This window comes from Chryseobacterium sp. KBW03 (genome assembly GCF_003852415.1).
In the GTDB taxonomy this organism is placed as follows: Bacteria; Bacteroidota; Bacteroidia; order Flavobacteriales; family Weeksellaceae; genus Chryseobacterium; species Chryseobacterium viscerum.
Genome location: NZ_QAJO01000003.1, coordinates 346,029 through 403,699, shown reverse-complemented (window position 1 = coordinate 403,699; position 57,671 = coordinate 346,029). Strand labels below are relative to the sequence as shown.

Below are 57,671 nucleotides of genomic sequence, written 5' to 3'. Positions count from 1 at the left end.
TTGGGTGGTGAAATAGGTGGATATTCTTTTGTTTTTCATTTCCAGTTTCTGACCTTCTATAATAAGTTCGTAAACCGGAGATTTATCTATTTGAATTAAAGTATAAGTTCTTTCCGGGGTTTTAAAAATAGTTTTATTTCCTTCTATAGAATATGAAAAATCGTGAATTTCAAAGACGTCCTTTTCATCACAGACATTCGTCCATCTTATTTTATTCTTTGTGATGGACAAACTTGCTAAATCGCATGAATAGCAGTTACCTGAGAACTCAATCCCATATTTTTCATACACATTTGTACTTTTACTATTCAATACATCAATAGGAACTAATGATGTAAAATCACCGGGCACTTCTAATTTTGGTATGTCCTTCTTTTCCGGATCAGTTTTAGAAACCGGAGCTGTTTTTACATCTGGAGAAGCATTTTTTTTCACTTTTTTTTCTGTAGCGGGTGAACAGGAAGCTAATAAAGCCATGACAACTGAAAAGCTGATTATTACGTTTTTCATTTTTATAAAAATAATTTACAATACTTAGTGTATCGCTTTGTAAAATTGTTCAAATTCTATCGTTTGATATATCCCTGTTTTCAGCCATTTATTCCCTATTTTAGGCGGTTTTGTTGGCTGCTGGTCTGAATACTGATACATTTGCCAAAAAATATAAAAATGAAATTCTTAAATCAATTCTTTATATCATCTATGGTTGTTTTTGTGGGCTGTAACCAACAGAATAAAATGTCAGAAACCAACAAGACGGAAACTGAAGTTAAGCAAAAAACAATAACCTTTGCTGATTTCAAAAAAATAAAAGGAGTAGATAATGTACAGGACGTCCCCTTTCAGTTATTCACCAAGCTGGATTCTATACAGTTTTTTGTAACTCCAAGCAAAGATGCTGCTCATCTGAAAATAGCTTATCATAAACTTCATAATTATTATGGATTTGAAGAGTTTGAGGACTTCTACTCCATTCATTACAGCATTGATAATAATATTTCAAACAGCATTGAAGCTTTTGTTTTGAAATCAGAATTCAAGGCATCATTTGAACTGACTTTAAAAGGGGTGGATCTTTATGAGATCAGAAGCAGTACATTTAAAAAATCTGACGATTTTAAGAATAAATCTTTTAGCAAATACGGAACAATTGCTGAGATTTCAGAGCAGGAATTTAAAGCAAGCTTAAAAAACCGAATCGGTGAAGCGCTGGTAAAAAATCCGAATGTACAGCTGCAGGATGGTAACTGGGTATACACTGACAATAGCAGAAAAGAGGTTATCACACAACATGAAAATATATCTACAGAGACCGGACCACTTGCTAATGAATATGTAGGACGATCACCTTTCTTAAACCTGGAGGTTTTCAAAGAAAATACTGATGAAGCCGTAGATTCTTTCTATTCTTTTTACAATATAAAAAATGCACCCATGTTTGAATTGGGTACACAGGGTTATCCACAGATTCTACCCACTAAGAGCTGGGTCACCTGCATCTCATCCAATAATGATGTGGGGAGTAATTTTGTGATCACCCAATACTTACCACAAACCAAAAGACAGGAGAACCTTTTGTATGCCAATTTCACCAATTTCAAAATAGCCGATGAAAAAAAGGCATTCTGGACAGATAATGAGACCTTTTATGCAGAAGTTTATCCACTCAATTCTGCTTCAGCCAATGGTAAAAAACAGAAAACGGCTTTTATCAAAATTCAACTGAAGGCTAATTTGTTTTAAGTAAGGATACATTTTAATATCTATCAATAAGATAAAAACCCCTGAAACCAGCGAGTGTCTAAGGGAATAAAGTCTAATATCTTTGCTGCAATTATTTAAAGAGATACAATGAAAAAATTAAGTTTAACACTCCTTTTTTGTTTACTAAGTTTTGTGACTTTCGCGCAATCATTAAAAGTAGTTATAAAACAGGATGGAAAAGTGATTGAGCCCGTGAATGATGTTTATGAACTGAAAAAATCTACATTCCTGTTCGAAATTACCTCTACCAATCTGGAGGGATTTTTAGTGGGAGCCACCACGAATAAGGATATTTATGCCGGAGCTTTAGGTCTTTTCAATACCGAGGTTCCCTGGTTTCAGAATACGGGAATGGCGGAGGAACTGTATAACAAGGACAAAGAAATGTTTCTGATGGATTCTGCGCCTTCATATTGGTATTATACAGACGCGAGAGACCATAGATTCGATAAAAATCCTAAAGGTAACATCAAACAGTGGACAGCTACCCGTACTATTACAAGGTTTTATGATATCATGGTGGATCAGCCCATCAATTTAAAAGATTTTGACGGCAGCGTTTACCTATTAATGTATCAGCCTGAATATAACGACGAGTATGATTTAATAGGAAAGAAAAACCTGTTTCAGGCTGCGTTGAAATTCAAAGATTAATGCTACACACCTAAATTATTTGATTATATAAAAAAAGGTCTGCTTCCGTAATGAAAGCAGGCCTTTTTTGTGGAATGAATATTTTTATGCGATAATCAAACCGTATTCTATCGCTAATTTTATCGCTGAGCTAAGATTGGATGTTTGAAATTTCTCAATAAGATTTTTTCTGTGGCTCTCTACCGTATGCGGGCTTATAAAGAGCTTTTCTGCCATTTGATTGGTGGTAAGCCCTCTTGCTGCTTCCCCCAGAATTTCTTTTTCTCTTCTTGTCAATTTCGGGACCTGGTTTAATCCATCCACCGATTTTTTCTCCAGAACAGACCTGGTTTGTGAGCATAAAAACCGATTCCCTTCATATACGGCAGTAATGCCTTCCAGAATTTCAGAAACTGAAGCATTTTTTTGAATGTATCCCAAAGCACCTTCAGCCAAAGAACTATTGATTACAGGCAGTTCATTGTGAACGCTAAGGATAATAATCTGGAGATTTCCGTATTTTTTCTTTAAAGGTTTTATGAGTTCAATGCTGTTGGTATCTACCAGATTGATGTCCAGCAACAAAATATCAATAGTTTGCTTTGCAAGGCCAGTATTCATTTCTGAAACGTTTCTGAAACAATCTACGACATCTATGGTGTTGCTGTTTCCTAAAATATTCTTCAATCCTTCTAAGAGAAGTGGATGATCGTCTGTTATGGCTACTTTTATCATGTTAATGAATAGGAATTTGAAGTTCTATACTGGTTCCAATATTCAGTTCGGAGGTGATGTTCATCGCTCCTTTTAAAAACTGGACTCTGAGTTCTATATTGTGAAAACCGGCTGTTTTTTTCTCGTCCAAGCTTGCAGGGTCAAAACCTTTGCCGTTGTCCTCTACGGTAAGGTTTAATGCATTTTCTTCCTCACTGATCTGAATAATAATTTCGGAAGTATTGGCATGTTTTATGGCGTTGTTGACCAATTCCTGGATGATTCTGTAAATGATCAATTGCTTTTCCTGAGAAATGGAATTGCTGTAATTGATAAATTCTGTATGAATTTCTAATGCATTATTGGAAATACGCAGCGCAAACTCCTGAATGGCGATTTCCAGACCGTATTTCATTAGTAAATCGGGCATTAAATTGTGTGCTACACGTCTTAACTCCTCCACTGCACCATCAATCTGGTCAATTGATTTAGAAATCCCTTCTTCTATATTCTCGGACTGATGAGGATTCAAATAAGACAACTGATGTTTGGTTCCTGAAAGCAGACCTCCCAATCCGTCATGGAGATCACGGGCCAGACGGCCACGTTCCTGTTCCTGCCCTTCGAGTAATGCTGTAAGTGTAGATATTTTTGAGTTTTGTTTCTCTTTTTCCATGGCTAAAGTATGCAGCTCATCTCTCCGCCTGATGGACTTCGCACGTTGTTTATAGGCATAAAGCAGTAAGAGGATCAACACAATGAAGAATATAATGAAGAAAATATAATAGGTATTGATCTTTTCTTTGAACGCCAACAGTTTTTTGTAGTTGTTGATATCGTTGTTCTTCTGCTGGGTTTCTAATTTCGCCAAGTGAAGCTGCTGCTCTTTTTTCTCCGATTCAAGTTCTGAGAATTTCAGTCGCTCACGTTGATTTTCTTCTACCAGTTTTAAGTTGTTGTACACTTGTTCACGCTGTGCCCGCAGGATGTTGATCAACTTAATTTCCTGTGCTTTTTTATCACTTTCCAGCTGCAACTTTATATACTTCTGCTCTTGTCGTTCTTTATCAAACTGAGATTCTAATCTTTTGGTAATATCCAGTTTTTCCTGATCGTAAACGCTTTTGTATTTGTCAACATAACTTTTATAATACGTAAGTGCCTCTTTATAATTGCCCTGCTCTTCGCTGATTCTGGATAAAGATTCAAGAATAGACAATTCTATATTATGATCTCTGACCGGGCTTTTCCCAATTTCCATAGAAGCTTTTAGAAAATAAGATTTAGCTAAGTCATAATTTTTATCCTGTAGGGCCAGTTCTGCCAGAATCCCAAATGAAGAAGCGATATGGATGGGATCTCCTATTTCCAAACTCACGCTGTTGGCTAACCTGGCATATTGCATGGCCTTCTCCTTATCAAAACCAGTATACAAATTGGCTAAATTGATCGCAGCATAGGAAAGACTGCTCCTGTTGAGCATAGCCTCTTTATTTTTGTTGAAAGTCGTGATCGCCTGCAGATAATACTGCTCTGTTTTATTTCTAAACTCTGTATTCGATGAATTTTGGGTGTATTTTTGTTCGTATACGTAGCCCATTCGCATATAGGCATCGAAGATAAGATTAGGATCATTTTGTTTGGATGCCAACAGGAGAAATTGTTTGCTGTATTTCTCTTCCAATTGGTATTCATTGAGGTTGGAATAAATAGCAGACAACTCTTTGGCTGTATTGCCAAATCTTCCGTACAGCGTGGAAGTTGTTGGCGAATTTTCGTAATACTCTATTGCTTTAAGGTAAGCAGCAACGGCATCAGTCGTTTTATTATTGCGTACCAGAATCCAGCCTTTAGCATATTGCAGGTAGCCTTTGGCTTCGTTGCTGTTCGTTTTTAAACTATACCCTTTTGCCATGTCCAGGCTTTTTTGGGATTCTGCTCCTTTATTATCAAGCCGATAATTCATGGCTTGCACGGCATACAAAATGGTGGCGTATTTCCCATCAGTCTGTTTTGTAGCGATGGAGATGTTGGTTTCTAAAATCTGATAAGATTTAGATTTAAGGTTATGAAAAAATAAGGCTGTAGCGTATTTGGGAGCCAGATTCAGCTGCTCAGCCGTATTGTTTGAAGCATGGTTATATTCCTTTTCTAATTTGTTTAAAACATCTTGTGCCTGAACAAAAAACGGACAAATAAGTATAATAAATATAAACAATAACCTGTGCATCAAACCCTTATCTTTATTAAGTTGTATTGTAGTAAAGAATGTAAATATAAGTAAATACCTGCTAATTGATTTTGAAGCCATTTTCTTCAGCGAAAGATCTCCACTTCTGAAGTCTTTTTTCATTTTTAAATGCCGGATCTTCACCGTAGTAGTACACCAACCGCTGAGTAGCATATTCGTAGGCATTGTAAGCATTAGCCTGTTCGTAGTACTTAATAGCCTTCTTTGCATCGGCTTTTACACCCATGCCATGTTCGTAGATAATACCGTAATAGATCCCCGAATAAGACTGATCATAGTCTTTCTTTAAATACACCAAAAGGTTCTTATAATCTCTTAACTGGTAATAGATTTCTGAAATTTTATCGTAATTATAATAGTATTTTTTTTCGGCCTTTTGATAAAAATCCAAAGCTTTATCATAATCCTGTATGACATGTTCTCCAAAATAGTACAGATCACCTAAATTGGCAAGCGCCATTCCGTCACCAAGCTCAGCGCCTTTTCCGTACGCCTGAATCGCTTTTTTGATATTAAAAGCATATCCGGTCCCGTTGTGATACAAAGCCCCAATATTGTTCCAGGCTACAGGGTGATTTTGTTGTGCCGCTTTTTCGTAATATGCAATCCCTTTTTGTGGATTAAATAATGATTCTATTTCAGGATCGGTGAGTAATATCCCCATTTCTACCCAGCTGTCTACATCGTTTTTCTGAGCAGATAATTCAAACAAGCGAAGCGCTTCCCGGTAATTTTGATTTTCTTTTGCGTCAAAAGCCATTTTTTTAATGATTTCAACATCCATGAACTGTTCAAAGTTACTACCTGCCTGGTTTTTCCAACGGTTATAAAAGGAAGTAAAATATTCCAAATCTTTTCCCCGGAATGAATACCGGTCCAGATAAATTGATCCATACTCAGCTGTCTCTACCGGCTGAATGCTTCTGTTTTCATTTATTCTAAACATATTGACCCCTTTATATAGAAACAGCAACCCTTCTTCCGTTCTGTAATTCAAAGGTTTAGAAATATAGTCAGACAATTCAGTCGACAGACCATTTTCGAAATCAAACAATTGATATCCTTCATTTTTTTGGACAGATAAAAATCCGTTTTCCAAATAATGAATCTCTTTAATTTCCGATTGAGGAGCGATTAACCAATTCTCATTGTCTGCATCGAAAAGTCCTAATCCGGTTGGGGTTTCCAGAATAAAAGCATTGTTTTTATATCCAATACTTGATTCTGCTTTTACTTTAATAATATATTCATTGTCTAACAAAAACCGATGTTTCAAAGCATCATAGATCTTCCAGTTTTTATCTTTACGAACAGCCAGTGCTTCAAAATGATCTATTAAAATCAATTGATCTGCTTCATCTATTATAAGGCTGCCATTTTCATCAATCAATCTGCCTTTTTTGTCAAATTTGTTCGGTTTAATCCAGAAACAGGTATTCGTTTTTAAGATACTGCCTTCTAAAAAATCACCCAAATAGCGTCCTTCTTTTGTATAATATCTGCGTTTGCTGGTTCCCTTTTGTTTGGTGAAAAACAACTCTGGAAAATAATCATACTCATAAGGGCTTTCGTTTTCAACAGGAATAATGATATTATTTTCATCGCCATAGACTCCAAATTTCCCTTCTTTTTCCGCCCCTAAAAACCCATACGCTATTCTTTCGATTGCATCATAATCAGCGGGAACCAGCCAGGTTTTTGAATACAATTTTAAAATCCCTGATTTCCCGTTCACTTTTACTTCACCCAAAGGTTCCAGTGCAAAATCGAACACATCAAAAGCTTCTTCATACATTGGAGGAACCAATTCTTTCCCGTCACTTTGCAGGTACCCGAACAGTCCTTCTTTTTGAATCACCGATATCCCGTAATGATAGTCTGCTTCAAAAATTTCATCATACATGGCCGGAGCCAAAATGGCACCTTTTGCATCCTTCAGACCCAATTTCCCGTTTTCTTCAAATACAGAAGAGGCTACTTTCTTATAAGCAAGCTCCTCAAAATATCCCAGTCCGTAATTGATCCAGTCGGTTTGTAAAATATCGAGAAATGAAGAATAACCTGTACGCGAAAACAAGGAATCTAATAATGAAAGATTCTGAGTTTCCACCGCTTTTTTATACAGCTTGTTTTTCTGTTGAATTTCCACCAGCCATTCCTTTACCTGTACTTTATGCTTTTCTTCATTCATATTGAACACATCTGTGGCATTCAGTACGAAGGAATCATAAGGCAAAGCCTCCAGGAACTCAAACATTTTGTTGACGGGTTCGTAGTAAGCTTTTTTATAATGCAATTGGTAGGTATCAGCCAGCAAATTGAAAAAATAGCGCAGGTGGACAATTCCTTGTTCTTTATTAGAGAAAAACTCAACACCTTCCACTTTGATATCTTCTGCGATGAGAGGATACAGCAATAATGGAATTTCATAGTTCCACTCGCCTAAATAGGTATCGAACGATTGATCTGTTTTCTGATCGTAATTGTATAGATAAATACGGTGTGCCATTCCTTGAAATTAGTAAATCGTAAAGCTTTGAAACATCCTGTTTACGATGATTTTATTGAAATTAAACAGAAATCTCCAGTGAAGGTGTTATCTAAAGGATTTGTATGGTAGATTAAGTATACTCAAAACAGATCACTGCCTTTTTTAATTCTTTGTCGTAAAATAAATATAACTGGTCTGCTGCCCATTTTTGAAAATCGTAACCTTCTAAGCATCCAATATAATCCATAAGTTCTGTCTCATTTTTATAGGGCTTTTTTATCAGGTTACATCCCGAAAACTGACATGATTCAAAAGGGAGTTTATCGGAATTTATCTCATCAAATACACCTGATATTTTTCCCTGAATTCTTTCCCGCAGATAATCACCAGGCTTATCATTTTCTAGATCCTGTACCGTCAATTGGCGCAATCTTTCTAATCTTCTTATATCTTCTACCTCCAATCCCGGTCTGTTAAAATCTTTATCATACAGTTTTCCATTTTTATTGAAGTATGCTTTTAACAGAGAATACATGGCGCTATTCACACTGTATTCAATTTCTTCTTCCGTATATTGATCGCCATAGTTGGCGGGATCAATTTCTTTGGAAATAGTAAAATATTTCCAATCGGCATCAAATTTATATTTGCCGTCCATAACATCGAAGCCAATCATATCTTCTTTCGTAAACGGGGTGTGGTATTGCGAAGCATCATCACCAATTTGCCCATCAAAGAGCTCTTTTACCGACACAATATGCAGCCACTGATCTTCTGATGGATCAATAATTTTTAAATTAATTGAACAAATGGGAAGGAAATATTTTTTATGATTCTCAATATCATCATAAAATACGTCTTCGTACTCCGGAAAAATTTTTATTAAGTCTGTCATTTTATTTTCTTATGAGTTGTAGCTGTTCTCCTTTTTTCACAATATCAAAAGACATAGCTTTTGATGGTTTGAAAATTTTTGTTGGAGCGTCACAGGTTCCCGATTTACTCACACTGTCCACTTCCATTTCTATTTGGTTGGTTTCCGTAAAATAATATCTCCCATACACTTCTGTAAAGCAGTCATTTCCGCATTGCCAGCTATCATAACTTTTGAATTTCTCTTCATCTAAGAAGTTTACCGCATGAAAATTAAGGATTAATGCCGAGTCTATTCTTTTAGACAGGGAATAGGTCTTTCCGCCTTCTGGAGTAATAAGCCCTCCAACATTTACAATCCAATTCGTATTTTTCAGATAATTTGGAAAATTTGTTTTTTTTCTTTCAGGATTTTTGCAGCTGAAAACACATATTATCATGAAACTAAAAAAAATTAAGGTAAGAGTCTTATTCATTGTATCAGCTATTTCATTATTGATATCAATTTGCAAAATATAGGTCTGCAAATATGTTATATCTTCAAAATTAATGATATGGTTTTATAAAACCTGCTATCTGCTTACTTTTACAGCTTCTTCTTCACTCAATTTTATTTGGCTATTGTTTTTACCCATCTTTTTTATTGTAGTGTTTGTTCGAAATAAGAATTTATCATTGAATTGGGTGTGAAAAAGAAAGCTATAAAAGTTATAAAATTAAGAAGGTTAAAATCATTAGATGTTTCACCACTTTATTTTTAACAAATCTTTGAGCCAAAGGTAGTCAATGGTGTCAGATGAAAATATCCCTGATACTGGTGGTTTTTTCAGTTTATTTCATTTTGAATATCTGCTCTCCCTGATACTTATTTTTAATCTGTTCAATAGTAAGAATACTCAGATAATCATTCTTTATATTCTTTTCCTGAGCAGATATCAATATAGTAGTATAAATCCTGCCCGGAATTAAGTTTTACACTCACCAAACCATCCGAATTAATGGACTTATAGGCTTTTGATCCAATACTTTTTTGAGTCTTATTGTCATAAAGTGTGTACAAACCATCTTTCTCTTTTTGAAGAGCATAGATCTGTTTTTCTATATCCAAAACCAAGATTTCGTTGTATTCAGGCTTTATTTCCCAGCTCTTTTTACTGCTGTTCCACAAGCCTTTTGTTCTCAATTGTTTTTCGTTTTCAATGGGAATAAGATATAAATCATTCATTCCCTGATAAGAATTTATTTTCCCGAATTTCCAGTTTTTCTCAATGAATTCATTAGGTAAAATCATTTTTCTATCGGGCCAAATCACATTGCCGAGCTGATCCAAAACCTTAAAATTATAGGTACCAATAGAATCTGTAACCTCTCCTTTGGTATCGATATATAACCAATCGAAGGCCCAGACATCATGATCGTAATTGAAAACACCCAGCAAAAAATAAGGTGAATTGGTAATAGAATATACTAAGGAAGTTTTTTTTATGAAATCAATTTGAGTGGCTGTTGCCTTGGTAATTTCTTTCGGAAATACTTTTTCATATTGCGGAAAAGGGTAAATATGACCGGTTTTACTATCTGCTAAAAGTTTAGGAACTTCCGGCTCATAGCGTTCTTTATTCACTTCATTCAATATTATATTTTCATTTCCAAAGCGGATGGAAAGAGTTTCAGTCCCTTTTAGTCCGCTGAGAATTGGCTTTTTCTGATTCAGTTCATACATTGAAAAATTTGTGTTTGAAGCTTTGAGAAATCGTTTGTTCTCCAATAACTCAGCAATATTTTTTTCAATTTTATCTAAGCGGTCTTTTCTGATTTCGTAAAGGCTTCCGTTCCAAAAAACATGGTTTTCATCTACAGAAACAAAATTCAGGTCATAATGATCCTCCAGATACGGAACATCTTCATGATGTAAGATTTGTTTGGTTTCCAGCACTCCAATCTCAACTTTATGATAGGTTTGTTCTTTCTTGATGTCACCTCCCATAATATTCCAGTCCCATTTCCAGGCAGGCATTTTCTTTTCGTATTCAATGTCTTTTTTATAAAAGGTAAGTCCATTCACCACATTTAAATTGATTTCACTGGGTGAGAAATTCAAAACAGTCTTTCCATTTTCATCGATGACAGCATATTCATTTTTCTGATTTTCAACCACAGCAAAACCTGTAGGTGTAAACACAGATGCATTTTTGAATTTCTGATTGGTAACAGATTTCAAACTTATCTTATCTACATAAACAAAATCATGCTGCTTAGTTAAAAACGGAATACTATTTATGGGTTTTGTTTTTGATGGTGCTAATGAAGAGTTTTCTTTTTTCTCCTGAGTACAAGCCGTTGCCGAAGCTGCCATAAAAAGGATACTAAATACTATTGTTTTCAAGTTTTCGAAATTTTATTGATCATCTTAATCAATATTAGAGAGAATCGAAGGATAAGACAATCCCGATTATCAGCTATATTTCATGGCAGACACCATGCATTTCAACTACTATTACCTGTATATTATTATTGTTTAAAAATTCTTAATCAATTATTATCTTAGATCAATATGTAGTGAAGATTTTCTATCTACATTTGTGAATATAAAAAAGTCAAATACACTATTTATTAATCATAAAAAAAGAAACAATGAGCACACTTACATTAAAAGACGGAACAGAGATTTATTACAAAGATTGGGGAAAAGGACAAACGGTTTTCTTCCATCACGGATGGCCGCTATCAAGTGACGACTGGGATGCACAGATGTTCTTTTTCTTAGAAAAGGGTTACAGGGTAATTGCTCATGACAGAAGAGGACACGGAAAATCTGAACAAACTCCTTACGGACATGATATGGATACTTATGCTTCTGACGTAGCAGAAATAGTTGCCGCATTGGATCTAAAAGATGTCATCCATGTAGGGCATTCTACAGGAGGTGGTGAAGTTATCCGATATGTAGCAAAACACGGTAACGGAAGAGTTTCAAAAGCCGTTCTGATAAGTGCAGTTACTCCTATTATGGTTCAGAATGAGAATAACCCGAACGGAGTTCCTATTTCGGTTTTTGATGATATCCGAAATAATACAGCTAACCACAGACAACAATTCTTCATTGATATTACCTTCCCTTTTTACGGTTACAACAGAGAAGGGGCCAATGTTTCTGAAGGAATCCAGAGAAACTGGTGGAGACAGGGAATGAGCGGTTCTATTAAAGCGCATTATGATTGTGTAAAAGCTTTTTCTGAAACAGACTTCACGGATGATCTTAAAAGCGTAGAGGTGCCAGTGCTTGTTATGCATGGTGAAGATGATCAGATCGTTCCTTTTGAAACAACAGGTAAAGTAGCTGCTACCCTTCTTAAAAACGGAAAGCTTATCTCGTATCCAGGTTTCCCACACGGTATGCCGACAACAGAAGCTGAAACGATCAACAAAGATCTTTTAGAATTCTTCAAATCATAGTTTTAAAAGACAAAGTTAAATAGCTTACTATTATAAAAAGGCAAACCCGTACCAATACGGGTTTGCCTTTTAAATTTCATAATAAGAATCCCTCTACAGATACAGATTAAAATTTACTTTCACGTGTCACATTTTTTTCGTAATTTTGCAAACTATTATTCCTAATGTCCTTAGGGGTAACCAATACAGATATTGATAACAAAAACAATAAAAAAGCAAAACAATGCCAAAATTAAAAACGAAATCAGGTGCTAAAAAGCGTTTTGCTCTTACTGGTTCTGGTAAGATCAAAAGAAAAAATGCTTACAAAAGCCACATCTTAACTAAGAAAGAAACTAAGCAGAAGAGAAATCTTACTACTACTTCTTACGTAGCTAAAGTGGACGAAAAAAGCGTTCAACGTCAATTAGCAATTAAGTAGTTTTTATAAATCTATATTCGGTTTATAAGAATTCAAACAAATTCAACACTTTAACCCTGAAACGGTGCCACTAAGAGCAATATATATTGCCGCCCTTTTCAAAAAAACAATTTAAATTATGCCAAGATCAGTAAATGCCGTAGCTTCAAGAGCTCGCAGAAAGAAAATTTTTAAGCACGCTAAAGGTTATTTCGGAAGAAGAAAGAACGTTTGGACTGTAGCTAAAAACGCGGTAGAAAAAGCAATGCAATATGCTTACCGTGGTAGAAAAGAGAAAAAGAGAAATTTCAGAGCACTTTGGATCACTCGTATCAACGCGGGAGCTAGAGAGCACGGAATGTCTTACTCTCAGTTTATGGGAACTCTTAAGAAGAACAACATCGAACTAAACAGAAAAGTTTTAGCAGATTTAGCAATGAATCACCCTGAAGCTTTCAAAGCTGTTGTAGATCAAGTAAAATAATGTAGAATAGATTTTGTTATCAATATAAGTCCCGGGTTCGCCCGGGATTTTTTATTTTTATACTTCTGCCCTACAAAATAAGATATATCATAAGACGGGTACTAAGATTCAATTGCTTTATTAATAGCGATATTCACTCGATCAATTTAGCAGACAAACTTCTTTAATCTTTATTTCAAAATCTGGTTTCAGCCAGCATATTTTCATATAAATTGACATATCATCAAATACAAATATCATATTAAAGATCAAAACACCAAACATTTAACACAATACTAATAAAACTAAAGAAAAAAATAAATAAAAAACTATCATTAAATGAATGAAAACCTATAATTCTAACAAACTGCATAAAATGATATATTATTATTAAAAAAACAATTGAAATAACACGAATGAATACAATCATCAATAATAAATGATGATTTATTGCTATATTAGCAATCTCTAAAGAAAGTATCAAAATGAAAAAAGTTGCAGCTTTTTTGTTAACATCAATTGCATTGCAAGCCATTGATGCCCAAAGTTTTATTCAGGTTTATAAAGACCGGGCGAATATGGTTACTCAAACCAATATCAATACAAATCTTCAGGAATTTGCCGGGTTTGGAATAAAAAGAACAGGTACAACAGCTAATAACAATGCTTTGGACTGGATTAAAAACAAATATCTTTCTTATGGATATACCGCAAGTGACTTTTCTGAAGACGCCTTCACCTACGGAAGCAATACATCAAAAAACCTGATTATTACCAAAACCGGAACTTTATATCCTAACAAATATGTCATTATCTGTGGGCATTACGATACTATTACAGGTCCTGGAGTGAGTGATAATGGCAGTGGAACTTCTATTATCCTGGAAGCAGCAAGAATTCTGAAAGATGTTCCAACAGAATATTCTATCAAGTTTATTCATTTCTCAGGAGAAGAACAAGGTCTTGTAGGAAGTAATCATTATGTAAATAATGTTGCTTATCAAGGAGGCACCCGTGTTCTGGATATCAAACTTGTTTTAAATATCGACCAGGTAGGAGGCCTGATAGGAAATAACAACAATACCATCAACTGTGAAAGAGATGAAGGCGGAGTATCTTCCAACAATGCAATATCCAATACGATGACACAGGAACTGATGACCTGTACTACCCTTTACTCTCCTCTTCAGACCAATCTATCTCATGCTTACAGCTCAGATTATATGCCTTTTGAAGCTAAAGGATACACCATTACCGGATTCTATGAAACCATCGAAAGTAATAATCAACATACCGTAAGTGATACTTTCGCTAATCTTGATCCTGTATATATTTTCAATGTTGGAAAAGCTGCTGTGGGTGCATTACAGCATTTTGCCGTTGCCACAACAACCAATAATCTTTTAAGCACTAATGAAAGCTCTGCACAAAAATCAGCAGAAGCCATCAGAATTTATCCTAATCCTGCTAAAGATCTTGTCACAGTGGAATTTCAACAAAAAGTAAAACAATTCAAAGTTGAAATTAATGATATGGCAGGAAACATGGTTTTACAAGTTGAAAATCAGGAAAAAATAAATACTTCCGGCTTAAAAAATGGAGTGTATACCATTCTGATTAAGACGGATAAAGGAAATACATCAAAAAAGATAATCATCAACAAATAATGCAGGACCGGAAATACTGATTTAAGTTTACTTTATCAGTATATTACACATTACGATCAAAAAATGAAGAAAATCACTACATTTTTACTGGCTTCTCTTGCTATTCAAAGTATTGGAGCCCAAAGTTTTATTCAGGCTTATCAGGACAGAGCGAATATGGTAACTCAGACCAATATTACAACATACCTTCAGGAATTTGCCAATTTAGGGGTAAAGACGACCGGTTCACTGGCGAATGCCAATGCGCTGACATGGCTTAAAGATAAGTATACTTCCTATGGATATACAGCCAGCCAGATGGTAGAGGATCCTTTTACTGCAGGAAGCTATACTTCTAAAAATCTTGTGATTACCAAGACAGGAACTGTATATCCTAATAAATATATAATCATCTGTGGACATTTCGATAGTATTACTGGCTTGGGCATCAATGATAACGGAAGCGGAACTTCTATTATCCTTGAAGCAGCCAGGATTCTGAAAGATGTACCAACTGAATATTCTATAAAATTCATTCATTTTTCCGGGGAAGAGCAAGGGCTTCTCGGCAGCAGCCATTATGCAAATACTGTAGCTTATCAGGGAAGCAACCGTGTTTTGGATATCAAACTGGTCTTTAATCTGGATCAGGTAGGCGGTGTGATGGGAAATAATAACAATACCGTTTATTGTGATCAGGATCTTGGAGGGCTTACCTCAAACAATGCTGCTTCTGCGGTAGTGACGCAGGAATTAAGAAACTGTACTGCACTCTACTCTCCTCTTCAGACGGCTGTAGACCCTGCAGAAGCTACAGATTATATTCCGTTTGAGCAGAAAGGTGAAGTAATCACAGGCTACTTTGAAAGAATCAGGAGCAGCTATCCGCATACTGTGAGTGATACTTTTGCCAATACAGATCCTGTATACATTTACAATATAGGAAAGGCAGCTGTAGGCGCTTTACAGCATTTTGCCGTTGCTACCGGAACATTGGGAACCCATGAAGCTGTTTTGAAAAACACATTGGAAACCGTAAAAATTTATCCTAATCCTGTAAAAGATATCATCAATATTGAACTTCCTGATTCCGGGATTAAGAATTTCACATTTGAAATTACGGACTTTCAGGGACGGTCTATTTTCAAGAGAACCAACGAAACAAAAATCAATGCTTCAGGACTGGAAAATGGCGCTTATCTTGGTATTTTAAAAGCCGGAGATCAAACGGTAGTAAGAAAAGTTATGATTGAAAGATAAATTCAGGTTACCATAAAATCTTGTTATATACAAAACCTTTGAAGCAATTCAGAGGTTTTATTTTTTTGCCAGTATTGATATTGAGACATTTACAACATGTCCCCGTTTATTAATATGATATTCATAATAAAATTCATTTTATTTTATTAACATTAAACACTTCGTTGTGATTTATTTACTACATTCGTGTTACCAAAATAATATTATATATGAAAAAATTCACAACACTTGTATGCACTGCAGTGATGATGCAGGGTATTTCAGCTCAAAGTTTTATTCAAGCTTATAAAAACAGGGCTGATATGGTTACTCAGGCTAATATCACGGCCAATTTACAGGAATTTAGTAATCTGGGAGTAAAAACTACGGGTTCGCAGGCTAATGTCAATACCATGAACTGGATTAAAAACAAGTACCTTTCCTACGGGTATACAGCCAGTCAGATAGAGGAAAGCCCTTTTACTTTCGGGAGTACCAGCTCTAAAAATCTAATCATCACTAAAACAGGAACTCTTTATCCCAACAAGTATGTTATTATTTGCGGGCATTTTGACACCATTACTGGCCCTGGTGTAAACGATAATGGCAGCGGAACTTCTATTATTCTTGAAGCAGCAAGGATTCTGAAAAGTGTTCCGACTGAATATTCTATAAAATTCATTCACTTTTCCGGTGAAGAGCAGGGATTGAGAGGAAGCACCCACTATGTCAATAATGTGGTATATCAGGGAGGTGTCCGCAAATTGGATATCAAACTGGTCATCAACCTGGACCAGGTAGGCGGTGTGAAAGGAAATAACAACAATACGGTATATTGTGATGAAGATCAGGGAGGTCTTTCCAGCAACAATGCTGCTTCTGCAGCGGTAACGCAGCAGCTGAGAAACTGTACAGCACTCTATTCTCCTCTTCAGACGGCTGTAGATCCGGCAGCAGATACCGATTATATCCCTTTTGAACAGAAAGGTGAAGTGATTACCGGTTTTTTTGAAAGAATAAGAAGCAATTATCCACATACTTCCAAAGATACTTTTACCAATATGGATCCTGTGTATGTATATAATATTGGAAAGGCTACTGTAGGTGCATTACAACATTTTGCAACGGCTTCTACAACACTACCTGTAGCAAAAAATTCACTAGAGGCTGTAAAGATCTATCCTAATCCCGCCAGCAATGTTATTAACATTGAATTACCGGATTCTAAAGAAAGTAATTTCAGTTTTGAAATCAACAATTCTATGGGAAGAACAATGCTTAAAGTGAATAATGAAAGAAAGGTGGATATTTCCGGTCTTCAAAACGGAGTCTATATCGGAGTTTTGAAAGTGGGTGATCAGACGCTTGTAAAAAATATCATGATTGAAAGATAAAAGATAATCTCACTGAAAAAAAACAGCCCTTTTCTATTACGAAAAGGGCTGTTTTTATAAAAAGGATTAATATTAATAATTAAAATTAAGGGAAACCGTATAATATCTTCCGTTTCCGCGTACATATTCCGCATCACGTGCAGTATACATTGATGTTGGTGTGAAATAAGAGGTATTGAATACATTCTCTATTCCAAGTCCTATGGTCAGGAGTTTATTCAGTTTATAGCTTCCCTGAACATTGAAAAGGTTAAAGCTTTTCACTGGACCTTCTCCTTCATCATACTTTCCTGAGGCTGCGGGCTCAAACTTATCTCTTTTAAATGAGTACATATGATAAACTCCTAACTGTAATTTCTGAGCCTTATCATTCCATTTAACAAAAGAATTCAACCTTGCGGGCGCAATTCTCAAACCACTTAAATATTTTTCGTAGCTGTTATCATTTTTCACATCTACTTTTCCTTCCTGGTAAGTATAATTGGTTCCGATAGTTAAGCCTTGTGTTGGATAGACATTCACTGACAATTCAACTCCGTTGATGTACTGAGGAGCCCTAAGCGGAGTCCAGAAACCATTCACAGAAACGAGATCAGCACCCAGCTTGGAATAATTATAGAAATAACTGGCAGAAAAATCTACATACTGCCCGATTTTACTGTTGAAACCGATTTCATAATTGTCAATGACTACAGGATCAGTATTAATTTCACTTAAGACATTGCTTTTAGCATCTCTAAGCACACGGCCCAAGTCATAGATATTAAACCCTCGTGAATAAGAAGTGAAAGGCTGGAAGAAATCAAACGCAACATAGCTCACACCTACATTATAAGAGAGATTTGAATAATTTAATCTTCCTCCCTCTACATTAAATGGGACATCTTTATTAGATGGTAAAGTAGTATAATCCGGAATTTTTACCGACATTTTATCCCATCGGACTCCTGCCTTTACTGTCAGATCATCGGTAAGAAATAATTTTCCCTGTACAAAAGGTGCTGCAGCCAGCATATTCATTTCAGGAACCCACATTCTTCCGTCGACCAACGGCTGGCTTGTTTTTTCATTTAAAAGATCCAAACCATAAGTTAATGAACCTTTTAATCCTTTATCTTTTCCAAACTCCGTATTGAAATCTGCTCTAAATCCGTATTTTTTCTCTAAAATGGCTGACTGTCCTCCTGTTTTCCATCTCGGCGCATTTCTATAGTCATAAATGGTATAGAAGTCCTGGAAATACAAGGTTGTATTAAGACTAGTGTTACGGAAAATATTCTTATTGATATATTTAAGATACCCGTTGTGATTATATCTTGTTCCTTCTTTCACCCCTTCTCTATCTCCTAATTTTCCGGTAGAAGGCTGTTCTCCGTATTTCCCAAGATCCAAAATATACCTGGAATCCTGCAGACTCGAATAGTAGTTATACATCACTTCCAGTCTGTTATTTTCATTAAGGTCATACCCTATTTTCGCAAAAATATTATTGACAGCAGTTTCTCCCAATCCGTATCGTGGATTCTGAACCAATCCATCACCGTCTATTTTCACTCCGTTCTGAGTCAATGTTCCGTTCACAAGATAATCGAACTTCCCTGCTTTTCCAAAGAAACTTTGTGAAACTCTGTACCCTGCACCACCATCTGATTTGAACATTTTGTTATTAAACAAATCATGGCTGGTAAATCCTAATACGGTTCTGCCTGAAAAGGTTTTACCAGAAGTGCTTTTTTGAGTAATATAATTTATGATCCCTCCTTCTGCACCATTCCCATAAATGGAAGTTGCACCTTTTACGACTTCAATTCGTTCTAAAACCGAAGGATCAATGCTTCTGATTTCCCTGTCATTGTTACGCAAGGGACTGGATTGCGGAATTCCTTCGATCATGATCAGAACATTTCTTCCTCTTAATGTCTGCCCTCTATTGCTCACCAGATTATTTCCGAACGCGAGTCCAGGTACTTTGTAGGCAAGAATATTGCTGAGATCGGCAGAGATCAATGATTGTTCTGTAATTTCTTTTTTACTGATGATATTGACGGTAGAAGCTGTCTTCTTTACAATTTCCGGAGATCTTGATGCGGTAACAATCACTTCATCAAGCCTGTTCTGTTCTAATGAATCTTTTTTCTGGGCAGCGACCTGAGAAAATGCCACAAGGCTCCCTATCAAAAAAATAGATTTATTCATACTTAAGTGTTATTTAGAATAATTAAAAACAAAAGTACGGTTTTTAGCAGTTTCCGAAATTTGGGTGTTTTAACAATTAACTCTACGATATAGTTTTAAATGCAATCCTCAAGTATATTTAAATAAAATAATCAATATATACAGTTATTATAATTTATTTTATTAACATCAACTGATAATCATCATGTATAAACTTTCAACCATATTTTTTTCTGTTTTAATGAAAAAGAGCTGTCTCAAAAGTGTCATTCTTCACTGCATTTCATTTCGCTCAGAATGACACTTTTGAGACAGCCCCTTCATTTATCTCTATTTTTAAGAATTTCTTCAATTTCTTCCAGCGAAAACCCTTTGGCTTTCAATAAAATCAGGAAGTGATACAACAGATCTGCAGCCTCATTTTTAAAGAGTTCTTCGTTATTATCTTTTGCTTCTATGACAAGTTCTACAGCTTCCTCACCTACTTTTTGAGCCATTTTATTCATTCCTCTCTGATAGAGTGCGTAGGTATAAGAATCTTCAGCTTTACCATCTATTCTCTGAGCTATTTTTTCTTCCAGTTCATATAAAAACCCTTTGGCGTTCTTTTCTCCGAAACAGCTGAAACTTCCTGTGTGGCAGACTACGTTTTTAGGAACAGCTTTAATTAATATTGTGTCCTGATCACAGTCTACATCAATACTTTTTACCGTTAAAAAATTACCCGATTCCTCGCCTTTTGTCCAGAGTCTGTTTTTGGAACGGCTGAAAAAAGTAACGACTCCTTCTTTCTTTGTTTTTTCAAAAGCTTCTTCATTCATATAGCCCAGCATTAATACCTGTAAGGTTCTGCTGTCCTGAATAACCACAGGAACAAGACCGTTATCTTTATTAAAATCTATGTTCATCGTACTTCTATTTTTTGAGTTTTTAATTGAGTTTTTAAATCCTGAATGCCTATTTCATTAAAATGGAAAATACTGGCTGCCAATCCTCCCGTAGCCTTTGTTTCATTAAATACTTGAACAAAGTCATCAACCGTTCCCGCACCACCTGAAGCGATCACAGGAATACTCACTGCCTCTGAAACCAGCTTTGTAATCCGGAGATCAAAACCATTTTTTGTACCATCACCATTCATAGATGTCAATAGAATTTCACCTGCTCCCAGAGATGCAGCTTCCTGTGCCCATTCTACCGTAAGAAGTTCCGTAGCTTCTCTCCCTCCTTTGATATGAACCAAATCAATATCACCAACCTGTTTTGTATCAATAGCTACCACCACACACTGGCTGCCAAATTCTTTAGCCAAATCAGAAATAAGCATTGGATTTTTTACCGCTGAGGAATTGATGCTGATCTTATCGGCACCAGCTTCCAAAAGCTTTCTCACATCTTCTACAGACGAAATTCCACCTCCCACAGTAAAAGGAATACTAAGTTCTTTTGCGATATCTTTTACCAGTTCTACAAATGTTTTTCTATCTTCAATGGTCGCGGTAATATCCAGGAAAACAAGTTCATCAGCTCCTTCCTTCTCGTATTTTTTAGCGAGTTTTACAGGATCTCCTGCATTTTTAAGATCTTCAAAATTGACTCCTTTCACCGTACATCCGTCTTTAATATCCAGACAGGGAATAATTCTTTTCTTAAGCATTTTCAATAAAGTTTTGAAGTTGTTGCAAGCTTATTTTGCCCTCATAAATCGCTTTTCCGATGATTGTTCCCGTACATCCGATATCTTTCATTTTATAGACATCAGCAATCCCCGAAATCCCGCCGCTTGCCACGAGCTGAACAGAAGTTTTATATAAAATCTCAATATAAAGCCCTGTTGACGGACCTTCCAGCATTCCGTCTTTTGCAATATCAGTACAAATAGTGGTTTGCATTCCTTTTTCCTGATACTGAAGAATAAAATCAATGATGTCATGATCACTTTCTTCCAGCCAGCCTGAAGTTTTAATCTTCCGGTTTTCACAATCTGCTCCTAAAATAATTTTCTCAGGACCATATTTTTGCATCATTTCGAAACAGAATTCAGGATTCTGAACCGCAATACTTCCTAAAGTGATCTGTTTTGCCCCCGCATTAAAGGCTGTTTCAATATCCTCCTGCGTTTTTAAGCCTCCTCCAAAGTCGATATGCAATGAAGTCGCTCCGGCAATATTTTCCAGAACCTTCTGATTGACAATATGCTTTGATTTCGCCCCATCAAGATCTACCAGATGAAGAAACTGAATGCCGAAACTTTCAAATTCTTTCGCCACTTCTACAGGGTCTTCATTGTATATTTTCTTTGTGCTGTAATCTCCTTTTGATAAACGGACACATTTACCGTCGATAATATCAATAGCCGGAATTATTTTCATCATTATAAATTTATAAAGTTGCTTACTATCTGATTTCCTACCATTCCTGATTTTTCAGGGTGAAACTGTACGGCATAGAAATTATCTTTCTGCAAAGAAGCACTGAACGGCAGGATGTAATCGCAAACAGAAGTTGTAAAGTCCGAAAGTTCACAATAATAGCTGTGAACAAAATAAACATCAGTGTTCTTATCCATCCGTGAAAACAATGCCGAAGACTGCCCTGAAAGCGTATTCCAGCCCATGTGAGGAACAATATCCTTTGCTGGAAACTTTCTGACATTGATATCAAAAATTCCCATTCCTTCAGTATTCCCTTCTTCATTGCCTTTACACATCAGCTGCATACCCAGGCATATTCCTAAAACCGGTTGTTTAAGGCTCGGAATAAGAAGATCAAGTTCTCTTTCCTTCAACAGTTTCATGGTGGATGAAGCTTCTCCTACGCCCGGAAAGATTACTTTATCGGCCTTTAAGATCTGCTCGGGATCATCGGTGATCACAGAATCAACTCCTAGCCTGTTGAGGGCATTCTGAACAGAGTTTACATTTCCTCCGTTGTATTTTATTATAGCGATCATATTTATAAACTTCCTTTTGTAGAAGGCAGGCTGTAATTAGTATCCGATTGGTTTACCGCCATTTTAACGGCTTTTGCAAAGGCTTTAAAGATAGATTCAATTTTGTGGTGTTCATTATCACCTTCTGCTTTGATATTCAGATTCGATTTCGAGGAATCTGTAAAAGATTTAAAGAAGTGAAAGAACATTTCCGTAGGTACATCTCCGATTTTTTCTCTTTTGAACGTTGCGTCCCAAACCAGCCAGGGTCTTCCACCGAAATCAATAGCCACCTGAGAGAGACAGTCATCCATCGGAAGCAGGAAACCATATCTTTCAATCCCTTTTTTCTTTCCTAAAGCTTTTACAATGGCTTCTCCCAGAACAATTCCGGTATCTTCTATCGTATGGTGCTCATCTACAGCAAGATCTCCTTTCACTTTAATGGTAAGATCCATATTCCCGTGTCTCGCGATCTGATCCAGCATGTGATCGAAAAAGTGAAGACCGGTTGAGATGTCTGACCTTCCGTTTCCATCAATATTCACTTCAATTTCTATATCGGTCTCATTGGTCTTTCGGGACACTTTAGCTTTCCTCATTCCTGATTTTAAGAACTGATAAATGTCTGACCATTTTGTCGTAGACAGCTCAGCTTCCTCATTGAAGCTCTGATTAAGATAAATAGCTTTAGATTTCAGATTTTTAGCCAGTTGTACATCAGTACTTCGATCACCAATTACATAGGACTTTTCCAGATCATAATTGCCGTAGATGTATTTTCCAAGCATTCCGATTCCTGGTTTCCGGGTAGGAAGATTTTCGGATTCAAAGCTTTTATCAATTAAAATATCACTAAAAATGATCCCTTCATTTTCAAATGCCTGCACCATTTTTTCATGAGGTTTTATGAAATCTTCTTCAGGAAAACTGTCCGTTCCTAATCCATCCTGATTGGTTACCATCACCAGTTCGTAATCCAGCTCATTGGCTATTTTTGAAAGGTTTTGGAAAACACCCGGATAGAACTCAAGCTTTTCCAGAGAATCTACCTGAAAATCTGTAGGAGGTTCAATGATCAGCGTTCCGTCGCGGTCTATAAAGAGTACTTTTTTCATATGTTTTTTATTTTTTTTTTAAACCATTAAGTTTTTTAAGTGATTAAGAATGATTAAGAGCATAGCTAAAGCTATTTTATTATTTCATCTTTGATGAACCTTAACTTTTCTTATCATCTTTCTTTTCCTTAATGCTTTATATTTTAACAAGTAATTTTATTTATATTCCTTTTAAAAAACTGATCAGCTTTTCATTTTCACTACGATTTCCCACATTAATCCTGATACATCCGGGAATAGCAGGATCTCTTCTGCTGGTTAAAATCTCTTCTTCAAGCATTTTTCCATATACTTCATCCACGTTTTTCATCCTGATCAGAAAGAAATTCGCATCTGTGGAAAATACTTTTGAAATGCATTCAATTTCGTTAAACTGTTCCTGCAGCCATGTTCTTTCCTCCAGAATATTATTTACGTTGTCCTGAAGTCTGTTTTCATCATCCAACGTCTTTAAAATCAGTTCCTGGCTCAATACATTCACGTTATAAGGTGCTTTTACCGTATTGATAAGACTGATAATCTCTTCCGATGCGTAAGCCATACCTACTCTTGCTCCGGCAATTCCCCATGCTTTAGAGAATGTTTGCAACACAATCAGATTAGAATATTGATCCAACAGCTCCACACTCGATTTTTTCCCGGAAAATTCGATATACGCTTCATCTACCACTACAATTCCGTTGAAGTTCTGAAGATAAAATTCAATATCATCAATACTGTTTCCGGTAGGATTATTGGGAGAGCATAAAAAGAAAATTTTAAGAGAGGGATCTTCTGAAACCTTTAAAAAATTATTTTTGATAATCTCAAAGTTTTCATCCAGATCCAGCTTCAACACTTTATTCTCATTGATTGTCGCATAAAAGCCATACATCGCAAAGGAAGGATTCATCATCAGAATGGCATCTTTTTTAGGTTCACAGAAAATTTTAATGATAAGGTCTATCAGCTCATCGCTTCCATTTCCAATGGCAATCTGTGAGGGTGAAAGGTTTTTAAGCCCCGCAAGCCTGCTTTTAAGCCTTTTCTGGGTAGAATCCGGGTAGCGGTTGCACTCCCCAAAAGGACTTTCATTAGCATCCAGCATAACGGGAGCATTGAATTCATTGTGATCCCTGAAACTGATGTAAGGCTGTAATTGTAATATATTTTCTCGTACTAAAGTTTTGATACTGTTATTTTTCATTGTATTGCTTTTCGTTTTAAAATTGATTATCAAACGATTATTTAATATAAAATTGTTTTTAACCATTAAGAGGAGTTGAGTTATTAAGAATAGTGAAGAAAATATCTTCAGATATTTATTAAGCAATGAGCTAAATTCAAATGTATTTGAATCTTAACTCTACTTAAAAGCTTCGTTTTCTTAATGGTTTGAATTCTTTTTTTGGATCAACGCAAAGGCGCAAAGTTTTTTCATCTTATGTTTTTTAGGCGCAAGAAAATCTAAGATTTTCAGCAAGTGATGTGACATTATTTTTCCCGCAGATTTCACAAATTTCACAAATTTTAAACGCATATCTAATTCATTTTCAAAATACTAAATGTCGATGGATTTGATATTCAATTTTATCGAAGATAAAATCCTTGCGTCTTAAAACGGTGTCAAATTACAATTCTTGCGTCTTTGCGTTTTCCAACATTCATTATTTTAATCTTATGGACACCGCATTTTTGTGGGCAAACAGACCTTCTGCTTCTGCCATGAGTTCTATTGTTTCTCCTAAATTCTGAAGCCCTTCTTTGGAAAGATGCTGGAACGTTATTTTCTTCACAAAACTATCCAGTGAGACTCCGCTATAGTTCTTCGCATACGCGTTGGTAGGAAGCGTGTGATTGGTTCCGCTGGCGTAATCTCCGGCACTCTCACACGAATAATTTCCAAGAAAAACAGAACCTGCATTCTGAACCTCCGGAATATACTTTTCAAAATCATTGATCGCCAGAATAAGATGTTCCGGAGCATAAAGATTACTGAATTCAAGAGCCTCTTCCAGCGAGTTTATTAAAATAAAAGAACTATTTTCCAAAGCCTGACCTGCAAATTCATTTCTGGGTAAGTCTTTGACTTGCTGCTCAACAGCTTCTACTGTCTCTTCAAACACTTTAAGGTCTGTCGTAATGAAAACAACCTGACTGTCGCTGCCATGTTCTGCCTGGGAAAGAAGATCTGCGGCACAAAATTCAGGAACAGCTTGCTCATCGGCTATAACCAGAACTTCACTCGGACCAGCAGGCATATCGATAGCTACTCCGTAACGTTGTGCATATTCTTTCGCAGCTACTACAAACTGATTTCCCGGACCGAAAATTTTATAAACTGCAGGAATGCTTTCCGTTCCCAAAGTCATTGCAGCCACAGCTTGTGCCCCGCCTGTTTTAAAGATTTCCGAAACTCCGCAAAGTTTTGCGGCATACAGGATCGCAGGATTGATATTTCCGTTCTTATCCGGTGGTGTACACAGCACAATCTCTTTACATCCCGCCAAATTTGCAGGAACAGCAAGCATCAACACTGTAGAAAATAATGGAGCGGTTCCTCCGGGAATATAAATTCCGACTCTTTCTACAGCACGATTCTCACGCCAGCAAACCACTCCTTTCGTTGTCTCAATTTTCTGAAGCTCTTGCTTTTGAGAAGCATGAAATTTTGAAATATTTTCTTTCGCTTGTTGAATGGCTTGTTTCAATTTATCCTTAATCAGTTTTTCGGCCTCCTGAATTTCAGCATCAGAAACTTTTATGTTCTCCGTTTCTGCCTTATCAAACTTTTTATTGAATTCTATTAATGCCTTATCGCCGTTTTTTTCAACTTCTGAGAATATTTCTGTAATCAGACCTGAAATTTCTTTCTGTTCCAAAACAGGACGCTTTACTAAGTCTTTCCAGGTGTTTTTTGGGGGATATCTGTATATTTTCATTGTATTATTTTTAAACCTTTTTAAGCTATTAAGATTCTTTAAGTTATATTGTTTATATTCTTTTTGATAAACGCAAAGGCGCAAAGTCTTTTTGAATACTATGTTTTTTTAAGGCGCAAGGATTTTATCTTCGATAAAATTGAATAATGTATACTTAAATACACAGAATCATATTTATATCTTGCTGAAAATCTTAGATTTTCTTGCGCCTTTGCGTTTTCCAACATCAATTATTCTTAATCTCTTCATGATCTTAATGGTTAATTATTATCAATTTTCTAAATAACCATTTTATCAATGGGAATGATTAGGATATCCTGCGCACCATTGTCTTTCAGTTCGTCAATGACTTCCCAGAAACGCTCTTCATCAATCACAGAATGAATGCTGCTCCAGCCTTCTTCTGCCAGTGGAATGACAGTAGGACTTTTCAAAACCGGAAGAACTTGAGCTACTTTCTGGATTTTTTCGTTGGGAACATTCATCAGAATATATTTTGAATTTTTTGCTTTTAAAACAGCTTTGATCCTGAATACCAATTTTTCAAGAATGGCTTCTTTTTCAGGAGATAATTGTGGCGTTTGAGCTAAAACAGCCTCCGATTTCAATAGAGTAACCGTTTCTCTTAATCCGTTTTTGAATAAGGTACTTCCGGAGCTGACGATATCACATATTCCATCTGCAAGACCAATATTAGGCGCAATTTCTACAGAACCTGAAATCACGTGAATGTCTGAGACAATTCCTTTTTTTTCTAAAAAGTTTTTGAGGGTATTGGGATAAGAAGTGGCAATTTTTTTTCCTTGAAAGTAAGAAATTTCATCAGTTTCTACCTCTTTTGGAACCGCCAATGAAACACGGCATTTTGAAAAACCAAGCTTCTGGATTGTTCTGATGTTTTTGCCTTTCTCAACCAGGAGATTTTCGCCTAGAATAGCAACATCTACCACTCCGTCTTCCAGGTATTGCGGGATGTCTGAATTCCGAAGGTACATGATTTCCATCGGAAAGTTATCTACTGAGACTTTGAGCTGGTCTTTTCCGTTGTTGACAAAGATTCCACAGTCTTTGAGAAGCTGTAGGGACTCTTCATAAAGCCGGCCGCTTTTTTGGATTGCAATTTTTAATTTACTCATTTTGCCTTTTTGGGTCTGAGTAAATAAAAACTGATCTATTGAAATTTCTGAGGAGAATCCAGGAAACAAAAAAACCGTCTATTTACTCAGACGGTTTTTAATTATTTTTGATTTTAGCATACACATATATCAATCAATTCCGCCTAACAGAGATGATGATAATAATGATGTAATGCTAAAAAAATTGGTTTCATTGTATTGAATTGTGATGCAAATGTAGGATTTATTTTTAAAATGCAAAGTTTTTTTAGATTATTTTTTGATAAAAATTCATCAGCTCTTTTGCAATCGGTTCGTCATTAAACTTCTGAACAAACTCAAAACCCTTTTCCTCACGGCGTTTTCTCTCGGATTCATTTTCCCAGAGAAATTGTATTTTGGCACGGATATCAAGATCGTTATCGGGATTGACATAAACAGAGTCTTTTCCTCCTGCTTCCGGAAGGCAGCTTGTATTGCTTGTCACCACAACCGTTTTAGAGAAAAGTGCCTCAATCACAGGGATTCCGAAGCCTTCAAAGAAGCTCGGATACACAAAAATATCTGCCAGTTTATAGAGACAAGCCAGCTCATCCATAGAAACACCTTCCAGGAACAACACTTGTTTTTCCATCTTGTTCTTTTTAAGGAAATTTTCTATTTTCTGATAATACTTGGTCTTCCTTCCCACCACTACGAGAGGAATTCCGGTACCGTTGATGGCTTTTACAACATTCAGAAGATTTTTACGCTCTTCAATAGTTCCTACGTTGAGAATAAATCTTTCGGGAAGCTTATATTTGTCTTTTGCAGCCTGCATCAGTTCTGCTGACTGCTGTTCTTTAAAAGCCTGATGACAACCTTGATAAATAACGTCAATCTTAGTCTCAGGAACCTTTAAATACTGAATAATATCTCTTTTGGTCTGTTCTGAAATTGCAATGATTTTATCTGCCATATCAGCCGCTTTTTTAAATTTCCAGAAATGGATTCTTCTGTCAAAAAAAGAGTAATACTGAGGATATCTTACAAAGATCAGATCATGAATAGTAACCACTTTTTTAATAGGCTTTGGATCCCATTTCAAAGGAAGTTCACCGGATAAACCATGGAAAATGTCCGCACCTTGCTTCTGGGCATCTCTACCCATTTTCAACTGGCGTGAAAAGTTTCCTTTTGAGGTTTCAATGAACTGAACATTCGGGCGCTCCAGGATATCTTTTCCCCGCTCCGATTTGTTTTTGTTGAGCAACAGATATTCATTATCCGGTTCATACTCGGAAAGTATTCTTACAAGGTCTCTTGAGTAATTTCCAAGACCCGAAGTATTGTGGAAAAACCGTTTTGCATCAAAAGCAATCTTCATCGTTGTATCTGTTTTTGAAATTCCTGAAATGTACCGAATCTATGTCCTTTTTCTTTCAGCCAGCCTACAAATGAATCAAATCTTTCTACCATTTCTTTACCAGAATTTTTCACAGTAAATCCAGGAAGTTTAAATGCTTCGTCCTTAATTTCTGCAAATTCCCATGGATGGAAATAAATATTGAGATAATTGTCTTTTTTCAAGGTATCCGAAGCCAGTTTTTTGTAGAAAGACAACGGAAAATTGTGAAAACTTAACCAAAACAAAGGAATTCTGAAATTAGGCGAAACCGAGGCCGGGACCTGAGTAACATTTCTTTCTTTGAAATAAGTTCTGGATACTTTTAAGTTGTTGTATCTTCCTGGTAAAAACGTAGGATTGATTGATGAATTGTATGAATATCCTGCCCTTTCCACTTCTTTTTCTTCTACAGGCATCATTCTCGGCATTCTTAATCCGGTTACTTTTGTGGAAAATAATTCTTCCAGTTTTTCTCTTGATTCCTTCAGGTGTTTGTCTTCAAATTCTGAATGAAACCACGTGTGAGAAGCCAGTTCGTGACCTTCATTTAATAGCCTTTCGATAAGGTGTCTGCTGTTTTCTGCAAAAACTACTGTGGAAAAGAAAGTAGCTTTGGCATTATGTTTTTTAAGAATATCGAGAATTCTCTCTAATCCTGTTTGTGAAATTGAAATCTGCTTTTCAAAGGGAATTTCACCCTTATATTCTAATGGCATATCAAATTCTTCAATGTCAAAACTCAATAAAACCATTCTAAAAATTTTTGTTTTTAATAATATAATTAGGTCTGTCTTTCACCTGTTTGAATATTTTACCTAAATAAATTCCCATGATCCCTAAGATAATGAGCTGCAGTCCGCCAAAGAAAACAATGGTCATAATCAATGATGCCCAACCTGAAATCTCCGTTTTGGCGATAAATGAATGAATCACATACGTTCCATACCCGATCACAGAAAGTGCTGAGAACAAAAAGCCCAGATAGGCTGCCAGATAAAGAGGTTTCACGCTGAAAGCAGTGATTCCCGTAAAGGCAAAAGTAAACATCTTTTTAAGGTTGTAACTGCTTTTTCCTGAGAGCCTTTCTGCTGCAGTAAAGTCAATTCCTGCTTGTTTAAAACCCATCCAGCTCGTTAATCCTCTGAGGAACAGATCGTCTTCATTAAAACTCCTCATAACTTCAACAGCTCTTGCATCCAACAGTCTGAAATCTGAGCCGCCACCCTTCGTTAAATTAACATCTGACAGGCTTGATAAAAGTTTGTAAAATAAGTCTGATGTTTTTCTTTTAAAAAAAGAAATCTCCTTGGGATAAGTTCTATAGGTAAAAACTACGTCATTGCCTTCTTCCCATTTCTGAATCATTTCCGGAATAAGCTCCGGCGGATGCTGAAGGTCTCCGTCCATAGAAATGACTGCATTTCCAAGGGCATTGTCCATTCCTGCTTTCACTGCGGGCTGGTGTCCAAAATTGCGGGAAAATTCGATGAATTTCACTTCATCATATTGATTGGAAAGTTCTTCTAATTTCTGTTGCGTACTGTCTCTACTGCCATCATTGACAAATATGATTTCAAAGTCATAGCTGCTTAAACCATCAAAAACTTCTTTAATTTTCTGATGGATCATCGCAACATTTCCTTCTTCGTTATAGGCGGGAATTACAATTGAAATTTTCTTCATATGTATTAATTCAGGCTGTAATTTTTCTCAAAATCCTTAGTCAAAAGTTCATAAGTCACTCTCAACCAGATCACAATGCAAGGTACGGCTTTTAATGAATATTTGATGATATAGTTTTCTTTTACAAATTTCGGGAATAGATCCGATGTTGAAAAACACGTGAAAATAATGACAAAAACAAGCAATCCTATAATCAACGGTGTTCTTTCTTTCTGAAGGAAAAACCATATCAGTACTCCTACAACAGCAATAATATATGTTGGAGATTCTGAACTGGAGCTGAACAATACTAAAAATAGTAATGTAGAGGCCAGGATCATCAATTGGAAAGCATAGTGTTTGTATTGCTTAATTCTGATATAAGGTAAAGCAAAAAGCGGTAATCCACCTGCTAAAAACACGAGGTTGGAAATGGATGCATCTCCTAAAACTCTTCTTACAAAGCCCATCAGTGAGATGTCCTGCATGTTTCCCAATACCTGATTTTCACTGTTCTTTTCTACAATAGACTGAAACCAGTCCGAGTAACACTGAATCACAAACTGTGGGCTTGAATAGGCCATTGGCAGTACGAAAAACAGAACTGCAATGGCAACTCCTGAAAGAATAAATTTGGTTTTGTTTTTAATGAAGAAAAACTGTGTCAATCCTACAATTCCGTAGATTTTCACAAATATTCCGATTAAAATTGCAGTTACAGACTTTACTTCTTTTCTTTCGTAAATGTATACTGCAGATAAGAGCAAAAGTCCTGTCAGTGCTACATTGAACTGCAAACTTAAAGCTGCAGTAATGTATTCCTGAAGGCAAAGCAGCCCAAAAATCGCTTTTTTACTATCTGAAAACGGAAGTTTATAGACTCCGTAGATAAAGATAAAAGTATTGGCAATATTCCAGAGTGAGATTCCCAGCCAGTCCGGCATCATAGCGAACGGGGCAATCAATACACTGAAAAATATACCATAATGGTTCAGATCAAAATATAGGTCAGGATAATGGATAAATAAGTTTTTCTGATGAATGGTATTAAAGAATACGTTTTTAAAAATCAGATAATTATTGATCGCATAATCTCCTCTCAGATATTTGGAAATTGCTGTAACAACCGATATAATAAGATAAACCCCAAATATATATTTAGGGTTTAAAAGTATTTTAAGAAATTTTTCTTTCAAGATTGTAGTATTAGCTTAGAATATTAATCTTAAACAGCTACATTATTCTCTCTCAATGCATCATTCAGAGATGTTTTCTTATCTGTAGATTCCTTTCTCTGACCAATGATCAATGCACATGGAACCTGATATTCTCCAGCAGGATACTGTTTTGTATAGCTTCCAGGGATTACTACAGAACGTGCAGGAACTCTTCCTTTGATTTCAATAGGAGTATCTCCTGTAACATCGATAATTTTTGTAGAAGCGGTCAATACTACGTTTGCACCCAATACTGCTTCTTTTTCTACGTGAACTCCTTCTACAACGATACATCTTGAACCGATAAAGCAATCATCTTCAATGATTACCGGAGCAGCCTGTAATGGCTCCAATACTCCACCGATCCCTACACCACCACTCAGGTGAACATTTTTACCGATCTGTGCACAGCTTCCCACTGTAGCCCAAGTATCAACCATCGTTCCTGAATCTACGTAAGCACCAATGTTTACATAAGATGGCATTAAAATAACTCCCGGAGCAATATAAGCTCCTTCTCTCGCCACTGCATGTGGTACAACTCTCACTCCTTTTTCAGCATAGTTTCTCTTCAAAGGCATTTTATCATGAAATTCAAATGGACCTACTTCAATAGTTTCCATTTTCTGAATCGGGAAATACATTACTACAGCTTTTTTCACCCATTCATTTACCTGCCATCCGTTTTCTGTAGGTTCTGCAGTACGAAGTTCACCTTTATCAACTAAAGAAATAACCTCTCTGATCGCCTTTTGGCTGTCTTCATTCTGCAATAATTCTCTGTTGTCCCAGATATTTTCAATAGTTTGTTGTAACGACATGTTTCTTATTTAAATTAGTTTGAAAAATTATACTGCCCAAAGATACAAAAAAGTTCAGCAAAACCGTTTTTAACATGCTGCTTTTAATAAAGGTTCAACATACGCTTAACCCTCTTTTTATAGGCCTGGTAGATTTCTCCGTGCTGTTTCAGCAAATACTCTTCTTCAAGCCGTATCTGAATTTGCATCAAAATACTCCCAATCAGCAGGAAAGCAAAAACAATGACAGTTGGAACAACAAAGAAAAAACCAATCAGGCTTATGGTCATTCCTAAAAATATAGGATTTCTTGAAAAACGGAATAGTCCATGAGTGATCAGCTCCGTTTTTATTTCGCGGTCAATACCGATACGCCACGATTCTTTCATTTGCAGCTGGGCGATACATACCCAAATAAAAGCGAAAATCAATAAAACGAATCCTGTATATTTAAAAATATCATCTTCCATACAACTGATTTTAAAAACAGGGAAAATATCTTCAGGGAAAAATAAAAGGAGCATCACATATACCAACAACGCCAGCAGAATCATTTTAAAGTATAATCCCACCAATGCATAGGCGGAGCCGTCTTTTGGGAGAACGTTAGGGTTTTTACCAATCTGTTGTGCTACTTTATAACTTATTCCTAAAAAGGAAACAATAAAGAAAAGAATAAAGTATAAAGGAATAAAGAATCTGATGAAATCGGTCATAGTAAAATTGTTTTTGACAAATTTCATCAGATTTATGATGCAATGCTATTGCAATGAAAAGAAGTCTATTTTAATTACAGAAATTTTTCAATTGGAAACCTAAGAATTCCCATCCTTTGGAGGGGTGGCGAAAATTCAAAGAATTTTTGACGGGGTGGTTAAAAAGTATTATAAAATAAGTTTCGGCTAAAGCCAATTTGAACGTTTGTTTTCTTATTAAACGGGCTAAAGCCCGTTTCTATTGAATATTTATACCGTTCTTACGCAGATTGAGGAGATTATACATATTTAATTTATTTAATCCAAAATAATGAACTCCATTGTTTTTGCAACATGTTTTTCCTGAACAATTCCTTGTGAATATTGGATATTATGACCCGTACTGTATTTATTTAAATAGGCCTGATTAATTTCTTCGGTAAGATCATTGATATCTTCGGGAATGACTGCTTTTATAGGATGAATGGTTTCGCCACATAAGATTTCTCCTGCTGAGTCTTTTAAAAAGGTATTATACCAGCTTTTCTCGGCGAGCCCCCACGATCTTGCAAATATTCTATTTTGAACAACAACCATCCAGATTTCAAGAAAATCCAGTCTTTGCAGACCTGCTTTTATTCCGATAATATTGTTATTATTAATGTAATCTAATGCGCTGTCTTTATTCATTATCTCAATTTTTGGTAAAACTAGGATAAGAAAACAGAAAGGAAAACTTTTTTATGTACTGGGTCAGAAATAGGATTTGGATGAATGTTTTTCTGATGTTGACCGCTTTAAAGCATCATTTTACTAAGAGTAGTATGAAAACATTCTTTGTAACTTTTGGCAACTGTAATTTTTAAGTCACCACATATCAGCTGATTGTCTTCAAAAGACGCAATATTCGTCAAATTGACAATATATGAATTGTGAACCCGCATGAATTCATCCGGCAGCGTTTCAATCAGATCTTTAAGTGTTTTGTAATAAATAAATCTTTTATGATCTATGGTATGAATTTCCACATAGTTGCCAAGTCCCTTGATGACATTGATATCTTTGAAGAAAAGCTTGATCAGTTTTTTATCAGATTTAATAAAAGCAAATGTCCGGTTTTCCATAGCGGCAATTGTAAATAGAGCTTATAAAACCCTTTGAGCGTGAAGGTAAGCCTTATTCCAGTATTTCTCGTTCAGGGATGAGATCATGACGCCTTTTGAAGTAGAAGCATGAATGAATCTTACTTCTCCATCCGAACCAATATCATGAACAATCCCTACATGAGATACCCTGCTTCCTCCAGCGGTAGCAAAAAATAATAAATCTCCAGGCTTTACGTCTTTGATATCAATATTCTTTCCGGCTTCAGCCTGATCAGAAGATCTTCTGGGAAGGTTAAAATCGTTTTCTTCAAATACTTTTACGGTAAACCCGGAACAGTCAAATCCTGATGATGTATTTCCTCCGAATTTGTAAGGAGTTCCGATGTATTTCTCAGCATCTTTAAGAATATCATTGATAGACCTGGATACATTACCATTAAATTTTGAATCCAGTTTTCTGAGGTTCTCAGATTTCGCGACTGTTTTGGTCCCTGATTTCTTATTATTGGAAGCACTTTTCGAAGCTCCGCAGGAAACCACGAAAGCAGATGTAATCAGCAAAACAGATAACTGCTTTATTTTTATTCTTTGTGTAAATAATCCCAATCCCATACTCCACTGATTTATACTTATTTAACTAATTCTTCACAAATATACATTTTATATTTTAATTATGATATAACTATACTACAACTATATTATAAATATATGTTAAAAATTTTATTTTCATTATTTATTGGTATATTTGATCTCTATTTTGAAGATATGGCAACATATGAAAGTGTAATCAAGATCACAGGGGCTGTAGGCGACCTGGTATTTTATAATCTGAATGGCAAAAATGTGGTTCGGAAGAAAAGCGGGTTCAATAAAACGGCTTTTAAAAAAAGTGCGTCATATGAAAAAGTCCGCCAAAACAGCTCGGAATTCGGGCACTGTTCAAAAATTGGAAAGATTATCCGAAACAATCTTGCAGGGTATATAAAAGAAGCAGGAGATCCCCTCCTCTACCAGAAGTTTGCCAAGCTGATGACCGAAATCAAAGATTTAGATGTAGTTTCCGAAAGAGGAAAACGAACTGTTGAAAATGGATTAAGAACTGAAGAAGGAAAAAAACTTCTGAGAGGATTCCAGCTGGGTACCATTCAGAATGTTTCGGATTGTATCCGTATTCAAAATAATATCCTATATAAGGATGATGATTGTAATGTGAATACAGCAGTTATTTTAACAATAAAATTGGATTCTGAAAACTATAGTACTGAATGTACTGAAGAAATAATGAGTTTTGATAAGCAACAGAAAGGCTTTTTTAAAAAGCATTTTTCAGATGATGATCTTCTCCTCTATTTTATAGCATTGAAGAATGAGAATGATGCAATTACCCATATGGGGTTTGTTTAAATAAAAAAGTCTGCAGAATCTGCAGACTTTCTTGTTTTTATTTCTTTTCTCCCTTCCAGGTTCCTGCTCTTGCAGGGGTAGGAATTGAGTTGGACCAGTTTCCGTTACCTTTTTTATCCGTAGTTAAAGTTCCTTTGAAATCTCCTTGTGAAGGAAGTCCTACTCTTGCGTTAAGATCTCCTGTTTCACTTAAATTTCCGGAAATATTATAGTTTTCATTATTAACATCGGAATGCATTGTACCTACCACTTTACCACTTTTGTCTACCACAATGTTCCATACTCCTTTATCATTTCCTTCATAAGAACCAGACCATGTTCCTACATAATCATAAATGGTATCATCATTGGAGCTGCAACCGATAAATAAAAACGCCGTTAATAAAAGTAAAAAAAGTTTCTTCATAGTTTCAGTAGTTTTATAACCTAAAATCCTGTTATTCTCTATGTCTTCTGTCCTGAAGGTTTCGTCACAGAGAATACTGTTTAATATTTATTATTTTTTTGTTCCGTGCAAATCTACTAATTTTTTCATTCAAATTATCTGAATTTTAATTAGTCACCAATATGTTTGTTAAAAATCAACATATTTCGGCTAAAATACAAATATTTTTCAAACAAATATAGGGTGTGTAATTTTTGAGTTATCTTAAATAAGATCGTTAAAAAATTAAATTTATCCATTCAATATATGTTTACAATTACTTTATTCCATTATTTAAAGTAATTTTCACTTCCATTTTACATATATTTCTTACCTTAGTGAAAAATTTAACCTTTTCAAAAATAACATGAAAACAAAAACATTCTTTTTGGCAGCAATTGCTTTATGTGGTACTTTAACAGCACAGGTAGGGATTAATACAAATACTCCATCTCACACGCTGGATATCAATGGTCTTGTAAGGGTAAGAGGACTTTCAAATGCTGAAAAAAAAATTGTTGCGGCTGATGCTCAGGGAGTTTTGACTTTAATTTCTCCTGAAGAAATTTTTGCTCCAAAAGCTCTACTCAACACCTCTATGTCAGCTACTGCACAAAGATTAACCTTATATGAAGGAAAATGCTTCCAACCTACAGATAATGCTTCTTCCTGTACGGTTTCCTTAAACCATTATACTTCCTGCTCAGGATTCACCAATCCTGTAGACACTCAGGTTGTGGTAGGCCAGGGAATTAATACATTTAACGGGCAGTTCCTGGGAACATGGACAGCTCGATATGTTGATAACAAAGGATTTTCGAACACAACAGCTGCTCCCAACCAGACGGCTCCTGACTACCCAAGAATTTCTTACACAGCAGCCACTAATACGGTAAACTATTTAGGAAGTGGTGACTTCGGCGGACAGTGTAATACTGACATTGTAACAACGATCAATCAAACGACCGGAGATATAAAAATAGAGTCTGTAAAGCGAAGTATGTATGCACATCTTGTATACCTTATTAATATTGCCCGCTCCAGATCTTTATAATACTTGATATTTTATTTCAAAAAGAGCAGCCACAATATTTCATTGTGGCTGTTTTTATTAAAATGGAAAGCCCTCTTTTCAGAGGGCTTTATATTATACTGGTTTTGTTACAGGTACACACCCGCAAGCACAATCCCAAATATCCTGATCAGGAAAACAAGCTGCTTCTGCCTGGCACATATAGATGTATCCTACTCTGCAATGAGGAATTGGGCCTGCACCTCCTGAAATGTCTTTTAAATTGTCTCTTGTTAGTTTTTTGAAATTTTTCATGGTTTATAATGTTTTAGTTCGCCCCAAATATAGGAATATTCCTCAAATAGAGAATTACTTTGTAGAAGAAAATTACCCAATAGAAAGCTCAAAACCGGAAGACAAAAAAACTATGGGATCAATGAAAAACTTGTTTCAAATATTGTCTTTGAAATACTAATTAATGATTTCTCCTTTATTATGATCTAATTTTTCACGAAATTTTTGAAGGTCTTCAGGAGCTGGCTTACTCCACTCCGTAATTTCCCCGATGATTTTCAGAGGCATTTCGGAGCGATAAGAACGAGTGGGATTTCCGGGAAACTTTTTATCTGTAACATTGGGATCATTTTCAAAATTTCCTGTTGCCTCCACCATATATACGCGCTCTGCTCCATCACCTTTTGCCAGTGCAGCAGCCAGCCCTGCCCCATTGGCTAAAGCTGTGAAATAAATATGATTCATTTTTAATTCCGCATTGTAGTTCGAATTTCCTCCAGCCGTAAGCAGATCTCCAATATGCAGATCGGCTTTTGTTCCGTGATAAAAAGGACCTTTATCAGATGGATGGTTTTTAAGTAACAATGCCAGTTCGGCATTCTTTTTTGATGTTTCTGTATCTCCTAAATCATCATAACATTTGGAGATATTCTGGTAAAGAGAAGGCAGAGCACTTTTAACCGTATCATCATTTATTTTTAAAGCAAATTCTAAAGAGGTTTCAAGCCATTTTAACCGATCGGCAATCGTTTTCTGATGATGGGCTACATAATGAGCAGCCAGAAATTTTTCATGGTCATTCGAAGATTCTTCCCAGGCTTGCAGAAATAATCTGTCCGCTTCTTCAGGCATTCCTTTGTCTTCAAAGCTCATCCCTTGCAGGCAAAGCTTGATCACAGGATTAAAAGGTGAAAATTCCATGTTGTATTTTTTTTTCAAATCTAGGTTATTCTATTTGAATACATTGATTTGAAAATAAATACTTAAAATAAAAAAAATCTACAAAATTTAAATTTTGTAGATTTTACAACCCATCTATTTGACAGGTGTTGCTCTTATATTAATAGTATCACGGTTACCTGAGCCAAATGTTAGTCTAAAAGCAGTTCCACTTGCACCGGCACCGTTTACTGTAACGGTATAATTTCCCGCAGGTAAATTTAAAGTAGAACGGGGAACAAGATAAAAATTACCTGTTGCAACAAATGTTGCAAAGCTATTAATATAAGTTAGTGAGGATAATCCAAATACGCTATTAGTAGGGATACCGGCAGGTGCAGCGGTAAACGAGTAATAAAGACTGCAAAGTTTTACGACATTATCCGTTATTCCAGCTCCGGCAGCACCCTGAGCTATACCTGAGTTGGTGAAAACCACAGAAATATTAGAATTAAATTCCACTAAAGAAGGTTTGCTTAGAGTAAATGATAGGGTCGCCAAAGTAATAGTCGATATGGAACCACTGGTTGTAGCTGCCGGAACATCTAAAATTGTTGCAGCAACTGCATCTCCGTTTATTGTACCTCCAGAAAACATCGTTTTTTCAAACCAGGCGGCTGTTCTCTGCCACTGACTCCCATCATTGTAATATTCTCCCGGATACACAGGATTTGTTGCCACAGAATTATTTGTTGCAGTATTGTATACGGTCATTCCGGCAACATGAGCTGAAAGGGGTGACGGATTATTGGTTGCTGTAAGGGCTACTCTGGGAAGTAATAAGCCCTTATTGGTGCTGCTTACATCCAGCATTGCATTGCTGTTGGGTGAAGCAAGGCCTATTCCCACTTGTGCTGCTACTGGGGATGAAACACCTAGAAAAATAATTAATGGAAGAAATAAATTTTTCATTAGTTTGGTTTTAGTCAATTTATATTCAGTATTTCCGTTTATTTTGTTGGAGTGGCTTTAATCTGAGCAAGATCACGTACACCTGATCCATAAGTGACTCTAAAGGCAGTGGCACCAGAGGCTGATCCGTTTAAATTAACAACATAATTTCCTGCTGGTAATTGAAGTATAGCATGAGGAGCTGTATAAAGATTACCCGTAATGGTGGTTATATTAGCCGTAGTTGTATTCATATAAGTCATAGTACTGTCTCCAAATGGAGCATTAACAGCTATTCCGCTGGGTGCTGAAGTAAATATGAAATTCACAGTAACAAGTTTTACAGATGAATCACCTACCGGGGTGTTGCTATCACCATTCGCTGTAAAAGACATGGATATATTTCCTCCGAACTCTACGCTCGAAGGCCTGTCCAGAGTAAAAGAAAATGTAGTTAAAGTGGTATTAACAGGACTGGCTGCCGGAACATCAACAGGAATGGATGAAAGCAAATCAGCAATAGTACCTCCCGCTATCATTTTCATATCATTCGAAGCCGAATTTCTCTGCCATTGGGTTCCGTCATTATAGTACTCACCGGGATATACCGGATTGGCAGCAACAGAAATATTGGTTGCTGTATTGTATACTATCATTCCCGCAACATGACTTGTAAGTGGTGCCGGATTATTAGTTGCGATCAATGCTACTCTAGGCAGTAAAAAACCTTTATTAGTGCTTGCGATATCCAATTGTGCATTGGCATTTGGATCCGGTAAGCCTATACCTACCTGAGCATGTGAAAATAAAAAACAAGCCATGAATATTGGAATGGTATATTTATTTTTTTTCATTTCTTTAATTTTTAAATGGTGTTAAAATACAATGGTTTCCTAATTACCGTAATGGAGTTGCTTTAATCTGAATCATATCATGAGTTCCTCCGCCATATCCTATTCTGAAGGCTGTCCCACTCAAAACAGAGCCTCTTAAGTTCAAAACATAGCTGCCCACAGGTAAGGTAACGACTCCATATGGATTAAGGTAAACATCTCCTGTAGCTGTTCCGGCAGACGAAAACGAATTGGTATAGGAGGAAGAATGATCACCAAAAAAAGCTGTTGTAGATACTCCGGCAGGAGCTGTTGTGAACTGAAAGTTGATTGTACATAATTTTACAGCTCCGTCTGATAATGGGGTTGTATTGCTCCCGGAAGCTGTATACCGGGTAGAAACATTAGCACTGAACTCTACAGTGGAAGGTCTGTCTAACGTAAAAGAAATAGTACTAAGTACTGTATTCGCTGCGGTTTCGGCAGCAACATCTGCCGTGATCAGTGAAATAGGATCGCTTATACTTCCCCCGGTAATTGCTCTTACATCATTCCATGTAGATTTCCTTACCCATTGAGTACCATCATTATAATATTGTCCCGGATATACAGGATTGGAAGCCACAGAAGTATTAGTAGCTGTATTATAAACTGTTATTCCGGCAACATGGGCAGAAAGAGGAGATGCACTATTGGTAGAAACAAGAGCAATCCTTGGAAGTAATACCCCTTTATTCGTGCTGGTTACATCCAGCATTGCATTGGCATTGGGAGAAGAAGTACCGATTCCGATTTGGGCTTTTATCATTGAAAAACCGGCAAATAAAAAAAGAGCAATAAAATTCACTGTTTTCATTTCTGTATAATTGCATTAGTTTTTATAAACAAAAAATATCTTTGAAAATATTTACGAGTTAAATACTTATTCGGTTTTTATTTTGATAAAAAAAATTGAATAAGAAACTCAGGTTATAAAAAATGATCATTTATTTTGAGAAATAATATATAAAACATTTGCATATATCAATTAAATACTTACTTTTGTACCACTCAAAAATTGAGGAAAACATGGGGGATTGGCGCAGTTGGCTAGCGCGTTTGACTGGCAGTCAAAAGGTCACGGGTTCGAATCCCGTATTCTCCACTGAAAGCATGTAAGATATATGCTAAAAAATTAAAACCCCTGCAAAATTTAAATTTTGCAGGGGTTTTTTGATGATGAAATTCTAAAGCTTTCTCCTCCAAACCCTTATTCAATAATAAAGAGTAAAAATTGGAAATTCCGGTTATTTAATTCTTAAAAATAAAGCTTTTTACTCTTCAAATAATTAATCAGCTCTTTTGGGCGGTCCGTCTGAATAATGTTTACTCCTTTATTAATATACCAATCATAAACATTAGGATGATCCAACACCAGATCATCGTTATTTCCCGCATTATGATGAGGCCATAAGGAATTTACCCAGATTTTAACCTTCTTTTCTCTCAGCTTTTTAAAATCAATCAGATTCTTTTCTGTCGTTCCTATCGTGAATTCAAAACCGTAGATTTTATAATTATTGATATATTCTGAGATCTTTTTCAGATCTTCATCTTTCCCCAATTGAATAATCGGCATATAATGAATATCATTTTTGATATCGCCGTATTTTTGGTTGAATTCCTTGTAAGATTCGTGACCTTTAAACAAAATCTGATCGAGCATATTTCTTTTTTTCACCAAAGGATATACCTGCTTTATATAATCAAAACCTTTATCCAGATTCAGAAGAATTTTTCCCTCTGAGATCTCCAAAATCTCCTGTAATGTGGGAACATTCATTTGGGTTTCTACTCCCAAACCGTCTCTCAGATGCAGTTTTTTGATTTCGGCTAATGTAAAATCAGAGGGTTTCCCTTTTCCGGTCGTCGTTCTGTCTATGGTATTGTCGTGCATCAGGATCAACACACTATCTTTGGTCATGGCAAGGTCTATTTCAGCCATATCAACTCCCTTTTCAATGGCCTTTTTTACTGCCCATACAGAGTTTTCCGGAGCTTCTCTCCAATCACCACGATGAGCAACTACCATTACTTTACTATCAGGAAAATCAGAAAGTGAAACTTTCTTTTGTTGAGCAATGAACAGAGAAGAGAAAATAAGAAGAAATAATTGTAATAATTTATTGTTTAGCATAATTTTAATTTTTGAATTAATATCCAGGATTTTGTTTAATAGCAGGATCTGTATTGATCTGTCCCTGCGGAACTGGCATCAGAAGATGATATGGTTTGATCTGTGCAGTACTGTACCCTGCATTATTATTAAAATGAGCCGTCATCACCGAAATAGCCTTTCCGGTCCTCAGGAGATCAAACCAACGATGTCCCTCTCCTACAAACTCAAGCCTTCTTTCGCGGTCAATTTCATTAAGCAACGCCTCTTTTGTTGAGAGGTTGACAGCAGCAATTCCTGCTCTGGTTTTAATTTTATTTACATATAGATTCGCATTGGCAAAATCATTTTGTTCAGCAAAGCACTCTGCCATCATCAGAAAAACATCGGCTAATCTCAGGACCACAAAATTGCTTCCTCCATCGGCAATAGTATTCGAGGTTTTTACTAATTTTTTACTGAAAGGAATTCCGTTTGAAGTCAGTCCGATATATGCAGCACGTCTCGTATCTCCAGCCGAATAAAAATTATAAACTTCTTTGGTCGGAAGGTTATGACCTTTCGCCCCTGAAACCGATCCGGACGGGCTGAACATCTGAAATGCAGTGCTTCCTTCCGAATTTCCGTTCAATCCTGAAGCAAACTGTACATCAAAAATAATTTCAGCATTATTTTTATTGGTGACATCAAAAATTTTATTGACATCGGTCAAAAGCTGATATCCTAGAGATTCAACCTGATTTAAATACGTCAACGATTCAGCAAATTTCTTTTGTGTTAAAAGTACTTTACCCAAAATTCCCAAAGCAGCTCCTTTTGTCACTCTCCCCTTTTGTGTTGTGGTGGTTGGCAAAAGATCGATGGCTTCTTTCAAATCCTTTTCTACAGCAGAATATACCTCTGCAACAGGAGTTCTTGGCTGCCCGAAATAATCATTCACATTCGTAGTTTCTTTTAAAACCAACGGAACATCCCCAAAAATTCTCACCAGGTTAAAATACATCAATGCTCTCAGAAATTTCATTTCGCCGATTCTTGTATTCTTCAGTGCATCAGTCATATCAGGAATTTTCCCTATTCTCGTCAAAATAATATTGGCCTGTTGAATACCAACATAATTATCCTTCCAAGCACTTGCAATAAGACTATTATTAGGCTGTATCGTGAAAAAATCCAGCTCACCATACGTAAAAGCATCGTTGGCAGGAACCTCATCATAGGTATTATCTGAAGGCAATTCTCCCAAAGCCGGCATTGCCAGCTGATACTGTCCAGTGTACTGAAGCGCTCCATAGACCGAAATGATTCCCTGCTCAATTTCTGAAGAATTAGTATAGAATTGGGATGATACTTTCTGTGCTTCAGGATTTACATTCAAAAGATCAGACGAACAAGAGCACATCACCGAAAGGCTGAATATTGTAATGAATATTTTTTTCATGATTTTAAAATTTAAGATTAAAGCCTACAGAATAAATTTTAGCTACCGGATAATAAGCCTGGTCGAACCCCTGCGTAAGAACATTGTCTGAAGTAGCATCGATATTCATTCCTTTGTATTTTGACAGGGTGAAAAGATTGTTTCCTACCAAATAGATCTGGGCGTTTTCCAAACCGATATTTTCAAGCATAGATTTTGGGAAATTAAAAGCCAGGCGAAGTGATCTCAATCTCACATAATCTGCATTTTTAAAGTACAAATTAGAGGTTCTGGCTTCTTTTCTGTTGTTGGAGAAATTCATATTCGGCATTCCAAAAAAACCATCTGGATTGGTTACTGCATTATAGCGGTTGTCAAAGTAATACTGTGAAGCCATTCCGAAACCTTCTCCTGATTCTAAAGTGGTTACCGCATCCGCATTGTAGATTTTTTTACCAATTTCGCTGTACAATGAGAAACTCAGTTCAAAAAGTCCATATCTGAAATTATTATTAAAACCTAGAATATACTTTGGAACACCGCTTCCGAAGCTTCTTTTATCATTGACATCTATTTTTCCGTCCCCATTCAGATCTTCCATGATATAATCTCCTACCATCGTTCCGGTAATGTGGGGTGAATTGTTGATTTCCTCCTGAGTTTTATAGATTCCCAGGATATTGTAGCCATACATTTCACCAATCGAACCTCCCACTTTTGTGACAGAGAAGTTATTTTCTCCTGTGATAATCTGGTTCTGCCCGTTTGCCAGAGCCAAAACTTCATTTTTGTTGGTTGAAAAATTAAAACTTCCTGAATAGGTAAAGTCTGAAGCGATATTGAATGTCTTTGAAGCAATCTGTAATTCGAAACCGGAGTTTTTGATCTTCCCAATATTTTGAAGGGATGTACTGAAACCGGACTGCTGTGGAACGGGAACATCCAATAACAAACCGTCCCTGTTCAGGATATAATAATCTGCAGAAATGTTCAGTATATTTTTAAACAAAGAAAAATCGATCCCGAAATTGTTTGATCTGGACTTTTCCCAGGAAATATTAGGGTTAGGAGCCGTTGCCGTTGTGTAACCTGGTATTAAAGATCCTCCAAAGTTATAATTATCAGGATTCATCAGTGAAAGAGCTCCAAAGTTAGGAATCTGATTATTCCCGTTGCTTCCAAGACTATATCTGAATTTCAAATCGGTCACGATATTATTTTCAGGAAAGAAATTTTCATTACTGATGGTCCAGCCTGCTGAAAATGCATAAAAATCGCCCCATTTGGAATTTTTCCCGAAACGTGAAGAACCATCTCTACGATAAGAGGCCATCAGATTATACTTATTATCGAAGGTGTAATTAACCCTGGTAAAATAAGACATCAACCGCCATTTGTATTGAGTTAATGTATTTTTAAATGAGGTTCCGCCTGCAATATTCCGGATGCTGTTATCAGGAAATGCAGTGGCTTCAGTTAAAAGCTGGGTATTATCTTCCTGCTGAAAAGACTGTCCCAAAATGGCATCCACTCTGTGAGAACCCCACTTTTTATCAAATGAAAGCAGGTTTTCAATTAAATAATTCTTGCGGATATATTCAGTTCTGTTGGCAAACGTAACATCCGGAGCTGCTGCTCTGTAAGCTCCTACTGTAGAAGGATCGAAGAAATTATATTCGTAATTGGTGTAATCTCCGCCTATAGACAATCGGTATTTCAGACCTTTCAACACCTCAAGCTCAGTAAAAATATTTCCGAATGTTTTAAATAAAGTATATTTCCTGTTTGTCATTTCCTGAACGGCAACAGGATTTTCTACCAAGGCTCCATCAGTAGCTGTATTTCCTAAGATCTGCTGGGAAATGCCAAGACTTCCGTCATCATTGTAGGGCTTAAAGAATGGATACATTGCCGTAGCCATCTGCAGAGGATTATAGCTTCTTGAATTTTCTGCAGCATTGATGGTTCCCGTTGCATAAGACGGCGTCATTGTTACTCCTACTTTCCATTTATCTGTAAGCTCTGTAGAAAGATTAATACTGGTGGAAAATTTCTCATAATCTGTCCCGATCACCAATCCTTTTTGCTTAAAATAGCTCATTGTAAAAGCATACTTACTTTTATCGCTTCCTCCGGTAATATTCAGTGAAGTCTGGCTGATGGGCGCAGGTTTCATCACGGTATTCAGCCAATCGGTATCTGTGAGTCCCGGTTGTTTTGCTAGATAAGGAGCCAAATAATCAGGAATCAATTCTCTTAAAGAAGCTCCCTTGCTTATTCTTGTCGCATTATTATCGGAAACGCTTCTGTTGCTGCCTTTAGAAAGGTAATTATTATCTCTGGCTTCTTTCAGAAAAGTGGCCATATCATAAGCGTTGACCAATTTCACATTATCGCTTCTCATCTGCATTCCGTAATAGGAATCGAAAGAAACGGCCATTCTCCCTTTCTTTCCCTGTTTAGTTTCAATGATAATTACTCCATTGGCTCCTCTGGAACCATAAATTGCGGCAGAAGCGGCATCTTTTAAGATATCAATTTTGGCAATAGAATTAGGATCAATCGCATTCAGATTGGAACCTTCGGTTAAAGGAAGTCCGTCTACAACGATCAAAGGATTAGACCCTGCGGTTAAAGTTCCTATCCCTCTTACTCTTATCGAGGGCGAACTTCCCGGACTTGCATTCGCCTGAGTGATCTGAACTCCGGTTGCCTTTCCTGCGATAATGTCTCCAAAGTTGCTGGAAGCCACTCCTTTCATCTGCTTCTCATCAATAGAAGAAATAGAACCCGAATTGTTTTTCTTACTCTGCTTTCCATAACCGACCAAAACAACCTCATCAATGTTTTTTTCTCTGGATTTTGCAGTGTCTTTAATTGGATTCAAATACTCTCCAGACTGCTGAGCGTTGGTTCTCTGAATTTTTGCAATCGCTCTCGCATTGAGACGAACCGTCACTGTTTTTTGATCTACATTAAAATCCAGGCCGACATTCTTCTTCAGATAATCTAAAGATGCTGACAGCGATTGATAGTTAACCTGAGATTCATCTACCTGGATATCTTTCAGGTCTGAAACCGAATAAAAGAATTTTACGTCATGCTCTTTTGAAAGTTTTTCAAAAATTTTAATTAAAGGCGTTTTCCGTTGATTGACGGACTGTTGAAAACATTTGTTAGCCTCTGCGAAGGAAAAGTGTGGCGCACACAAAAGACCCAACAACATCATGCTAATTGTTGTTTTTTTCATAGCTTTGCTGAAATTAGTTGTTATTTGACTGATTTATATTCAATGCATCGGTAACCCCAATTACTGGTGCATTATTTTTCTAAAATGATATGATTTTCTGATTCTTTTCTTGTTTTCAGATTAAAAGGAAACCCTATTGTTTTAATCACTTTACCCAAATCCCCTGTAATGTCTCCATCTATAATATTCTCTTTATAATGCTGAGGATAGGTTATAGAAATATTGTAGGTCTTCTCCAATTGGGAAATCGCCTGCCCGAATTTCATTTCATTAAAATCAAATGTTCTTACAACATCCTGATCATAGAAATGTTTTTCAGTTCCGTCTTTATCAGCAAGCCAGGTTTCTTTGGGTAAAAGGAATGTAGTATGCCCTTTATAATCTATTTTCACTTTTCCTTCTTTAAGATAGACTTTTTTATCTTCGGATCTCTGATCGAGCAAAAATTTGGTTCCTAAGACTTTTACTTTAAATCCATTGGCATCAATAATAAACGGCAGCGCTTTATTTTTAGCAACACTGAAAAATGCTTTTCCTTTAAAAGAAACATTTCTGGTTTTCTTTCCGAAATTTTCAGTCAGTTTCAGTTCGCTTTCCGGTTCCAATGTAATAATACTTCCGTCGGAGAGTGTAAATTCTTTTTGAATCTTTTCTGTTCTGAAAACCATTTGCTGATGGCCTGAAGAGTTCATTTCATTTCCAGTAAAAAACAAGGTCATCATGGTAAATAAAGGCAAAAGAACGGCAGCAGCCCATAAAATTCGTTTTGTACTATTTCTGGATTTTATTTTACTTTCAAGCCCGTTCCAGATTCGCTGATCTGCCGAATCCTTCATTTTCCGATTTTCGTCTTTGACCAATTTCCACTGATTTTTGAAATCCATACGCTCCTATTTGATCTTTAATAGAGAATACGCAGGAAGTGTACAATCGTCAACCTAAGTTTTTTGATTTAATGATTTGTTCATATTGGTTGATGTTGTGTTAAAGTAAAGAGATGACTTGTTTAGATTTATTTTGTTTATGGAAAATATGTATATTTAAATTTTAACAGTAATTTAATTACAAATTTGAATTATGGGTAAATATGATGCTTATTTAGTTTGCAAAAATGGACATGGAGTTAATGATTCATATTATCGAAGTCCAGAGTTTAATGAAAAATTCTGTACTATATGTGGTGAATTAACTTTTAAAAGTTGTCCGAATTGCAATCAAGACATTCAGGGTGATTATCATACTGCTGGGGTTATTGATCTTACAAGTATATCCACTCCTGTTCCTGATATTTGTAAATATTGTGGAAAAGATTTCCCATGGAGATCAAAAACAAAGACAATTTCAACAAATATTATAAAATCAGATAAAGATGATATTATTTTATTGGAAACAATTTTTGATAAATTCCATTTAGTAGCTAAGCAAATGCGCCAAAGATATGATGATCGTCCAACTTTAGATATAAAAGATGAATATGATGCTCAAGATTTACTACACTCCCTTCTACGTATCTATTATGAAGATATTCGAACTGAAGAATGGAACCCTAGTTATGCAGGAAGTTCTACTCGTTCAGATTTTTTATTAAAAGATCAACAAATCGTCATTGAAATAAAAAAAACAAGAAATACTCTAAAAGCTAAACAATTGGGAGAACAATTAATAATTGATATTGCAAAATATAAAACTCATCCAAACTGCAAATTATTGTATTGTTTTGTATATGATCCCGAAGGTTATATTTCGAATCCTCGAGGAATGGAAAATGACTTGAATAGCAGCTCAAGCGAAATGAAAGTAAAAGTAAAAATTGTTCCAAAAGGTCATTAATAATTGCTCTATAACTTTTCAAATATTCGGGGAGGGGATTGATGAGTTTATTTATGTAAGAAGAAGAATTAAAACCAAAGATTCAAATTCGCCCTCAGAAACTTCAACACCTTATTGACATGTTTTTCAACGGCGGTTTTGGAAATATCATTTTCCTGAGCGATCGTAAAAAGGCTGAGGTTCTGGATTTTATTTTTGATGAAAAAATCACGGCTTCTTTCAGGAACCTGTTCTAAAAGACTTTCTATCTTTTTTAGCTGATCTTCCTGCTGGGTTTGTTTTTCGATTTCTGAGGTTTCTTCATCCTGGCTTTCCGGGGAGTTTTCAAAAGGAACGAAGATCATTTTTCTTTTGCGGTAGAAATTGGAGATTTCCTGTTTGGCAGATTTAAAGATGAGTGCTTCAATTTCTGAAGGTGAATGGGTTTTGGATAGATATTTCCAGACATGCATAAAAATATCCTGAACAATTTCTTCAATATCCTCTTCTTCTGAAAGGTATTTCGCCACAAAAAAATACACCCTGTGCTTATAACCGGAATATATTTCTTTAAAATGATCCATCTTTTAAAACGTCTTTGAACTCAAAACAATGATGCAAAAGTATCCAAAAGCTATGTCAATCATATTAACGTTATATTAAGTTTAAATTCCTGACCATATTGAGCTGAAAGCAGTTTACATTGTAATCATTACTAAAGATTTATCTCAAAAGGATACATTTAAATCATCGATTGAAGGTCTGAAATTGGAATGCATCGCCGCCGTAAAATAATCACAGAACACCTGATACACTGCAGAATCTGTAGCTGTTGCCCGGATTCCCAGCTGTGTGTATATCTTAAGTATCTGATGGGATAATTGCTGAACCAGCTCTACCCCATAGCTATGAATTTCGTTTTGTTGATCTGCCGGAATTGCCTTGTTATCATTGAGCGCAGTTTCAACATTTCTGGAAATACTTAATACTTTTTCCAAATGCTTTTCAATGGACTCTGCAAAACTTTTGAAATTGATCTGAGGACGAATAGTTTCTGCTTCTTCAATAAAATGAGAAGCGATCCCCAGATAATTGACCAAAAGTGTCAAATCAGCAAAAACCCGAAACGGAATGCTGTCCAGAATATCATTCGTGAAAAAAGTATCATAAACAAAACTGTAGTCCTCGCTTACCAGAACATTTTTAATCGTAAAAGAATAGGTCCCGCTGGCTTTCATTCCCATAGATTTCCAATTGGGGATGATTACAGCGTGTTGTTTCGGAACGATGAACGAGCGAATAATCTCGTTACCGTCATCATCCGTTATTGGTTTTCCATTTTCTGTAATGCTGGCATTGAGTGTAAAATGGGTCAGATGAGGTGCGCCTGTTGCAAAATTCCATAATCCATTAATAAGGTACGTGTTATCACTTTGTTTTTCTGCAGTTCCGCCTACCATTCCGCTTCCCCCAAAACATGTTTTAGAATGAGTAAACAGTAATTGAGCCACTTCAGGGTTGATATTTCTGGAAAAATAATTGGCCCCGGCACAAAGTGTCAGCATCCAGCCAAAGCTTCCATCGGTTTTAGCCCAGTCAAATAATGCTTTCAGTCCTTCTTCAAAACGATACCCTAAGCCTCCATATTTTTTGGGCACCCAGATCTTAAGCCATCCTTCTTCGTGAATATGCTGTATCACCTTGTCAGAAATTCTAGAGGCGCCATGAAGTTCCTTTCTGATGTCTTTAGTACTGAGCATGAGCTTTAGATTTAATAATTTTCTGCCATTCCAGATATCCGGAAATGGCTACTAAAAACAAAAATGATGTCAAAACAGCGTAGAGATATAATTCTTTATGAATCATTAAGGGGATGGAAATAATATTACTAACGTTCAGTATCACCCAGTTTTCAATTTTTCGTCTTGCCATCAGCCACATTCCTGCCCATGCGAAAGCACTTACCAAAGAATCCCAAATGGGAACATCTGAGTCAGTGAAATGGGTGAGAAAGAACCAGAATAAGCTAAAGGTTCCCAGGACAATTCCTCCGGTAATCCATTTTTCAACAGTTGACGTAAAAGAGATTTCCATTTCAGATTTTTGCTTCCCGAATTTCCAATACAGCCATCCATAGATGCTCATGACCAAATAATAAAGGTTTAATGTAAATTCAGCATACAGTTTTGATGTAAGCATCACATACAAAGTAAGCAGAATACCGGCAATTCCGAAAAGATAGTTGTTGACATTGTTTTTACGAGCCAGTAAGACCTGAATTACTGAAAATAAGACTCCGAACCCTTCCGGTAAGGTAATTTGTTTTAAAATGTCCTGCATCATATTAATCTTTAGAAATCAAATGATGAGATGATAAATAAGCAATCCCTACGCTGGTATTATCCAGATCAGGTGTGGAAGTACATTCCTGGGTATCATCTCAGCCACTGTTATCTGCGGCACCCCATTGTTGGGGCAAAGGTGCAGCTTTTTTCCGGAAAAAGAAAACAACACGGGAAAATAATAATCTCAATTGATTATCAATAATTTTTATATTTGTCAAGCAATACATTATAGAAACTGTACCCCATGAACTTCTTCAAAAAGATTTTTTCAAAAAATAAAAATACAGCCAATCAGCCGTCTGAAAATCCCAGAATCGATGGAATATATACAGATGAATATTTTAACAACAGATATACTGAAGATCAGATTTTATCAGATGATTTTCTGGTTGACGGCTCTTTCAGAATGTTAAATAGTTTTTTCATCGATAATAAAATAATACCGGCTATAGAAAATCCTATCTACCATCCCTGCAATATAGATAAAGCCGTTACTGAAGAACCTGGGTTTTATGAGTACTGTAAATCATTTGATCAGGATGATAAGCAGATTGGGCTTATGTTAACAGTAGCATTTTCATACTATATGGTCCATGAATTAGGATTTAAATTGTACAGGGACAAAACCCCGGAATATCCTTTAAGATTCATGACTCTGAAGTATAACAATAATGGGGGTGTTATTTCTTTATATCCATTCGAATATTCATTGAAGGTTTTAAATGGAGAAGCATCATTCAATGATCTTTTGGAAAAAATTAAAAAGAATCTGGAAAATATTCCCACTGCAGACGACTTTATCACTCATTTTAAAAATAATCTATCTCAAGAATAAATGTTTTTATTTTACACGGTATAAAATTTGTATTTTAAAGTGTAATGACAACGTTATGGATGAAACTAAAACTACAATATTAAATCCAATAACAGATAAATATCTGATTGATGAGTATTTCAATTTAACCGTAAGGCAAGAATTAAATATTGATATTGATCTTAGTTTTGAGTATATGATTGCGCAAAACATCATTTCAAAAAAAACAATTCTGGTCAAAACATTCTCAGATTTTACAATGGGAAACCCGGAACTTTATAATTTATTACACTCTTTGATTTATAAAGTGAATACCTATTCTTTAACAAAATCCCAGATCGTCAGCGCATTGGAAATTCTCAGGAAAAATCAATAAGATCATTCTATTTTACATAAAAAAATCTCTCAAAATTTTGAGAGATTTTCATTTTCCAGTCATCGGCTAAAGACCAAAATATCTGGTATTTATGCCTGTTCTTTTATATGTTTTGCTACCTTTTCCTCAAGATCATCAAGATTAAAAGGTTTTGATACATAATCATCTGCCTGAGCTTCTGCTGCCAAAGCAACAATATCATTATTTGCGGTAACATAAATCACCGGAATATGCTTAAATTCTTCAGTGCTTTTGAGAAGTTTTGTCGCTTCCACTCCTCCGATTCTTGGAATCCAGTTATCCATAAGAATAACATCAGGCTTATATTCTGCTACTCTCTCAAGAATATCATGTGATGTTTCTGAGATTTTGACCTCATAGCCATTTTCTTCAAATATGATGGTAATCACTTCTAAAATAGCCGTATCATCATCAAAAATTAAAATTTTCTTTTTACTCATATTATTTAGATTATTCTATTCAGAAATATTACAATTGATTGATGTAATCTGCTAAACTATCAGGTCTGATAATTAAATCATAATCAATCTTTTCTATAGCATGTCTGGGCATATATTCCACCTCTGCCGTTTCAGGATCCTGAATCCAGACCTGCCCTTTGTTTTTTTTAATATAGCTCAGTCCTTCCACTCCATCCGCATTGGCTCCTGATAAAAGTATCCCGATCATATTTTCTTCATAAATTTCAGCTGCTGACCTGAAGGTAACATCTATTGAAGGACGGGAATAGTTCATCTTTTCTGAGCTGTCCAATGACATATTTTTCTTATCTTCAAACAACAAATGATAATCCGCAGGAACAATATATAGGGCACGGTCACGGATTTCGGTTTTATCTTCAACTTCTATAACGGATATCTTCGTAAACTGCTGCAACAGGGTTCGTAAAACATCTCCTGATTGAGCTTTACGGTGAACTACAAGAACAATAGGGATATTCACAGCATCATCAAGTTTTTTAACCATCTCAATAATAACCTGTAAACTTCCTGCTGATCCTCCGATGACAATCAATTCTATGTTCGTTTGTAATTTCATGGCTGTTGTTATAAATGGTGATCAAGTTTTTTCCATATTTTCTGGTCTTCGACCTGATGATAATTTTTATCAATAGTAGAAAACCTAAGTGTTTCTTTGGCCCCAAGAGCGAGAAAACCCAGATTCTCGAGACTGTTGTCAAAAAGACGGAATACTCTTTCCTGCAGTTCTCTTTCAAAATAGATAAGGACATTTCTGCATATGATCAGCTGAAAACTGTTAAAAGAGCTGTCTGACACCAAATTGTGGGTAGATAAAATCAGTTTTTCCTGTAAGCTTTTATCAAATCTTACACTATCATAGTTCGCAGTATAGTAGTCAGAAAAATCTTTAACCCCACCTGAAAGCATATAATTTTCGGAATACAGTTTCATCTGCTGCAAAGGGAAAACACCGGTTCTTGCAGTTTCCAGAACAGAAGGATTCAGATCAGTACCATAAATCAGGCATTTATGATAAAGACCGGCTTCTTTCAACAGAATCGCTATAGAATAAGCTTCTTCTCCTGTTGAGCAGCCCGCAATCCATATTCTGATCAAAGGATAGGTGCCCAACTGTGGTAATATCTTTTCCCGCAACGTTTTAAAAAAAGAAGGATCTCTGAACATTTCTGTAACGTTTACAGTCACTTCTTCCACAAAGCGTTTCAAATATTCGCGATCATTCATGATGGTATATCTAAGCTCTGCAAAGCTGGTAAACCTGTCCAACAGGCATATCCTGTTTACCCTTCTTTTAAACGAAGCCTTGCTATAGCCAGAAAAGTCGTAGCCATACGTCTCATAGACATCATTGATCAGATATTCTACTTCCTGATCTTTTATGATACTTGGTTCCAGCATCTATAAAAGTTTTTCTATTGCTGTTATTAAAAGATCTACATCAATAGGCTTTGAGACATAGTCATCAGCTCCTACCTCTATACATTTCTGACGGTCTTCAGGCATCGCCTGTGCAGTAACCGCAATGACAGGAATATCCTTGATCTCTGGGGTACGTCTTATCATTCTGACCGCTTCATATCCATCTATTCCCGGCATCATCATGTCCATAAGAACAGCAGAAAACTTTTGGTCTGACATCAGAATATCAAAAGCTTCCTGAGCCATTGTACTGGTCTCAACGGCATATCCACGGGCCTTGAGAGTGAGTTTCAATGCAAATATATTACGTGGATCATCATCCACAATTAAAATTTTCTTATTCATCAGAATTTTATCTGTTTAACTTTCATATAACCAAACGCGAAGGAGAGATAATAACTGATCTATATCTACAGGTTTTGAGATATAATCTGAAGCTCCGGCGGTAATACATTTTTCACGTTCTCCAATCATCGATTTGGCCGTAATAGCTATAATAGGCAGCCTTTTGAATGCGGGCATTTTTCTGATTTCCCTGATAGTTTCATATCCATCCATTTCAGGCATCATCATATCCATTAAAATAACATCTACATCAGGATTCTGCTGAATCTGCTGAAGGGCATGCTTCCCATCCATGGCTACAATCACATCTACTTTATATTTTTCCAGGGCTTTTGTTAAAGAGAAGATATTCCGTACATCATCATCTGTGATAAGTACTTTTTTTCCGCTCAATACTTCTGTTAAAGATCCCAGGGCCTTACTTACGGTGCTTTCAGATGCATTGTTTTTTTCTTCCACCAAATGTAAGAATAAACCTACTTCATCTAAAATTCTTTGATAGGAATGTGCCGTTTTTACAACAATAGAATCTGCATATTGTTTTATTTTCAGTTCTTCTTCCTTCGATAAATTATGCTCTGTAAAAATAATGATAGGAAGATTCTCCAGCCCTTCATAACTTTTGATTGATTCTATTACGTGGTATTCGTTTCCTTTTGAGTTCCCAATATCCAGAATAACGCAGTCAACAAGATCAGAAGTCAATGCTTTTACACTATCTTCCACATTGTGTTCTACGGACAAAGAAATATTAAAATTGCTCAAGAAATAGGATAATGCACTGGCATGTTTGGCATTCTCTTCAACGATAAGAACCTTCTGAGGTCCTTTTTCTAATGCATTTTCAATTTTTCTGAATACATCTGTCATTTTATCCAGTGCTACCGGCTTATTGATAAAATCAACGGCACCTTTCATAAGACTTTCTTTTTGAAGATGCAGAACAGACATCATGTGGACTGGAATATGTTTGGTAGCAGAGTCAGATTTCAACTCATCCATTACTTCCCAGCCGTCTTTTACAGGAAGTTGAACATCCAGTAAAATTGCATGTGGACGATACTGCTGAGCTGCTGACAAACCATGGTCTCCTCTTACCACAACAATACCTTTGTAATTTTGTAAATGGGCAAACTTTAACAAGGCTTTTGCAAAATTAACATCATCTTCTATAATCAAAATAACCTTGTCTCCCTCCTTAATATGATCTCTGTCGTCCGCTACATCTTCAGGAATATCCAATATGTTCAGCTGAACCACCGGTCTTTCGCCCTCATCGAGAATATTCTGAATTTCTTCAACATCTTCACGTATAATCTCTACCAGATCCTGATCTGTTTCAGAATGAACAATTTCAGTGACAGCATGTACAGGAATGACAAAACTAAACTCACTTCCCTTGTTCAATTCACTTTGCAGAACCAGCTCTCCTCCCAGAAGTCTTGCAATTTCACGGCTTATTGAAAGTCCTAAGCCAGTACCTCCAAATTTCCTTTTGGTAGATCCGTCAGCCTGCTGGAATGCTTCAAAGATAATTTTTTGCTTCTCCTCTGCGATCCCAACACCGGTATCTTTTACTAAGAATATAATAAAGTCAGGTTTTTCAGAATGTTTTCTGATATGTAAATCAATGCTTCCTTTTGTTGTAAATTTTAAAGCATTAGACAATAAATTTCTCAATACCTGATCGATTCGGAGACGGTCACTTTCAATAACGGCCTGCACATTTTGATCGATCTGAATATTAAATGGAAGAGCTTTCTCCTGAAATACGGGATTGAAAAGGCTCTTTAAATCTGTTACCACTTCTTCTATGATCACATCCTGATATTCCAGGGTCATTTTACCGGATTCTATTTTCGCTAAATCCAGAATTTCATCAATCAGAGTTAATAAACTGGTCCCCGAGCTTTGAATCACTTTTGCGGATTCCACCTGATCTTCGTTGAGATTTTCATCCGGATTTTCTGCCATCAACCTTGACAGAAGAAGAATAGAATTCAGAGGGGTACGCAATTCATGGGACATATTAGCCAGGAATTCGGACTTATATTTTGTACTTAAGGCCAGCTCCTCTACTTTTTTCTGAATTTCGTTATTACGCTCCGCGATCAAATGGTTTTTTTCTTCCAATAATCTTGAACGTTCTTCGAGTTCAGCATTTGCCTGCATCAGCTCTTCCTGCTGTACTTTCAATTCCTCTTCTGAAGCCTGGAGTTTTTGTGTTTGTGCTTCCAGTTCAGTATTCAGATTTTCCAGTTCAGAATGCTGAACCTGCAATTCTTCAGACTGTGCCTGAGTTTCTTCCAATAGCTGCTGTTCTTTTTCTCTTCCTTTTGCAGCATTCAGCGCAATTCCTACATTGACAGCGCATTCTTTAAAATAGCTGATTCTGTCTTCATCAAAATTAGAAGTTGAACCCAGCTCCAAAACTCCAATTGCATGTCCATCTGCAAAAATAGGAATCAGTATAATTCCGTATATTTTAATAGTGCTGCTGGCAAAGGTTACTACAAAATCATCTTCATGTAGGTTATTATAAACCTTAGTTTTAGAATTAATAAAGGCTTGTCCTACCATTCCTTCTCCGGGTTCAAAAGTCTTTTTCATATTAGCTTCCAGCCCGAATGCTTTATTAAGCTTTAGGATCCCTTCGTCGTACAGATATAATGAACCATTGATACAGTTTCCGTATTCAATCAATTGTTTTAACGCTTTATTGGAAACTTCTTCTACCGACTTATTTCCTACCAGGGATTCATTCAACAAGGCAAGACCTTTCTGCCGCCAGTCACTTTTATTAATTTTATCAAAAGAGATTTTAAGAGATTCTGTCATATGATTAAGAGAATCTACAAGATCTCCCAGGTCGTCCTGTGCATTATCTACAACTTTTTCATTGTAATCGCCATTCGCAACTCTATTTGCAATTTTTTGAATGGCACTTACACGCCGTGTCATCTCCTGATCTTTTTCCTTAAGCATT

56 protein-coding genes, 1 tRNA gene and 1 riboswitch (2 of these 58 cut by a window edge) are annotated in these 57,671 nt (G+C 36.1%); of the genes, 14 read left to right on the top strand and 43 right to left on the bottom strand.

The window, feature by feature from the left end; all coding sequences use genetic code 11:
- Positions 1-510 carry the 5' portion of a hypothetical protein gene (locus tag DBR39_RS05710; protein WP_124531269.1) on the bottom strand. It extends 51 nt beyond the left edge of the window, so the window shows 510 of its 561 coding nt (coding positions 1-510); it begins with the start codon at positions 508-510; the stop codon falls past the left edge of the window.
- Between the two features lie 159 nt (positions 511-669).
- Between DBR39_RS05710 and DBR39_RS05705 the strand changes: the two genes are divergently transcribed.
- Together DBR39_RS05705 and DBR39_RS05700 are read left to right on the top strand one after the other, a co-directional pair.
- On the top strand, positions 670-1,743 hold the full coding sequence (locus tag DBR39_RS05705; protein ID WP_124531267.1) for a resolvase: 1,074 nt from the start codon (positions 670-672) through the stop codon (positions 1,741-1,743).
- Between the two features lie 108 nt (positions 1,744-1,851).
- Positions 1,852-2,418: a hypothetical protein gene (locus DBR39_RS05700; RefSeq protein WP_124531265.1), complete on the top strand. Its 567-nt coding sequence runs from the start codon at positions 1,852-1,854 to the stop codon at positions 2,416-2,418.
- An 84-nt stretch (positions 2,419-2,502) separates the two neighbouring features.
- Here the strand turns inward: DBR39_RS05700 and DBR39_RS05695 are convergent, their stop codons facing one another.
- The 6 genes from DBR39_RS05695 to DBR39_RS05670 all read right to left on the bottom strand — a co-directional run bounded on the left by DBR39_RS05695 (position 2,503) and on the right by DBR39_RS05670 (position 11,112).
- Positions 2,503-3,132, bottom strand: a complete 630-nt coding sequence (locus tag DBR39_RS05695) for a response regulator transcription factor (protein ID WP_124531263.1) — start codon at positions 3,130-3,132, stop codon at positions 2,503-2,505.
- Position 3,133: 1 nt separating this feature from the next.
- Complete coding sequence (locus DBR39_RS05690; protein ID WP_228447772.1) at positions 3,134-5,464, bottom strand: tetratricopeptide repeat-containing sensor histidine kinase; 2,331 nt, start codon at positions 5,462-5,464, stop codon at positions 3,134-3,136.
- Positions 5,403-7,871: a tetratricopeptide repeat protein gene (locus DBR39_RS05685; protein ID WP_124531261.1), complete on the bottom strand. Its 2,469-nt coding sequence runs from the start codon at positions 7,869-7,871 to the stop codon at positions 5,403-5,405. Before DBR39_RS05685 ends, DBR39_RS05690 begins: the two co-directional genes overlap by 62 nt.
- A 112-nt stretch (positions 7,872-7,983) precedes the next feature.
- Positions 7,984-8,748 carry a hypothetical protein gene (locus DBR39_RS05680; protein WP_124531259.1) on the bottom strand — a complete coding sequence of 255 codons (765 nt, stop codon included), beginning with the start codon at positions 8,746-8,748 and terminating at the stop codon, positions 7,984-7,986.
- 1 nt (position 8,749) lies between these two features.
- Positions 8,750-9,202 (bottom strand): hypothetical protein, encoded by a 453-nt coding sequence (locus DBR39_RS05675; RefSeq protein WP_124531257.1) that lies wholly within the window; start codon positions 9,200-9,202, stop codon positions 8,750-8,752.
- A 428-nt stretch (positions 9,203-9,630) separates the two neighbouring features.
- Positions 9,631-11,112 carry a hypothetical protein gene (locus tag DBR39_RS05670; RefSeq protein ID WP_228447771.1) on the bottom strand — a complete coding sequence of 494 codons (1,482 nt, stop codon included), beginning with the start codon at positions 11,110-11,112 and terminating at the stop codon, positions 9,631-9,633.
- A 248-nt stretch (positions 11,113-11,360) separates the two neighbouring features.
- On the opposite strand from DBR39_RS05670, the gene DBR39_RS05665 reads away from it, so the two are divergent.
- From DBR39_RS05665 to DBR39_RS05640, 6 genes are all read left to right on the top strand, one after another.
- A complete protein-coding gene (locus DBR39_RS05665; RefSeq protein WP_124531255.1) occupies positions 11,361-12,182 on the top strand; it encodes an alpha/beta fold hydrolase in 822 nt (273 codons plus the stop codon).
- A 223-nt stretch (positions 12,183-12,405) separates the two neighbouring features.
- Positions 12,406-12,603, top strand: coding sequence for a 50S ribosomal protein L35 (gene rpmI, locus DBR39_RS05660; protein WP_002979658.1), 198 nt, complete (start codon positions 12,406-12,408; stop codon positions 12,601-12,603).
- A gap of 118 nt (positions 12,604-12,721) precedes the next feature.
- Positions 12,722-13,066 (top strand): 50S ribosomal protein L20, encoded by a 345-nt coding sequence (gene rplT / locus DBR39_RS05655; RefSeq protein WP_103233532.1) that lies wholly within the window; start codon positions 12,722-12,724, stop codon positions 13,064-13,066.
- Positions 13,067-13,530: 464 nt separating this feature from the next.
- Positions 13,531-14,712, top strand: a complete 1,182-nt coding sequence (locus DBR39_RS05650; protein ID WP_124531253.1) for a M28 family peptidase — start codon at positions 13,531-13,533, stop codon at positions 14,710-14,712.
- A gap of 63 nt (positions 14,713-14,775) precedes the next feature.
- The gene (locus DBR39_RS05645; protein ID WP_124531251.1) at positions 14,776-15,951 is read left to right on the top strand and encodes a M28 family peptidase; all 1,176 of its coding nucleotides are present in this window, start codon (positions 14,776-14,778) and stop codon (positions 15,949-15,951) included.
- Positions 15,952-16,160: 209 nt separating this feature from the next.
- The gene (locus DBR39_RS05640; RefSeq protein WP_124531249.1) at positions 16,161-17,324 is read left to right on the top strand and encodes a M28 family peptidase; all 1,164 of its coding nucleotides are present in this window, start codon (positions 16,161-16,163) and stop codon (positions 17,322-17,324) included.
- A 72-nt stretch (positions 17,325-17,396) separates the two neighbouring features.
- Here the strand turns inward: DBR39_RS05640 and DBR39_RS05635 are convergent, their stop codons facing one another.
- The 18 genes from DBR39_RS05635 to DBR39_RS05550 all read right to left on the bottom strand — a co-directional run bounded on the left by DBR39_RS05635 (position 17,397) and on the right by DBR39_RS05550 (position 35,064).
- Positions 17,397-19,520, bottom strand: a complete 2,124-nt coding sequence (locus DBR39_RS05635; RefSeq protein ID WP_124531248.1) for a TonB-dependent receptor — start codon at positions 19,518-19,520, stop codon at positions 17,397-17,399.
- 299 nt (positions 19,521-19,819) lie between these two features.
- A complete protein-coding gene (gene hisIE / locus DBR39_RS05630) occupies positions 19,820-20,407 on the bottom strand; it encodes a bifunctional phosphoribosyl-AMP cyclohydrolase/phosphoribosyl-ATP diphosphatase HisIE (RefSeq protein WP_124531246.1) in 588 nt (195 codons plus the stop codon).
- Complete coding sequence (hisF, locus tag DBR39_RS05625) at positions 20,404-21,156, bottom strand: imidazole glycerol phosphate synthase subunit HisF (RefSeq protein WP_124531244.1); 753 nt, start codon at positions 21,154-21,156, stop codon at positions 20,404-20,406. Before hisF ends, hisIE begins: the two co-directional genes overlap by 4 nt.
- The gene (gene hisA, locus DBR39_RS05620; RefSeq protein WP_124532044.1) at positions 21,149-21,871 is read right to left on the bottom strand and encodes a 1-(5-phosphoribosyl)-5-[(5-phosphoribosylamino)methylideneamino]imidazole-4-carboxamide isomerase; all 723 of its coding nucleotides are present in this window, start codon (positions 21,869-21,871) and stop codon (positions 21,149-21,151) included. Before hisA ends, hisF begins: the two co-directional genes overlap by 8 nt.
- A 2-nt stretch (positions 21,872-21,873) precedes the next feature.
- The gene (gene hisH, locus DBR39_RS05615) at positions 21,874-22,452 is read right to left on the bottom strand and encodes an imidazole glycerol phosphate synthase subunit HisH (RefSeq protein WP_124531241.1); all 579 of its coding nucleotides are present in this window, start codon (positions 22,450-22,452) and stop codon (positions 21,874-21,876) included.
- 2 nt (positions 22,453-22,454) lie between these two features.
- Positions 22,455-23,549: a bifunctional histidinol-phosphatase/imidazoleglycerol-phosphate dehydratase HisB gene (gene hisB / locus DBR39_RS05610; protein WP_124531239.1), complete on the bottom strand. Its 1,095-nt coding sequence runs from the start codon at positions 23,547-23,549 to the stop codon at positions 22,455-22,457.
- Between the two features lie 160 nt (positions 23,550-23,709).
- Entirely contained in the window at positions 23,710-24,735 is a 1,026-nt protein-coding gene (gene hisC, locus DBR39_RS05605) for a histidinol-phosphate transaminase (protein ID WP_124531237.1), read from the bottom strand.
- A gap of 460 nt (positions 24,736-25,195) precedes the next feature.
- Positions 25,196-26,470 carry a histidinol dehydrogenase gene (gene hisD / locus DBR39_RS05600; RefSeq protein WP_124531235.1) on the bottom strand — a complete coding sequence of 425 codons (1,275 nt, stop codon included), beginning with the start codon at positions 26,468-26,470 and terminating at the stop codon, positions 25,196-25,198.
- 278 nt (positions 26,471-26,748) lie between these two features.
- Complete coding sequence (gene hisG, locus DBR39_RS05595) at positions 26,749-27,606, bottom strand: ATP phosphoribosyltransferase (protein ID WP_124531232.1); 858 nt, start codon at positions 27,604-27,606, stop codon at positions 26,749-26,751.
- Between the two features lie 247 nt (positions 27,607-27,853).
- Positions 27,854-28,951, bottom strand: coding sequence for a glycosyltransferase family 4 protein (locus DBR39_RS05590; protein WP_124531230.1), 1,098 nt, complete (start codon positions 28,949-28,951; stop codon positions 27,854-27,856).
- Positions 28,948-29,724, bottom strand: coding sequence for a polysaccharide deacetylase family protein (locus tag DBR39_RS05585; RefSeq protein WP_124531228.1), 777 nt, complete (start codon positions 29,722-29,724; stop codon positions 28,948-28,950). The genes DBR39_RS05590 and DBR39_RS05585 overlap by 4 nt, the downstream gene beginning before the upstream one ends.
- A 1-nt stretch (position 29,725) precedes the next feature.
- On the bottom strand, positions 29,726-30,655 hold the full coding sequence (locus DBR39_RS05580) for a glycosyltransferase family 2 protein (RefSeq protein WP_124531226.1): 930 nt from the start codon (positions 30,653-30,655) through the stop codon (positions 29,726-29,728).
- Positions 30,656-30,660: 5 nt separating this feature from the next.
- Complete coding sequence (locus DBR39_RS05575) at positions 30,661-31,830, bottom strand: glycosyltransferase family 87 protein (RefSeq protein ID WP_124531225.1); 1,170 nt, start codon at positions 31,828-31,830, stop codon at positions 30,661-30,663.
- 29 nt (positions 31,831-31,859) lie between these two features.
- Positions 31,860-32,672, bottom strand: a complete 813-nt coding sequence (locus DBR39_RS05570; RefSeq protein ID WP_077417676.1) for a 2,3,4,5-tetrahydropyridine-2,6-dicarboxylate N-succinyltransferase — start codon at positions 32,670-32,672, stop codon at positions 31,860-31,862.
- 83 nt (positions 32,673-32,755) lie between these two features.
- Positions 32,756-33,367: a methyltransferase family protein gene (locus tag DBR39_RS05565; protein ID WP_228447770.1), complete on the bottom strand. Its 612-nt coding sequence runs from the start codon at positions 33,365-33,367 to the stop codon at positions 32,756-32,758.
- 297 nt (positions 33,368-33,664) lie between these two features.
- On the bottom strand, positions 33,665-34,036 hold the full coding sequence (locus tag DBR39_RS05560; protein ID WP_124531221.1) for a DUF2255 family protein: 372 nt from the start codon (positions 34,034-34,036) through the stop codon (positions 33,665-33,667).
- A gap of 107 nt (positions 34,037-34,143) precedes the next feature.
- On the bottom strand, positions 34,144-34,470 hold the full coding sequence (locus DBR39_RS05555) for a LytR/AlgR family response regulator transcription factor (RefSeq protein ID WP_124531219.1): 327 nt from the start codon (positions 34,468-34,470) through the stop codon (positions 34,144-34,146).
- Positions 34,471-34,491: 21 nt separating this feature from the next.
- Complete coding sequence (locus tag DBR39_RS05550) at positions 34,492-35,064, bottom strand: C40 family peptidase (RefSeq protein WP_124531217.1); 573 nt, start codon at positions 35,062-35,064, stop codon at positions 34,492-34,494.
- A gap of 96 nt (positions 35,065-35,160) precedes the next feature.
- On the opposite strand from DBR39_RS05550, the gene DBR39_RS05545 reads away from it, so the two are divergent.
- Positions 35,161-35,856: a hypothetical protein gene (locus tag DBR39_RS05545; protein ID WP_228447769.1), complete on the top strand. Its 696-nt coding sequence runs from the start codon at positions 35,161-35,163 to the stop codon at positions 35,854-35,856.
- 37 nt (positions 35,857-35,893) lie between these two features.
- On the opposite strand, the gene DBR39_RS05540 is transcribed toward DBR39_RS05545, so the two are convergent.
- Entirely contained in the window at positions 35,894-36,262 is a 369-nt protein-coding gene (locus DBR39_RS05540; RefSeq protein ID WP_109739013.1) for a hypothetical protein, read from the bottom strand.
- A 385-nt stretch (positions 36,263-36,647) separates the two neighbouring features.
- On the opposite strand from DBR39_RS05540, the gene DBR39_RS05535 reads away from it, so the two are divergent.
- Complete coding sequence (locus DBR39_RS05535) at positions 36,648-37,334, top strand: hypothetical protein (RefSeq protein WP_124531215.1); 687 nt, start codon at positions 36,648-36,650, stop codon at positions 37,332-37,334.
- 93 nt (positions 37,335-37,427) lie between these two features.
- On the opposite strand, the gene DBR39_RS05530 is transcribed toward DBR39_RS05535, so the two are convergent.
- The 5 genes from DBR39_RS05530 to DBR39_RS05510 all read right to left on the bottom strand — a co-directional run bounded on the left by DBR39_RS05530 (position 37,428) and on the right by DBR39_RS05510 (position 41,105).
- A complete protein-coding gene (locus DBR39_RS05530; protein WP_124531213.1) occupies positions 37,428-37,607 on the bottom strand; it encodes a bacteriocin-like protein in 180 nt (59 codons plus the stop codon).
- Positions 37,608-37,763: 156 nt separating this feature from the next.
- Positions 37,764-38,177 (bottom strand): NAD(+)--rifampin ADP-ribosyltransferase, encoded by a 414-nt coding sequence (gene arr, locus DBR39_RS24590; protein WP_410494252.1) that lies wholly within the window; start codon positions 38,175-38,177, stop codon positions 37,764-37,766.
- A 444-nt stretch (positions 38,178-38,621) separates the two neighbouring features.
- Positions 38,622-39,437, bottom strand: coding sequence for a hypothetical protein (locus DBR39_RS05520; protein ID WP_124531209.1), 816 nt, complete (start codon positions 39,435-39,437; stop codon positions 38,622-38,624).
- Positions 39,438-39,475: 38 nt separating this feature from the next.
- Positions 39,476-40,270, bottom strand: coding sequence for a hypothetical protein (locus tag DBR39_RS05515; protein ID WP_124531207.1), 795 nt, complete (start codon positions 40,268-40,270; stop codon positions 39,476-39,478).
- A 43-nt stretch (positions 40,271-40,313) separates the two neighbouring features.
- Positions 40,314-41,105 (bottom strand): hypothetical protein, encoded by a 792-nt coding sequence (locus DBR39_RS05510; protein WP_124531205.1) that lies wholly within the window; start codon positions 41,103-41,105, stop codon positions 40,314-40,316.
- A gap of 214 nt (positions 41,106-41,319) precedes the next feature.
- Between DBR39_RS05510 and DBR39_RS05505 the strand changes: the two genes are divergently transcribed.
- A tRNA-Ala gene (locus tag DBR39_RS05505) sits at positions 41,320-41,393 on the top strand.
- 153 nt (positions 41,394-41,546) lie between these two features.
- Here the strand turns inward: DBR39_RS05505 and DBR39_RS05500 are convergent.
- From DBR39_RS05500 to DBR39_RS05485, 4 genes are all read right to left on the bottom strand, one after another.
- Positions 41,547-42,425 carry a glycerophosphodiester phosphodiesterase family protein gene (locus tag DBR39_RS05500; RefSeq protein WP_124531203.1) on the bottom strand — a complete coding sequence of 293 codons (879 nt, stop codon included), beginning with the start codon at positions 42,423-42,425 and terminating at the stop codon, positions 41,547-41,549.
- Positions 42,426-42,441: 16 nt separating this feature from the next.
- Entirely contained in the window at positions 42,442-43,845 is a 1,404-nt protein-coding gene (locus DBR39_RS05495; protein WP_124531201.1) for a RagB/SusD family nutrient uptake outer membrane protein, read from the bottom strand.
- 4 nt (positions 43,846-43,849) lie between these two features.
- On the bottom strand, positions 43,850-47,074 hold the full coding sequence (locus DBR39_RS05490) for a SusC/RagA family TonB-linked outer membrane protein (RefSeq protein ID WP_124531199.1): 3,225 nt from the start codon (positions 47,072-47,074) through the stop codon (positions 43,850-43,852).
- Positions 47,075-47,145: 71 nt separating this feature from the next.
- Complete coding sequence (locus DBR39_RS05485) at positions 47,146-47,958, bottom strand: FecR family protein (protein WP_124531197.1); 813 nt, start codon at positions 47,956-47,958, stop codon at positions 47,146-47,148.
- Positions 47,959-48,151: 193 nt separating this feature from the next.
- Here DBR39_RS05485 and DBR39_RS05480 point away from each other — a divergent pair, with 193 nt between their 5' ends.
- Positions 48,152-48,904 carry a DUF2321 domain-containing protein gene (locus tag DBR39_RS05480; RefSeq protein WP_124531196.1) on the top strand — a complete coding sequence of 251 codons (753 nt, stop codon included), beginning with the start codon at positions 48,152-48,154 and terminating at the stop codon, positions 48,902-48,904.
- A 68-nt stretch (positions 48,905-48,972) separates the two neighbouring features.
- Here the strand turns inward: DBR39_RS05480 and DBR39_RS05475 are convergent, their stop codons facing one another.
- From DBR39_RS05475 to pnuC, 3 genes are all read right to left on the bottom strand, one after another.
- The gene (locus DBR39_RS05475; protein WP_124531195.1) at positions 48,973-49,467 is read right to left on the bottom strand and encodes an RNA polymerase sigma factor; all 495 of its coding nucleotides are present in this window, start codon (positions 49,465-49,467) and stop codon (positions 48,973-48,975) included.
- Positions 49,468-49,611: 144 nt separating this feature from the next.
- Positions 49,612-50,643 (bottom strand): hypothetical protein, encoded by a 1,032-nt coding sequence (locus DBR39_RS05470; protein WP_124531194.1) that lies wholly within the window; start codon positions 50,641-50,643, stop codon positions 49,612-49,614.
- A complete protein-coding gene (gene pnuC / locus DBR39_RS05465) occupies positions 50,630-51,226 on the bottom strand; it encodes a nicotinamide riboside transporter PnuC (protein WP_124531193.1) in 597 nt (198 codons plus the stop codon). The genes DBR39_RS05470 and pnuC overlap by 14 nt, the downstream gene beginning before the upstream one ends.
- Before the next feature lie 25 nt (positions 51,227-51,251).
- A riboswitch (TPP riboswitch) is annotated at positions 51,252-51,360 on the bottom strand.
- 112 nt (positions 51,361-51,472) lie between these two features.
- Between pnuC and DBR39_RS05460 the strand changes: the two genes are divergently transcribed.
- On the top strand, positions 51,473-52,063 hold the full coding sequence (locus DBR39_RS05460; RefSeq protein WP_124531192.1) for a hypothetical protein: 591 nt from the start codon (positions 51,473-51,475) through the stop codon (positions 52,061-52,063).
- A gap of 55 nt (positions 52,064-52,118) precedes the next feature.
- On the top strand, positions 52,119-52,418 hold the full coding sequence (locus DBR39_RS05455; RefSeq protein ID WP_124531191.1) for a hypothetical protein: 300 nt from the start codon (positions 52,119-52,121) through the stop codon (positions 52,416-52,418).
- Positions 52,419-52,507: 89 nt separating this feature from the next.
- Here the strand turns inward: DBR39_RS05455 and DBR39_RS05450 are convergent, their stop codons facing one another.
- The 5 genes in view from DBR39_RS05450 to DBR39_RS05430 are tightly spaced (at most 28 nt apart) and all read right to left on the bottom strand, a layout consistent with a single transcriptional unit that may run on beyond the window.
- Positions 52,508-52,879: a response regulator gene (locus DBR39_RS05450; RefSeq protein ID WP_124531190.1), complete on the bottom strand. Its 372-nt coding sequence runs from the start codon at positions 52,877-52,879 to the stop codon at positions 52,508-52,510.
- A gap of 28 nt (positions 52,880-52,907) precedes the next feature.
- Positions 52,908-53,477 carry a chemotaxis protein CheB gene (locus DBR39_RS05445; RefSeq protein ID WP_124531189.1) on the bottom strand — a complete coding sequence of 190 codons (570 nt, stop codon included), beginning with the start codon at positions 53,475-53,477 and terminating at the stop codon, positions 52,908-52,910.
- 8 nt (positions 53,478-53,485) lie between these two features.
- On the bottom strand, positions 53,486-54,319 hold the full coding sequence (locus DBR39_RS05440; RefSeq protein ID WP_124531188.1) for a CheR family methyltransferase: 834 nt from the start codon (positions 54,317-54,319) through the stop codon (positions 53,486-53,488).
- On the bottom strand, positions 54,320-54,685 hold the full coding sequence (locus tag DBR39_RS05435; protein WP_185147138.1) for a response regulator: 366 nt from the start codon (positions 54,683-54,685) through the stop codon (positions 54,320-54,322).
- A gap of 15 nt (positions 54,686-54,700) precedes the next feature.
- Positions 54,701-57,671: the 3' portion of a response regulator gene (locus DBR39_RS05430; RefSeq protein WP_124531186.1), read on the bottom strand. It continues 638 nt past the right edge of the window; the window shows 2,971 of its 3,609 coding nt (coding positions 639-3,609); the start codon falls outside the window, past its right edge — the gene reads right to left on this strand; it ends in the stop codon at positions 54,701-54,703.

Coding starts and splice junctions, on each gene's coding strand:
- DBR39_RS05705 (WP_124531267.1), top strand. CDS start 670: ATGAAATTCTTAAATCAATTCTTTATATCATCTATGGTTGTTTTTGTG.
- DBR39_RS05700 (WP_124531265.1), top strand. CDS start 1,852: ATGAAAAAATTAAGTTTAACACTCCTTTTTTGTTTACTAAGTTTTGTG.
- DBR39_RS05695 (WP_124531263.1), bottom strand. CDS start 3,132: ATGATAAAAGTAGCCATAACAGACGATCATCCACTTCTCTTAGAAGGA.
- DBR39_RS05690 (WP_228447772.1), bottom strand. CDS start 5,464: ATGAAAAAAGACTTCAGAAGTGGAGATCTTTCGCTGAAGAAAATGGCT.
- DBR39_RS05685 (WP_124531261.1), bottom strand. CDS start 7,871: ATGGCACACCGTATTTATCTATACAATTACGATCAGAAAACAGATCAA.
- DBR39_RS05680 (WP_124531259.1), bottom strand. CDS start 8,748: ATGACAGACTTAATAAAAATTTTTCCGGAGTACGAAGACGTATTTTAT.
- DBR39_RS05675 (WP_124531257.1), bottom strand. CDS start 9,202: ATGAATAAGACTCTTACCTTAATTTTTTTTAGTTTCATGATAATATGT.
- DBR39_RS05665 (WP_124531255.1), top strand. CDS start 11,361: ATGAGCACACTTACATTAAAAGACGGAACAGAGATTTATTACAAAGAT.
- rpmI (WP_002979658.1), top strand. CDS start 12,406: ATGCCAAAATTAAAAACGAAATCAGGTGCTAAAAAGCGTTTTGCTCTT.
- rplT (WP_103233532.1), top strand. CDS start 12,722: ATGCCAAGATCAGTAAATGCCGTAGCTTCAAGAGCTCGCAGAAAGAAA.
- DBR39_RS05650 (WP_124531253.1), top strand. CDS start 13,531: ATGAAAAAAGTTGCAGCTTTTTTGTTAACATCAATTGCATTGCAAGCC.
- DBR39_RS05645 (WP_124531251.1), top strand. CDS start 14,776: ATGAAGAAAATCACTACATTTTTACTGGCTTCTCTTGCTATTCAAAGT.
- DBR39_RS05640 (WP_124531249.1), top strand. CDS start 16,161: ATGAAAAAATTCACAACACTTGTATGCACTGCAGTGATGATGCAGGGT.
- DBR39_RS05635 (WP_124531248.1), bottom strand. CDS start 19,520: ATGAATAAATCTATTTTTTTGATAGGGAGCCTTGTGGCATTTTCTCAG.
- hisIE (WP_124531246.1), bottom strand. CDS start 20,407: ATGAACATAGATTTTAATAAAGATAACGGTCTTGTTCCTGTGGTTATT.
- hisF (WP_124531244.1), bottom strand. CDS start 21,156: ATGCTTAAGAAAAGAATTATTCCCTGTCTGGATATTAAAGACGGATGT.
- hisA (WP_124532044.1), bottom strand. CDS start 21,871: ATGAAAATAATTCCGGCTATTGATATTATCGACGGTAAATGTGTCCGT.
- hisH (WP_124531241.1), bottom strand. CDS start 22,452: ATGATCGCTATAATAAAATACAACGGAGGAAATGTAAACTCTGTTCAG.
- hisB (WP_124531239.1), bottom strand. CDS start 23,549: ATGAAAAAAGTACTCTTTATAGACCGCGACGGAACGCTGATCATTGAA.
- hisC (WP_124531237.1), bottom strand. CDS start 24,735: ATGAAAAATAACAGTATCAAAACTTTAGTACGAGAAAATATATTACAA.
- hisD (WP_124531235.1), bottom strand. CDS start 26,470: ATGAAAATATACAGATATCCCCCAAAAAACACCTGGAAAGACTTAGTA.
- hisG (WP_124531232.1), bottom strand. CDS start 27,606: ATGAGTAAATTAAAAATTGCAATCCAAAAAAGCGGCCGGCTTTATGAA.
- DBR39_RS05590 (WP_124531230.1), bottom strand. CDS start 28,951: ATGAAGATTGCTTTTGATGCAAAACGGTTTTTCCACAATACTTCGGGT.
- DBR39_RS05585 (WP_124531228.1), bottom strand. CDS start 29,724: ATGGTTTTATTGAGTTTTGACATTGAAGAATTTGATATGCCATTAGAA.
- DBR39_RS05580 (WP_124531226.1), bottom strand. CDS start 30,655: ATGAAGAAAATTTCAATTGTAATTCCCGCCTATAACGAAGAAGGAAAT.
- DBR39_RS05570 (WP_077417676.1), bottom strand. CDS start 32,672: ATGTCGTTACAACAAACTATTGAAAATATCTGGGACAACAGAGAATTA.
- DBR39_RS05565 (WP_228447770.1), bottom strand. CDS start 33,367: ATGACCGATTTCATCAGATTCTTTATTCCTTTATACTTTATTCTTTTC.
- DBR39_RS05560 (WP_124531221.1), bottom strand. CDS start 34,036: ATGAATAAAGACAGCGCATTAGATTACATTAATAATAACAATATTATC.
- DBR39_RS05555 (WP_124531219.1), bottom strand. CDS start 34,470: ATGGAAAACCGGACATTTGCTTTTATTAAATCTGATAAAAAACTGATC.
- DBR39_RS05550 (WP_124531217.1), bottom strand. CDS start 35,064: ATGGGATTGGGATTATTTACACAAAGAATAAAAATAAAGCAGTTATCT.
- DBR39_RS05545 (WP_228447769.1), top strand. CDS start 35,161: ATGTTAAAAATTTTATTTTCATTATTTATTGGTATATTTGATCTCTAT.
- DBR39_RS05540 (WP_109739013.1), bottom strand. CDS start 36,262: ATGAAGAAACTTTTTTTACTTTTATTAACGGCGTTTTTATTTATCGGT.
- DBR39_RS05535 (WP_124531215.1), top strand. CDS start 36,648: ATGAAAACAAAAACATTCTTTTTGGCAGCAATTGCTTTATGTGGTACT.
- DBR39_RS05530 (WP_124531213.1), bottom strand. CDS start 37,607: ATGAAAAATTTCAAAAAACTAACAAGAGACAATTTAAAAGACATTTCA.
- DBR39_RS05520 (WP_124531209.1), bottom strand. CDS start 39,437: ATGAAAAATTTATTTCTTCCATTAATTATTTTTCTAGGTGTTTCATCC.
- DBR39_RS05515 (WP_124531207.1), bottom strand. CDS start 40,270: ATGAAAAAAAATAAATATACCATTCCAATATTCATGGCTTGTTTTTTA.
- DBR39_RS05510 (WP_124531205.1), bottom strand. CDS start 41,105: ATGAAAACAGTGAATTTTATTGCTCTTTTTTTATTTGCCGGTTTTTCA.
- DBR39_RS05500 (WP_124531203.1), bottom strand. CDS start 42,425: ATGCTAAACAATAAATTATTACAATTATTTCTTCTTATTTTCTCTTCT.
- DBR39_RS05495 (WP_124531201.1), bottom strand. CDS start 43,845: ATGAAAAAAATATTCATTACAATATTCAGCCTTTCGGTGATGTGCTCT.
- DBR39_RS05490 (WP_124531199.1), bottom strand. CDS start 47,074: ATGAAAAAAACAACAATTAGCATGATGTTGTTGGGTCTTTTGTGTGCG.
- DBR39_RS05485 (WP_124531197.1), bottom strand. CDS start 47,958: ATGGATTTCAAAAATCAGTGGAAATTGGTCAAAGACGAAAATCGGAAA.
- DBR39_RS05480 (WP_124531196.1), top strand. CDS start 48,152: ATGGGTAAATATGATGCTTATTTAGTTTGCAAAAATGGACATGGAGTT.
- DBR39_RS05475 (WP_124531195.1), bottom strand. CDS start 49,467: ATGGATCATTTTAAAGAAATATATTCCGGTTATAAGCACAGGGTGTAT.
- DBR39_RS05470 (WP_124531194.1), bottom strand. CDS start 50,643: ATGCTCAGTACTAAAGACATCAGAAAGGAACTTCATGGCGCCTCTAGA.
- pnuC (WP_124531193.1), bottom strand. CDS start 51,226: ATGATGCAGGACATTTTAAAACAAATTACCTTACCGGAAGGGTTCGGA.
- DBR39_RS05460 (WP_124531192.1), top strand. CDS start 51,473: ATGAACTTCTTCAAAAAGATTTTTTCAAAAAATAAAAATACAGCCAAT.
- DBR39_RS05455 (WP_124531191.1), top strand. CDS start 52,119: ATGGATGAAACTAAAACTACAATATTAAATCCAATAACAGATAAATAT.
- DBR39_RS05450 (WP_124531190.1), bottom strand. CDS start 52,879: ATGAGTAAAAAGAAAATTTTAATTTTTGATGATGATACGGCTATTTTA.
- DBR39_RS05445 (WP_124531189.1), bottom strand. CDS start 53,477: ATGAAATTACAAACGAACATAGAATTGATTGTCATCGGAGGATCAGCA.
- DBR39_RS05440 (WP_124531188.1), bottom strand. CDS start 54,319: ATGCTGGAACCAAGTATCATAAAAGATCAGGAAGTAGAATATCTGATC.
- DBR39_RS05435 (WP_185147138.1), bottom strand. CDS start 54,685: ATGAATAAGAAAATTTTAATTGTGGATGATGATCCACGTAATATATTT.